56 protein-coding genes and 1 tRNA gene (1 of these 57 only partly in view) are annotated in these 55,485 nt (G+C 69.6%); 22 read left to right on the top strand and 35 right to left on the bottom strand.

From position 1 onward, the window contains the following. Positions 1 to 292 carry the 5' portion of a helix-turn-helix domain-containing protein gene (locus tag AC5L38_RS39135; protein ID WP_495247864.1) on the bottom strand. The gene continues 122 nt to the left of window position 1, outside the view, so 292 of the gene's 414 nt are visible here — the first part of the coding sequence; its start codon is at positions 290 to 292; its stop codon lies beyond the left edge, outside the window. Positions 293 to 322: 30 nt separating this feature from the next. After that, positions 323 to 682 (bottom strand): type II toxin-antitoxin system RelE/ParE family toxin, encoded by a 360-nt coding sequence (locus AC5L38_RS39130; protein ID WP_495247863.1) that lies wholly within the window; start codon positions 680 to 682, stop codon positions 323 to 325. A gap of 192 nt (positions 683 to 874) precedes the next feature. On the opposite strand from AC5L38_RS39130, the gene AC5L38_RS39125 reads away from it, so the two are divergent. Beyond that, positions 875 to 1,288 carry a Fur family transcriptional regulator gene (locus AC5L38_RS39125; RefSeq protein ID WP_495247862.1) on the top strand — a complete coding sequence of 138 codons (414 nt, stop codon included), beginning with the start codon at positions 875 to 877 and terminating at the stop codon, positions 1,286 to 1,288. 218 nt (positions 1,289 to 1,506) lie between these two features. Further along, positions 1,507 to 2,490, top strand: a complete 984-nt coding sequence (gene ygfZ, locus AC5L38_RS39120) for a CAF17-like 4Fe-4S cluster assembly/insertion protein YgfZ (RefSeq protein WP_495247861.1) — start codon at positions 1,507 to 1,509, stop codon at positions 2,488 to 2,490. Between the two features lie 42 nt (positions 2,491 to 2,532). On the opposite strand, the gene dtd is transcribed toward ygfZ, so the two are convergent. Continuing rightward, positions 2,533 to 2,958, bottom strand: a complete 426-nt coding sequence (dtd, locus tag AC5L38_RS39115; RefSeq protein ID WP_344746920.1) for a D-aminoacyl-tRNA deacylase — start codon at positions 2,956 to 2,958, stop codon at positions 2,533 to 2,535. A 57-nt stretch (positions 2,959 to 3,015) separates the two neighbouring features. Here dtd and AC5L38_RS39110 point away from each other — a divergent pair, with 57 nt between their 5' ends. Both AC5L38_RS39110 and AC5L38_RS39105 read left to right on the top strand, forming a co-directional pair. Further along, the gene (locus tag AC5L38_RS39110; protein WP_495247860.1) at positions 3,016 to 3,966 is read left to right on the top strand and encodes an asparaginase; all 951 of its coding nucleotides are present in this window, start codon (positions 3,016 to 3,018) and stop codon (positions 3,964 to 3,966) included. Between the two features lie 180 nt (positions 3,967 to 4,146). After that, positions 4,147 to 4,824: a TMEM175 family protein gene (locus AC5L38_RS39105; RefSeq protein WP_495247859.1), complete on the top strand. Its 678-nt coding sequence runs from the start codon at positions 4,147 to 4,149 to the stop codon at positions 4,822 to 4,824. A gap of 36 nt (positions 4,825 to 4,860) precedes the next feature. Here the strand turns inward: AC5L38_RS39105 and AC5L38_RS39100 are convergent, their stop codons facing one another. After that, entirely contained in the window at positions 4,861 to 6,657 is a 1,797-nt protein-coding gene (locus AC5L38_RS39100) for a DUF2207 domain-containing protein (RefSeq protein ID WP_495247858.1), read from the bottom strand. Positions 6,658 to 6,791: 134 nt separating this feature from the next. On the opposite strand from AC5L38_RS39100, the gene AC5L38_RS39095 reads away from it, so the two are divergent. The 3 genes from AC5L38_RS39095 to AC5L38_RS39085 all read left to right on the top strand — a co-directional run bounded on the left by AC5L38_RS39095 (position 6,792) and on the right by AC5L38_RS39085 (position 9,304). Then, positions 6,792 to 7,820 carry a neutral zinc metallopeptidase gene (locus tag AC5L38_RS39095; RefSeq protein ID WP_495247857.1) on the top strand — a complete coding sequence of 343 codons (1,029 nt, stop codon included), beginning with the start codon at positions 6,792 to 6,794 and terminating at the stop codon, positions 7,818 to 7,820. Between the two features lie 351 nt (positions 7,821 to 8,171). Further along, on the top strand, positions 8,172 to 8,744 hold the full coding sequence (locus tag AC5L38_RS39090) for an SGNH/GDSL hydrolase family protein (RefSeq protein ID WP_495247856.1): 573 nt from the start codon (positions 8,172 to 8,174) through the stop codon (positions 8,742 to 8,744). Positions 8,745 to 8,986: 242 nt separating this feature from the next. Next, entirely contained in the window at positions 8,987 to 9,304 is a 318-nt protein-coding gene (locus AC5L38_RS39085; RefSeq protein WP_495247855.1) for a hypothetical protein, read from the top strand. A 186-nt stretch (positions 9,305 to 9,490) separates the two neighbouring features. On the opposite strand, the gene AC5L38_RS39080 is transcribed toward AC5L38_RS39085, so the two are convergent. The 17 genes from AC5L38_RS39080 to AC5L38_RS39000 all read right to left on the bottom strand — a co-directional run bounded on the left by AC5L38_RS39080 (position 9,491) and on the right by AC5L38_RS39000 (position 31,290). Further along, the gene (locus AC5L38_RS39080) at positions 9,491 to 11,050 is read right to left on the bottom strand and encodes a cellulase family glycosylhydrolase (RefSeq protein WP_495247854.1); all 1,560 of its coding nucleotides are present in this window, start codon (positions 11,048 to 11,050) and stop codon (positions 9,491 to 9,493) included. 225 nt (positions 11,051 to 11,275) lie between these two features. Beyond that, positions 11,276 to 14,077 carry a glycoside hydrolase family 9 protein gene (locus AC5L38_RS39075; RefSeq protein WP_495247853.1) on the bottom strand — a complete coding sequence of 934 codons (2,802 nt, stop codon included), beginning with the start codon at positions 14,075 to 14,077 and terminating at the stop codon, positions 11,276 to 11,278. 175 nt (positions 14,078 to 14,252) lie between these two features. Then, positions 14,253 to 17,189, bottom strand: coding sequence for a glycoside hydrolase family 48 protein (locus AC5L38_RS39070; RefSeq protein WP_495247852.1), 2,937 nt, complete (start codon positions 17,187 to 17,189; stop codon positions 14,253 to 14,255). A 360-nt stretch (positions 17,190 to 17,549) separates the two neighbouring features. Then, positions 17,550 to 18,710, bottom strand: coding sequence for an ice-binding family protein (locus AC5L38_RS39065; RefSeq protein ID WP_495247851.1), 1,161 nt, complete (start codon positions 18,708 to 18,710; stop codon positions 17,550 to 17,552). A gap of 520 nt (positions 18,711 to 19,230) precedes the next feature. Beyond that, complete coding sequence (locus AC5L38_RS39060; protein WP_495247850.1) at positions 19,231 to 20,421, bottom strand: ice-binding family protein; 1,191 nt, start codon at positions 20,419 to 20,421, stop codon at positions 19,231 to 19,233. A 326-nt stretch (positions 20,422 to 20,747) separates the two neighbouring features. After that, positions 20,748 to 22,325 (bottom strand): cellulase family glycosylhydrolase, encoded by a 1,578-nt coding sequence (locus tag AC5L38_RS39055; RefSeq protein ID WP_495247849.1) that lies wholly within the window; start codon positions 22,323 to 22,325, stop codon positions 20,748 to 20,750. Between the two features lie 581 nt (positions 22,326 to 22,906). Beyond that, positions 22,907 to 24,319 carry a serine/threonine-protein kinase gene (locus tag AC5L38_RS39050; protein WP_495247848.1) on the bottom strand — a complete coding sequence of 471 codons (1,413 nt, stop codon included), beginning with the start codon at positions 24,317 to 24,319 and terminating at the stop codon, positions 22,907 to 22,909. Further along, positions 24,306 to 25,310, bottom strand: coding sequence for a LacI family DNA-binding transcriptional regulator (locus AC5L38_RS39045; RefSeq protein ID WP_495247847.1), 1,005 nt, complete (start codon positions 25,308 to 25,310; stop codon positions 24,306 to 24,308). The genes AC5L38_RS39050 and AC5L38_RS39045 overlap by 14 nt, the downstream gene beginning before the upstream one ends. Positions 25,311 to 25,415: 105 nt before the next feature. Continuing rightward, a complete protein-coding gene (locus AC5L38_RS39040) occupies positions 25,416 to 25,970 on the bottom strand; it encodes a GNAT family N-acetyltransferase (RefSeq protein ID WP_495247846.1) in 555 nt (184 codons plus the stop codon). Between the two features lie 127 nt (positions 25,971 to 26,097). Continuing rightward, positions 26,098 to 26,427, bottom strand: a complete 330-nt coding sequence (locus AC5L38_RS39035; protein WP_447190001.1) for a DUF2516 family protein — start codon at positions 26,425 to 26,427, stop codon at positions 26,098 to 26,100. Positions 26,428 to 26,643: 216 nt separating this feature from the next. Then, positions 26,644 to 27,105 (bottom strand): hypothetical protein, encoded by a 462-nt coding sequence (locus tag AC5L38_RS39030; protein ID WP_495247845.1) that lies wholly within the window; start codon positions 27,103 to 27,105, stop codon positions 26,644 to 26,646. Between the two features lie 3 nt (positions 27,106 to 27,108). Next, positions 27,109 to 27,639, bottom strand: coding sequence for a helix-turn-helix domain-containing protein (locus tag AC5L38_RS39025; RefSeq protein WP_495247844.1), 531 nt, complete (start codon positions 27,637 to 27,639; stop codon positions 27,109 to 27,111). Between the two features lie 175 nt (positions 27,640 to 27,814). Then, positions 27,815 to 28,738, bottom strand: a complete 924-nt coding sequence (locus AC5L38_RS39020) for a M56 family metallopeptidase (protein ID WP_495247843.1) — start codon at positions 28,736 to 28,738, stop codon at positions 27,815 to 27,817. Next, positions 28,739 to 29,107, bottom strand: a complete 369-nt coding sequence (locus AC5L38_RS39015) for a BlaI/MecI/CopY family transcriptional regulator (RefSeq protein WP_362866522.1) — start codon at positions 29,105 to 29,107, stop codon at positions 28,739 to 28,741. A gap of 61 nt (positions 29,108 to 29,168) precedes the next feature. Next, a complete protein-coding gene (locus AC5L38_RS39010; RefSeq protein WP_495247842.1) occupies positions 29,169 to 29,699 on the bottom strand; it encodes a GNAT family N-acetyltransferase in 531 nt (176 codons plus the stop codon). Between the two features lie 59 nt (positions 29,700 to 29,758). Further along, the gene (locus AC5L38_RS39005; protein ID WP_495247841.1) at positions 29,759 to 30,550 is read right to left on the bottom strand and encodes a class I SAM-dependent methyltransferase; all 792 of its coding nucleotides are present in this window, start codon (positions 30,548 to 30,550) and stop codon (positions 29,759 to 29,761) included. 2 nt (positions 30,551 to 30,552) lie between these two features. Further along, positions 30,553 to 31,290 (bottom strand): SDR family oxidoreductase, encoded by a 738-nt coding sequence (locus AC5L38_RS39000; RefSeq protein ID WP_495247840.1) that lies wholly within the window; start codon positions 31,288 to 31,290, stop codon positions 30,553 to 30,555. A gap of 107 nt (positions 31,291 to 31,397) precedes the next feature. Here AC5L38_RS39000 and mshA point away from each other — a divergent pair, with 107 nt between their 5' ends. From mshA to AC5L38_RS38985, 3 genes are all read left to right on the top strand, one after another. Beyond that, positions 31,398 to 32,681, top strand: coding sequence for a D-inositol-3-phosphate glycosyltransferase (mshA, locus tag AC5L38_RS38995; RefSeq protein WP_495247839.1), 1,284 nt, complete (start codon positions 31,398 to 31,400; stop codon positions 32,679 to 32,681). A gap of 203 nt (positions 32,682 to 32,884) precedes the next feature. Then, positions 32,885 to 33,364: a type III secretion system chaperone family protein gene (locus AC5L38_RS38990; RefSeq protein WP_495247838.1), complete on the top strand. Its 480-nt coding sequence runs from the start codon at positions 32,885 to 32,887 to the stop codon at positions 33,362 to 33,364. Between the two features lie 78 nt (positions 33,365 to 33,442). After that, the gene (locus AC5L38_RS38985) at positions 33,443 to 34,186 is read left to right on the top strand and encodes a phosphoglyceromutase (protein ID WP_495247837.1); all 744 of its coding nucleotides are present in this window, start codon (positions 33,443 to 33,445) and stop codon (positions 34,184 to 34,186) included. Between the two features lie 99 nt (positions 34,187 to 34,285). Here the strand turns inward: AC5L38_RS38985 and phoU are convergent, their stop codons facing one another. Further along, on the bottom strand, positions 34,286 to 34,945 hold the full coding sequence (gene phoU / locus AC5L38_RS38980; protein ID WP_495247836.1) for a phosphate signaling complex protein PhoU: 660 nt from the start codon (positions 34,943 to 34,945) through the stop codon (positions 34,286 to 34,288). A 157-nt stretch (positions 34,946 to 35,102) separates the two neighbouring features. Here phoU and AC5L38_RS38975 point away from each other — a divergent pair, with 157 nt between their 5' ends. Together AC5L38_RS38975 and AC5L38_RS38970 are read left to right on the top strand one after the other, a co-directional pair. After that, the gene (locus AC5L38_RS38975; protein ID WP_436761338.1) at positions 35,103 to 36,284 is read left to right on the top strand and encodes a sensor histidine kinase; all 1,182 of its coding nucleotides are present in this window, start codon (positions 35,103 to 35,105) and stop codon (positions 36,282 to 36,284) included. Further along, a complete protein-coding gene (locus AC5L38_RS38970) occupies positions 36,281 to 36,970 on the top strand; it encodes a response regulator (protein ID WP_362678267.1) in 690 nt (229 codons plus the stop codon). The genes AC5L38_RS38975 and AC5L38_RS38970 overlap by 4 nt, the downstream gene beginning before the upstream one ends. A gap of 224 nt (positions 36,971 to 37,194) precedes the next feature. Here AC5L38_RS38970 and AC5L38_RS38965 read toward each other — a convergent pair whose 3' ends face one another. Then, positions 37,195 to 37,776: a copper chaperone PCu(A)C gene (locus AC5L38_RS38965; protein ID WP_495247835.1), complete on the bottom strand. Its 582-nt coding sequence runs from the start codon at positions 37,774 to 37,776 to the stop codon at positions 37,195 to 37,197. A gap of 261 nt (positions 37,777 to 38,037) precedes the next feature. On the opposite strand from AC5L38_RS38965, the gene AC5L38_RS38960 reads away from it, so the two are divergent. The 4 genes from AC5L38_RS38960 to AC5L38_RS38945 all read left to right on the top strand — a co-directional run bounded on the left by AC5L38_RS38960 (position 38,038) and on the right by AC5L38_RS38945 (position 39,808). Next, a complete protein-coding gene (locus AC5L38_RS38960; protein WP_030924410.1) occupies positions 38,038 to 38,520 on the top strand; it encodes a CarD family transcriptional regulator in 483 nt (160 codons plus the stop codon). Between the two features lie 17 nt (positions 38,521 to 38,537). Further along, the gene (ispF, locus tag AC5L38_RS38955) at positions 38,538 to 38,996 is read left to right on the top strand and encodes a 2-C-methyl-D-erythritol 2,4-cyclodiphosphate synthase (protein ID WP_495247834.1); all 459 of its coding nucleotides are present in this window, start codon (positions 38,538 to 38,540) and stop codon (positions 38,994 to 38,996) included. 187 nt (positions 38,997 to 39,183) lie between these two features. Further along, the gene (locus AC5L38_RS38950) at positions 39,184 to 39,450 is read left to right on the top strand and encodes a GlsB/YeaQ/YmgE family stress response membrane protein (protein WP_495247833.1); all 267 of its coding nucleotides are present in this window, start codon (positions 39,184 to 39,186) and stop codon (positions 39,448 to 39,450) included. A 91-nt stretch (positions 39,451 to 39,541) separates the two neighbouring features. Next, positions 39,542 to 39,808 (top strand): GlsB/YeaQ/YmgE family stress response membrane protein, encoded by a 267-nt coding sequence (locus AC5L38_RS38945; protein ID WP_436761270.1) that lies wholly within the window; start codon positions 39,542 to 39,544, stop codon positions 39,806 to 39,808. A gap of 920 nt (positions 39,809 to 40,728) precedes the next feature. On the opposite strand, the gene AC5L38_RS38940 is transcribed toward AC5L38_RS38945, so the two are convergent. After that, positions 40,729 to 42,159, bottom strand: a complete 1,431-nt coding sequence (locus tag AC5L38_RS38940; protein ID WP_495247832.1) for a DUF2637 domain-containing protein — start codon at positions 42,157 to 42,159, stop codon at positions 40,729 to 40,731. Between the two features lie 82 nt (positions 42,160 to 42,241). Between AC5L38_RS38940 and AC5L38_RS38935 the strand changes: the two genes are divergently transcribed. From AC5L38_RS38935 to AC5L38_RS38920, 4 genes are all read left to right on the top strand, one after another. Next, positions 42,242 to 42,646, top strand: a complete 405-nt coding sequence (locus tag AC5L38_RS38935; RefSeq protein WP_495247831.1) for a PPOX class F420-dependent oxidoreductase — start codon at positions 42,242 to 42,244, stop codon at positions 42,644 to 42,646. Positions 42,647 to 42,750: 104 nt separating this feature from the next. After that, positions 42,751 to 44,148 (top strand): cysteine--tRNA ligase, encoded by a 1,398-nt coding sequence (gene cysS, locus AC5L38_RS38930; RefSeq protein ID WP_495247830.1) that lies wholly within the window; start codon positions 42,751 to 42,753, stop codon positions 44,146 to 44,148. 23 nt (positions 44,149 to 44,171) lie between these two features. Then, positions 44,172 to 45,140, top strand: coding sequence for a 23S rRNA (guanosine(2251)-2'-O)-methyltransferase RlmB (gene rlmB / locus AC5L38_RS38925; protein WP_495247829.1), 969 nt, complete (start codon positions 44,172 to 44,174; stop codon positions 45,138 to 45,140). A gap of 72 nt (positions 45,141 to 45,212) precedes the next feature. Further along, positions 45,213 to 45,285: transfer RNA gene (locus AC5L38_RS38920), tRNA-Thr, on the top strand. A gap of 52 nt (positions 45,286 to 45,337) precedes the next feature. On the opposite strand, the gene AC5L38_RS38915 is transcribed toward AC5L38_RS38920, so the two are convergent. The 11 genes from AC5L38_RS38915 to AC5L38_RS38865 form a co-directional block, all read right to left on the bottom strand. After that, the gene (locus AC5L38_RS38915) at positions 45,338 to 45,514 is read right to left on the bottom strand and encodes a hypothetical protein (protein ID WP_495247828.1); all 177 of its coding nucleotides are present in this window, start codon (positions 45,512 to 45,514) and stop codon (positions 45,338 to 45,340) included. 40 nt (positions 45,515 to 45,554) lie between these two features. Next, entirely contained in the window at positions 45,555 to 46,550 is a 996-nt protein-coding gene (locus AC5L38_RS38910) for a tyrosine-type recombinase/integrase (protein ID WP_495247827.1), read from the bottom strand. Beyond that, positions 46,550 to 46,804 carry an excisionase family DNA-binding protein gene (locus AC5L38_RS38905; protein ID WP_495247826.1) on the bottom strand — a complete coding sequence of 85 codons (255 nt, stop codon included), beginning with the start codon at positions 46,802 to 46,804 and terminating at the stop codon, positions 46,550 to 46,552. The genes AC5L38_RS38910 and AC5L38_RS38905 overlap by 1 nt, the downstream gene beginning before the upstream one ends. Further along, on the bottom strand, positions 46,801 to 48,552 hold the full coding sequence (locus AC5L38_RS38900) for a replication initiator (protein ID WP_495247825.1): 1,752 nt from the start codon (positions 48,550 to 48,552) through the stop codon (positions 46,801 to 46,803). Before AC5L38_RS38900 ends, AC5L38_RS38905 begins: the two co-directional genes overlap by 4 nt. Continuing rightward, positions 48,549 to 48,743: a hypothetical protein gene (locus tag AC5L38_RS38895; protein WP_495247824.1), complete on the bottom strand. Its 195-nt coding sequence runs from the start codon at positions 48,741 to 48,743 to the stop codon at positions 48,549 to 48,551. Before AC5L38_RS38895 ends, AC5L38_RS38900 begins: the two co-directional genes overlap by 4 nt. Next, entirely contained in the window at positions 48,743 to 50,188 is a 1,446-nt protein-coding gene (locus AC5L38_RS38890) for an FtsK/SpoIIIE domain-containing protein (protein WP_495247823.1), read from the bottom strand. Before AC5L38_RS38890 ends, AC5L38_RS38895 begins: the two co-directional genes overlap by 1 nt. 86 nt (positions 50,189 to 50,274) lie before the next feature. Further along, the gene (locus tag AC5L38_RS38885) at positions 50,275 to 50,595 is read right to left on the bottom strand and encodes a 4a-hydroxytetrahydrobiopterin dehydratase family protein (RefSeq protein WP_495247822.1); all 321 of its coding nucleotides are present in this window, start codon (positions 50,593 to 50,595) and stop codon (positions 50,275 to 50,277) included. Further along, a complete protein-coding gene (locus AC5L38_RS38880) occupies positions 50,592 to 51,017 on the bottom strand; it encodes a plasmid replication, integration and excision activator (RefSeq protein ID WP_495247821.1) in 426 nt (141 codons plus the stop codon). Before AC5L38_RS38880 ends, AC5L38_RS38885 begins: the two co-directional genes overlap by 4 nt. Before the next feature lie 119 nt (positions 51,018 to 51,136). Beyond that, positions 51,137 to 51,871 carry a GntR family transcriptional regulator gene (locus AC5L38_RS38875; protein WP_495247820.1) on the bottom strand — a complete coding sequence of 245 codons (735 nt, stop codon included), beginning with the start codon at positions 51,869 to 51,871 and terminating at the stop codon, positions 51,137 to 51,139. Between the two features lie 421 nt (positions 51,872 to 52,292). Continuing rightward, complete coding sequence (locus AC5L38_RS38870; RefSeq protein WP_495247819.1) at positions 52,293 to 52,652, bottom strand: hypothetical protein; 360 nt, start codon at positions 52,650 to 52,652, stop codon at positions 52,293 to 52,295. A 298-nt stretch (positions 52,653 to 52,950) separates the two neighbouring features. Continuing rightward, the gene (locus AC5L38_RS38865) at positions 52,951 to 53,736 is read right to left on the bottom strand and encodes a GntR family transcriptional regulator (protein WP_495247818.1); all 786 of its coding nucleotides are present in this window, start codon (positions 53,734 to 53,736) and stop codon (positions 52,951 to 52,953) included. Between the two features lie 73 nt (positions 53,737 to 53,809). Between AC5L38_RS38865 and AC5L38_RS38860 the strand changes: the two genes are divergently transcribed. Together AC5L38_RS38860 and AC5L38_RS38855 are read left to right on the top strand one after the other, a co-directional pair. Then, complete coding sequence (locus AC5L38_RS38860; protein WP_495247817.1) at positions 53,810 to 54,283, top strand: NUDIX hydrolase; 474 nt, start codon at positions 53,810 to 53,812, stop codon at positions 54,281 to 54,283. A 182-nt stretch (positions 54,284 to 54,465) separates the two neighbouring features. Then, a complete protein-coding gene (locus tag AC5L38_RS38855) occupies positions 54,466 to 54,960 on the top strand; it encodes a hypothetical protein (RefSeq protein ID WP_495247816.1) in 495 nt (164 codons plus the stop codon). Positions 54,961 to 55,485: the final 525 nt, after the last annotated feature.

Here is a 55,485-nt window from a genome sequence, read left to right as displayed (position 1 = left end):
CGCCGGTGACCACGGTTGAGCGGACCACGTGATGCACGGACGCCCCGACCGCCAGCGCGTAGCGTCGAACGGTCGACAGATGCGGGTCGCCACCCAGTCGCTCGAAGTCCGACACCGAGGGCTGGCTGCGGCCCATCCGCTCCGCGACCTGGGCCTGGGTGAGCCCCTGGGCTCTGCGAAGCTCTACGAGGCTCTCGATGAGTAGCATGTCGCGGTCGATGGCGGCGTTCTCCCGCCGGATGTCGGGATCGCTCAGATCGATGCCGAGCAGTTCGGCGACGTTGGGATCCATCACGGTCGACCTCCTCATATCGGCTTAACCTTATATTCTCCGCAGCCAGTCGGCCGGCCGCTTCCTGGCGAGCGCGATGACTCGATCTTGAGCACCCTGGCCCCCTTTCTTGTGGAAGGCCAGCCCCAGGAGTATGTGTTCCTCCTGCGGGCCGCGCGCGTAGTACAGGCGGTATTCGGTCCCCGTGTGGCTCAGCCGGGCTTCGTGGAGTCCTTTGCCCAGCGAGCCGATGTCGCGGGGCAGGTGTGTCCCGAACTGGATTCGTGACATCAACGCCCCAAGCTCCTTGAGGGGCGGCCCGCCTTCCAGGAGCTTGTGGATCTCTTTGCTGACCACCTGCTCCCCCGAGGCGGAGGCGTACAGCAGCCAGGTGGCCTTGGGCTTCTCCAACGCCTGCGCCCCCGTTTTCCGATGTGACAGCCGGAACAGGGCTGCCGAAGATATCCGCTCCGACCTCGGCTCCGCATGCGGTTCGCGACGATGGCGGCCGTGCTTCTCGTGTTCCGGCGGCAGGGATCCCCACCTCCGGTCTCTCGGACCGTAAAACGACGAGGAGAGTCCCGGTGCTCATAGACTCTCGATATGACCGAGACGTCGTGGCATGAGGAACTGCGGGCGCGCGGTTACCGGGTCACTCCGCAACGCCAGCTGGTGCTTGAGGCGGTCAAAGCCTGCGAGCACGCCACCCCAGAGGAGATCTGCAACCGGGTGCGGGAGACCGCGCGCGGGGTGAACATATCAACCGTCTACCGGACCCTTGAGCTCCTTGAGGAGCTCGGCATGGTCACCCACTCCCATCTCGGGCACGGCGCCCCCACCTACCACCTGACGGCCGAGGCCGATCATGTGCATCTGGTCTGCCGTGGCTGCGGGGAGATCAGCGAGGTCAGCCCCGACCTGGTCGACGACTTCGTCACCAACCTCGACCAGAAGCTCGGGTTCCTCACCGACGTGCACCACCTGACGGTCTTCGGCCGCTGCCGCAACTGCCGCTGAACACGGACCGGGGCACTGCCGGGGTACGCCGCCGGGCCGCCGGGAGACCGCCGCCGGGTGCGTCACCGGAGGATCGGGGGGTCGGCAGACCGCTGCCGGGGTACGCCGTCGCCTCGGCGGACGTCCCGCCGAGCCTCCGGAGTGTGCCGTACGGCCATGGACCCGCCCGGGGAAGAGCCGCTGCCGCTCTCCTCGGCGGGGCCTCGTAGGCTGTGTCCATGCGAAGCCCTCTGCTGGACACTCCCGGCGCGGTCGCGGCCGAGACCCCCGACGCCGACGTCGCCGGACACTACGGCGACCCGTTCGCCGAGCAGCGCGCGCTGCTCGCCGGAGAGGCGATGGTCGACCGGAGCAACCGCGAGGTCGTCCGGATCTCCGGGCCCGACCGTCTGAGCTGGCTCAACAGCCTCAGCTCGCAGAAACTCGACGACCTGAAACCCGGTCGGCCCACCGAGACGCTGCTGCTCGACGCCCAGGGCAGGGTGGAGCACCACCTCGTCCTCGTCGACGACGGCGAGGCGGTGTGGGCCCACGTCGAGCCGGGCACCGGCGCGGAGGTGACCGCGTTCCTCGACAAGATGCGGTTCATGCTGAGGGTCGAGGTCGCCGATGTGACGGATCGCTACGCCGTGGTCTCCGTGGCGGGGGAGGCGCACCCCGACCTGCCCGAGGGCGCCGTCGCCGTCGGACAGGACATCCTGCTCCCGCGCGACCTGCTGGCCGGGCGGCTCGGGCTGGGGCTCGCCGGGCTCTGGGCGTACGAGGCGCTGCGGATCGAGGGGCACCGCCCCCGGCTGGGCTTCGAGACCGACCACAAGACGATCCCGCACGAGGTGGGCTGGATCGGCGCGGCCCTGCACCTCAACAAGGGCTGCTACAAGGGCCAGGAGACCGTGGCCCGCGTGCACAACCTGGGCCACCCGCCGCGCCGCCTGGTCTTCCTGCACCTGGACGGCAGCGTCGACACCCTGCCCAAGCACGGTGCCCCGGTGACCCTCGACGGCGCGGAGGTCGGTTTCGTGGGGAGCTCGGCGCGCCACCACGAGCTGGGCCCGGTCGCGCTGGCCGTCGTCAAGCGGACCGTGCCGGTGGAGACCGCGCTGGAGGCCGGGGGGGTGGCCGCGTCCCAGGAGGTCATCGTGCCGCCGGACGCCGGGCGCAACGTCACGATCGATCCGAGCCTGCGCCGCCGCATCCGCTGAAAGCCGGCGGCCGGCCTTCTCCGGTGCGCGCGTACGGGCCGCTCAGATGTCCAGGACCAGGGTGATCGGGCCGTCGTTGGTGAGGCCGACCTTCATGTCGGCGCCGAACACCCCCGTCTCCACGCGGGCGCCCAGCCCGCGCAGCTCGGCGCAGACCGCCTCGACCAGCGGTTCGGCGACCGGGCCCGGGGCGGCGGCCTGCCAGGTGGGGCGGCGGCCCTTGCGGGTGTCGCCGTACAGGGTGAACTGGCTGACCACCAGCAGGGGCGCGCCGATGTCGGAGCAGGACTTCTCGCCGGAGAGGATCCGCAGGCCCCAGAGCTTGGCGGCGAGCCTGGCCGCCTCGGCACGCGTGTCGGTGTGGGTCACGCCGACCAGGACCAGCAGCCCCGGCTCGTCGATCGCCCCGACCGTCACGCCGTCCACCACCACCGACGCGGAACTCACCCGCTGTACGACCGCACGCATGCCCCCATCATCCCGCGCTCCCGGGCATCCCTAGACTTCGGACGAAAGGAGACAAAGGTGTCTGCTGAGTCATTGTTGGTCGAGGTTGTCCGCTCGGGGTTCGTGGAGTCCACCCATCGGGCGCGGATGCTCGCCGTGGCCGCCGACGGGTCGCTGGTGAGGGTTCACGGAGAGGTGGACGCGCTGGTCTCGCCGCGCTCGTCCATGAAGCCCCTGCAGGCGCTCGCCATGGTCCGCGCCGGGCTCACCCTGGAGGGGGAGCTGCTCGCGCTGGCGTGCGCGAGTCACGCGGGGGAGCCGTTCCACGTGGAGGGGGTACGCAGGATCCTGGCCGGGGCCGGGCTGGACGAGAGCGCGCTCGGCTGCCCGGAGGACCTGCCGGAGGACGTCGCCTCCCGCGACGAGGTGCTGCGCTCCGGAGGGGGCCGGGCCAGGGTCTACATGAACTGCTCGGGCAAGCACGCGGCGATGCTCGCCACCTGCGCGGTCAACGGCTGGCCGCTGGAGACCTACCTCGACCCCGCGCATCCGCTGCAGCGGGCCGTGCGCGCCACGGTCGAGGAGCTGACCGGCGAGCGTGTCGCGGCCAGTGGGGTGGACGGTTGCGGCGCACCGCTGTTCTTCGTCTCGATGCTGGGCGTGACGCGGGCGTTCCGCGCCCTCGTCCGGGCCGGCCGGGACACCCCGGAGCGCCGCGTCGCCGACGCCTTCCGCGCCCACCCCGAGTGGACGTCCGGCACCACCCGCCCCGAGGCCCGGCTGATGCGGGCCGTCCCCGGGCTGCTGGTCAAGGCCGGGGCCGAGGCCTTCGACGCCTTCGTCTTCGCCGACGGGCGCTCGGGAACCGTCAAGATCGAGGACGGCGGCCAGCGCGCCCGGGTCCCGGTCACCGTCGCGGCCCTGACCGCCCTCGGCTTCGAGGCCCCCGGGCTCGACGAGCTCGCCGCCGGGGTCCTGCTCGGCGGGGGGCGTCCCGTGGGCGAGATCCGCCTGAGCCGGACGCCCTAGCGGCCGAAAACCCCGGCAGCCGGACGCCCCCACGGGACGGCCCGGTTCTCCCGCGATCGCGATCGTTCACGTCTGGTCTTCCACGGCCCGGTTCCTGTACGACTGTACGACCCGGTATGGCCCGGTTCTCGTACGGTCCGGCTCCGGGAGGACCAGACGGAGCACATCGTGAGGAGAACCGTGGAAGACACCGCGACGACTCCGCCGGGGCACAGTCACGAGCGGGTGGGGGCGTTCACCGACGCGGTCTTCGCGATCGCGATGACCCTGCTGGTCATCGAGATCCCCCGGCCGGAGGGCCCCGAGGCGGAGGCGGTGGAGGCCGGGGAGGGCGGCGACCGGATGGCCGTGGCCGGCAGGCTCTGGGACTTCCTGGTCCAGAACTCCTGGGAGTTCCTCGCGTTCGTCGTCGCGTTCCTGATGCTCTGGGCCGCCTGGAGGCAGCATCACCGGGTCTTCGACCAGCTCACCCACATCCCCCAGGGCATGCTCAACATCCATGTCCCGTTCCTGATCGTCGTCGTCCTGCTGCCGTACTCGACCGGGCTGATCGGTGAGTCGACGCGCAACCCCCTCGCCGTCTGCCTGTTCGCCGGGTCGGAGGCCGCGCTGCTGCTCTGCCAGGCGGCGATGGCGTCCGCGGCCGTGCGCGGCGGCGCGCTGCGGCCCGGCGCGGACGTCCGCAGGCTGCGGCTCACCGCGTTCACGCTGGGGGTGACGGGCCTGTTCTGGCTGCTCACCGCCGGGCTGACCTGGGTGGTCGAGGGGGTCCCCTACCTCTGGATCCTCACCCCGGCGGTCATGCACGGGGCCATGTGGGCCGGTCTCCGGATGATTCCCCAGGAGACCGGCCGCTGAGCCGCTGAGCCGCTGAGCCGCTGAGCCGCCGGTCGCCTACAGCGAGCGGAACTGGCGGGTGGTGGAGATCGCCCCCGAGGTGGTCATGGTGAAGGTCCGCATCGAGTCGGCGAACCTGGACAGGTCCCACTCGGCCGGGCCGTGATACCAGTACAGGTGGTCGGCCTGCTGGCCGTTGCCGGTGACCGAGGAGACCACGCGGGCCCAGCGGTCGACGCTGTCGAAGATCACGGCATAGGGCAGGTAGCGGGAGAACAGCTCCACCCGCTGGGCCACCGGGACGTCCGCGCCGATGTCGGCGCCGGACAGATACTCCCTGAAGCCCAGGGTGTGGGCGAGGGCACCGGCGCCCTTGGCGGTCTTGGCGGGCATGTACTGGCCGCCCACGGCGAGGGCGGCACCGGCGATGATCAGAGCCAGGCCGAGCAGCCCGTACGTGGTGAACCAGGCCAGCGCGACGGTGGCGAGGACGCCGAGGCCGGTGAGGACCACGCCGATGGTCGTCCAGCGGGTGCGGACGGTGTCGGGGCGGCGGGCGAACCAGCCCTGCGTGACCACGTCGCGGTAGAGCGCCTCGCGGACCTTGCCCAGCTTGGCCCCGAACGATCCCTGCAGCTCCGAGAGCAGCACCGTGTCACGGCCGTCGAAGATGGCGTCGTAGAGCTCCCGCTCGTAGGGCATCAGCGAGGTGACCTGGGCGGCGGGCATGCGCACCAGCCTCCAGTCGGGCGTCTCGTACGTCTGCCGGGGCTGCTCGTCGATCCTGAGGTAGCCGCGGACGGCCAGGTCGACGATCGTGGCGGTCACGTCGATCACGTCGGCCTGCTCGTCCATGAGGGTGCCGATCTGGCCGGGGCGGACGCCGTCCGGCGGGGCGAAGTGGCCGTTCTCGACACCGCTGAGCGAGCCGGACTCGTGGCCGACCACGCGGGCGTCGCGGCCCCGGGTCCAGTAGAGCAGGCCGAGGCCGCCGAGCATCAGGAGCAGCAGGCCGGCCAGCGCGCCGCCGGTGACGGCGTTCAGGGTGAAGGCGTTGGACAGCTCGAAGCGGCGCTCCAGGATCGGCGCGCCCTTGGTGGCGCCGGTGGGGTAGCCGACGACCACGGTGAGCACCTCGCCGGTGCCGAGGTCCTGCTGCCCGAACTCGGCGGTGACGCCCGTGTGGTCCATGGAGGCCTCGGTGCAGGCGATCGCCGAGCTCAGGGGACCGGCGAAGCACGACAGGTTCTGCATCGTGGCCGGCCCGCTCACGCTGACCTTGGCCTGCTCCACCGGGACGGACCAGGCGCCCACCGCGTACCACCGCAGCTCCTGGGCGTCGGCGAGCGGCGTGACGGCGCCCTGGACGTCGTACTCCAGGGTGGCGTTCCCCGCGCCCTTGAGGGTGATGGTCTCGCCGGTCAGCGTGGCGTCGCCCTTGAGGTTGGCGATCCGGTAGAGGCGGTCGTTGCCGTCGTCGTAGCGGATCCGGTCGACGAGGCCGCGCGAGGGCGCGTCACCCTCGAAGACGACCTCCTCCTTGACGTGGAGCACGCCGTCCTGCCGGAGCTCCAGCTGGACCGTCGTGCTCGTCACCTTGCCGGCCTGCGCGGACTGCGCGGCCAGCGCGGACTGCCCTGCTTGCGTGGACCGGGCGCTCCGCTCGGCCCGGGAGGACTCCGCGGCCGGGTCGCTCGCCGGCGCCGTGGACGCGAGGGCAGGGGACGCGCCGAGTACCAGCGCGAGGATGGCCGTCGCGGCCAGGCTCCCGGCTGTCCTGAGCGGGAGGGCCGCCCGGCGCGGGGAGGTCGCCGGGCGCGGGGGAACCGCTCGGTGCGAGAAAGATGCCGCCATGAGTCGGGAGCTTAGCGAGATCCACAGGCCCGCGATGGCCGACCGCGTATCCATTTTTTCCGGCTCATAAACGCATATGTGGTTATATCCGCTAGATTGCCGCCCGGAGATCCACTCTTTGGAGAGGCGGTCGCATGCGCCCACGGGGGTCGAACCCGCTGGCCTTCGGCGTGCTCGGTGTCCTCGCCCTGGCGTTCGCCATGGTCGTGGTGATCGCCGGCCTGGCCGACGGGGAGAAGGCGGAGGTGCCCGCGGGCCCCGGGACCGCGCCGGTGGCGACGGGAGGCGCGTCCCCCCGGCAGACGGGTGACACCGAGATCACCACGCCGGACTTCACCCCGCCGGAGAAGCTGAACCTCGGCTCGCTGGGCGACATCGAGATCGCCCCGGTCGCCGCGGCGCGCAACATGGCCGTCGACCTCCGCTACATGCGGCGCTCGGACACCACGGCCAGGCTCAAGCGCAACCCGCTGTACGGCACGGGCCTGATGCGCCCGACCACCTGCCGCGCCCCGCGGCCCTCGACCCAGCCCCGCGACATGCTGTCCTACCTCAACGCCGTCACCGGCTGCCTGGATCGGGCGTGGTCGGCGAAGTTCTCCCAGGCCGGCGCGGTCTTCCTCCCGGCGCGCAAGGTCTACTGGTCCCGTCCCGGACGAGGTCCCTGCGGGACCTACCCCCACAACTTCGCCTCCGCCTACTACTGCCCGTCCAACCGGGGCATGTACATCGGCCTGAGCCATGTGATCGAGCAGAGCGGTGACGTCGACCCCGCCAGGAACCACGTGCCCTACCTGACCGTGCTCGCCCACGAGTACGCGCACCACGTGCAGAGCATGGCCGGTATCGGCGGGGCCTGGTGGTGGGAGGTCTCCAGCAAGTCCCGGGCCGCCCAGGACTCCCACTCCCGCCGTCACGAGCTGCAGGCGCAGTGCCTCGCCGGGGCCTTCGTCCGGACCGTACGGGAGCCGCTGGGCGTCACCAACGCCCGCTGGCAGGAGGTCCTGCGGACGGAGTTCGGGCGCGGCGACGACCAGAACGGCAACCCCCGGCGCGACCACGGCAGCGGCGAGCACTACGCCGCCTGGCTCCACCAGGGCTGGAAGTACGCCAGGATCGCCTACTGCAACACCTGGTCCGTCGGCCCCTCGGACGTCAGCTGACCCACGCCCGCCGAGGCCCGCGTCGCCGCGTCCGTCCCGTGAGGCCGGGCCTTCGATTCGGCGGCGCCGCCCCGGCCCGACAGGGCCGGAGCGGAATCGTGAGTCAGGTGATGTCGATGAGACCGAGTGGCCGCGCCCACCGGCGGACATCTGCAATCATGTCAGGAGTCCGACGTTTCCCGAGGTGGCATGCGCGCGCCTGTACACAGACGACCGTGGACATCGGCGGTCGCGTTTCTTGTAGCGATTTCCTGCCTTGTTTCGGGATGCAGCCTTGGAGCCGGCGCGGCCACGCCGCAGGCCGCCGGCACGGGACTCCCGGTCACCTCACGGCTCCCGGCCCCACTTGTCATGATCGTCGGTGACAGCTTCACGGTCGGGTCGGGGCCCGTACGCGCGTGGGACGGCTACGCCGCCGGGGTCGCGCGGGAGCTGGGCTGGCAGCTGATCACCGCGGGCGCCGGGGGAACGGGCTTCGTCAACCCGGGCCGGGTGGGCCGGACCTTCCAGGACTCCTTCGTCAAGGAGCTCTCCTGGCGCCCCGAGCCCGACATGCTGATCATCTCCGGCGGGCGCAACGACCGCCGGATCGAGGCCGCGAGGATCGAGGACGCGGCGGTCCGCCTTGTGGAGCTGGTCAGGCGGCGATGGCCGCACACCAGGATCGTGCTGGTCGGCCCGATCTGGATGACGAGGGCTCCGCACTGGGCCTATGGCGTGAGGGAGGCCGTCCAGCTCGCCGCCGACCGGCAGGAGGTGCCCTTCCTCGACCCGTTCGAGCCCCTCGGCACGCACGGCCGGGGCTGGGGTCGCGGAGCGGTCCTGCCCGACGGCGTCCACCCCACCCTCGCCGGCCACGTACGCCTCTCGCGCTGGATGGTCTCCACGCTGCGGAAGTACGGCATCGAGCCGCGTTCCTCCTGAGGGCGCCGAGCCGCCCGGAATGTCACATAAGGGACATTCCGCTACAAAGCGACTCGTAAGAGTTTAATAATGCCCATAAGGCGACGATAGTAGTGTAAAAGGATTGAATTATCGTTTATGGGCTGAGAGCGCAGGAAAGTATGACAAGCGGGGATGGGTCATATCTATCCATCACTAATGGTTTCCGACTGATCCAGAAATGTCGGTAATCGGGGTAATTGAACCTTTCGAGGGGAAAAGCAATGCCCAAGTTCAAGAGTGTCATCACAGGACTCGCGTTCAGCGTGGCGCTGACCGGCGGGGTCGTCGGTATGGGTGCGGCGACCACCGCCACGAGCGCCGCCGCGACGACCACCGCGGTCACCGCGGCGGCCTTCCCGACCTGGGGCGGCGGAGGCTGCCGTCGCGGCTGCTGCGGCGGCGGCGGGGGCTGTGGCCGATGGGGACGGCACGGTGGCGGCCATCACCGCGTCAAGATCCGGATCAACAACCACAACAACAATTACAACCGCCTGGAGAACAGGAGCCGCAACGGCGGCTTCGGGTTCGACGACGACTGACGTGTCCGCCGATCGCCTGACCACGCCCGCGATCTGATCCGGGCGGGGCACGGGGAAGCCCCGTGGCCGGTGTGAACCGGCCACGGGGCCGTGGCGAGACCACTGTCACCGGCGGTCTCGCCACCGGCGTACGCCGAAGCCGCCGGGGGGCGGGGGAGGGCGTCGGCGTACGGCGCCGGCGCGCGGCTAGGAGACGGTGGGGGTGGGCGGGACGCCGGTGCCCGGCCAACTGCCGATGAAGCCGAAGGTGGTGGATCCCCCGGCGGGGAGGGATCCGTTCCAGGCGGCGTTGGTGAAGGTGAAGACCGGCGGGGTCGCGGAGAGGGTGGAGCTCCACGCCTGGCTGATGTTCACGCCGGAGGGGTAGGTGAGGACCGTTCTCCAGTTGGTGACGGCCGCGGTGCAGCTGACGGTGATCTCGCCCTGGAAGCCGCCCTGCCAGTGGCCGGCCGTGCGGTACGTCGAGGTGCAGCCGCTCGGCGGGGTCGAGGTGGTCGTGAAGGTCGTGGCCGCCGAGGCGGCCGAGGTGTTCCCCGCGGCGTCGCGGGCGACGACGGTGACGGTGTAGGCGGTCTGCGCGGTGAGGCCGGTCAGGGTGATCGAGTTGGTCGCGGACGAACCGAGCCTGGTGGTTCCCCGGAACACGTCGTAGCCGGTGACCGCGCGGTTGTCCGTGGAGGCGGTCCAGGACAGCCGGGCTCCGGTCGAGGTGACGTCCGAGGCGGCGGGCGTGCCGGGCCGGGTCGGCGCCTCGGTGTCCGGGGTGCCGGTGCCGCCGTAGATCGTGGCCTCGACGGAGGTCTGCGCGATGCCGTTCGCACCGTTGAACAGGCGCTGCCCCCAGGTGGTGAGGGCGGTGACGTCGAAGTTGGTCACCTGGTCGAGATACTCGACGCCGCCGCCGTTTCCGCTCCACGACCAGCCGAGGTAGCCGACCCCCCTGGCCTGCGCCTGGGCCATGATCGTGTCCTCGTCGGGGTTGCCGTCGGAGTGGTTGAACCCGAACTCGCCGATCACCAGCGGCAGTCCCGCCGTCTGGAACGCCTGCAGGTAGGAGGTGACCTCGGCCGCCGTGTCGAACACCCCGTACATGTGGACGGAGAAGACGGTGTTGCGCTGCGGGTCGGCGGCGGCGACCGTGGCCGCGTTGTCGCGCATGGTGAAGTTCCAGTCCTGGCCCCAGTTGGGCGCGTCCACCATGATCAGGTGCTGGAACCCGTTGCTCCGCAGCCGGGTGATCGCGGCCGTGGTGGCCTGGGTCCAGCCGGGGGTGGTCGCGTTGTTGCCGAAGGGCTCGTTGCCGATGTTGAGGACGACGTAGTCCTCCTGGCCGACGATCGCGCTCTTGACGCCGATCCAGTAGTCCACGGCCTGGTCGAGGGTGTACGCGCCGCTCTGCTCGCCGTACCCGGTGGTGTCATGATTTTCCAGGACACAGATGAGTTTGTTCTGCTTGCAGAGCGAGACGACGTTCGCCACGTCGGACGCGCCGTTGGCGGTCCACCGGCCGCCGCTGAGCACGACCCTGACGGTGTTCGCGCCCAGCGACTTGATGTCCGCGAACGAGCCGGTCTGGGTCGCGTACCAGGTGTGCGCGTGGCTGGTGCCACGCATGACGAACGGGTTGCCGTTCGCCTCGAGGATCCGCGTGCCGCTCACGTGGAGACCGACGGCGGCGTGGGCGGGTGTCACGGAGAGGAGGAACGGGAGAAGGAGCGCCGCGAGCAGCGCCAGTCTGATGCGCATGACCTACCTCGGGTGGGGGGGTGCCCGGCCGGGCGGAGGGGTCGTCGCGCCCGGCCGGGGCGGCGAGGCGTCCGGGGGAGGGAGAGCGGACGCCTGGACAAGGGGAGGACAGGAAACACGGGGGTACGGGAAGCGGGTCTCGGTTCGCGGGGCGGGCCGCCGGCCCGGGGCGCGGGCCGGCGGCGTCAGGGGTGGGCCGGTGACGCGGGCCACCGGCGTGGGGGGTCAGCCGGTGGTGCAGGTCACCGGGGCGGGGACGCCGTTGGTGCCGTTCTGGCTCGCGGTGAAGCCGAAGGACGTCGAGGCGTTCGGGGCGAGTGTGCCGTTCCAGTTCAGGTTCCTGACCGACACGTCCGCTCCCGTCTGGGTGTGCGCGCCGCTCCAGAGCTGGCTGATCGTCTGGCCGTTGGGGAACCTCCAGGTCACCGTCCAGCCGGTGATCGTCGAGGTGCCCGCGTTCTTGACGGTGACCTCGCCCTGGAAGGCGCCCTGCCAGTCCCTGACGACCGTGTACGTGGCCGTGCAGCCACCCGTCGGGGCCGCCGTCGTGGTGAACGCGGTGCTCTCGGAGGCGGTGGAGGAGTTTCCGGCCGCGTCCCTGGCCACCACGGACACGGTGTAGGCCGTCGCGGGGGTGAGCCCGGTGAGGGTGTGGGAGGTGCCGGTGGCGGTGGCGACCTTCGTGGTTCCCCGGTAGACGTCGTAGCCGTTGACGCCCACGTTGTCGGTCGAGGCGCTCCAGGTGAGGGTGGCGCCGGTGGCGGTGATCGCCGAGACGGCGGGCTTGCCCGGCTGCGACGGGGCAACGGTGTCCTCCTCCGGGGCCGCCGTCGTGGTGAACGCGGTGCTCTCGGAGGCGGTGGAGGAGTTTCCGGCCGCGTCCCTGGCCACCACGGACACGGTGTAGGCCGTCGCGGGGGTGAGCCCGGTGAGGGTGTGGGAGGTGCCGGTGGCGGTGGCGACCTTCGTGGTTCCCCGGTAGACGTCGTAGCCGTTGACGCCCACGTTGTCGGTCGAGGCGCTCCAGGTGAGGGTGGCGCCGGTGGCGGTGATCGCCGAGACGGCGGGCTTGCCCGGCTGCGACGGGGCAACGGTGTCCGCCGGCTCGTCGCCGGGCGGGGTGCCCCAGACCTTCGTCGTGCCCGCGTAGACCGTCATGTTCTGCGCCCGCACCGGGGTCGCGCCCGGCGTGGTGGCGATGCCGGTGTACGACCAGTCGTTGGACGGGTCCCACGTCCCGGTGCTGGCGATGCGGAACTGCACCTCGCGCCGGTGCTGCGACTGCCCCGCCGGGGCGATCGAGGTGTTCGAGCAGTCGACGGTGACGTAGTAGGTCTTCCCGGACAGCAGGGTCGGCCCGGTCGGCGCCTTGCACTGGTTGTAGGCGGACGACACGGAGACCTGGCTCGCGGTCGTGGTGCCGTCGAGGGTGAAGTAGTAGCGGAACGAGCCGTTGGCGAGCGGGCGGGCCGGCCAGGCCGACTGGTTCCGCACGATGGCCTTGATCTCGGTGAACGCCGAGCCGGAGGCGTTCACCCCGGCCTCCACGAAGATCTCGGGGCCGTCGGGGGTCTCCGCCACGGGGAAGTTCGCGGCGGGTGCGCCGCCGTACTCGCGGTAGAGGCGGGCGAGGGCGCTGGTGAAGCCCGCGTTGTAGTCGGTGGCGACCTCGTTCATCACGTAGTCGTCGCGCTTGTCGGTGTAGGCGTCGTCGGGGTCGGGCGGGCCGCCGACGAGGGCGCCGTACAGGGTGTGGCGGGTCTCGACCGGGTTGGTCATCTGGTCGGTCCACGAGCCGTGCGCGGTGCGGTGGTGCGGGTTCTTCGGCGGGTTCGCGCCGAACCCGATCATGTACGAGGAGTTGCGCGGGTTGTCGCCGAGCGCGTAGTTGATCTGCCTGACCGCGAAGTCGTGATATCTCGCCTTACGTGTCGTGTCGGTGATCGTGTCCGAGTGGACCAGCGCCGCGAACGAGGTGTTGGCCGCGTAGCGCAGCGACCCCCACCGGTCGAGCACGGCCTGCCCGCCGGGCGAGTACCTGATCCGCTGCCCGTTGACCCCGACCGTCCAGAAGTCGAGCCAGCGGTTGGCGTCGTCGAGGTACTTCTGCTTGCCGGTCAGCTTGTTCAGCAGCACGTAGGCGCCGTAGGACTTGTCGTCCCAGGCGATCGTCCACTTGTAGGACTTGACGGTGGACTGCGGCTCGGTGCCGAGGTTGTCGTAGTACGACTCGGCCTTGGCCAGGTAGGAGGCGTCCTGGGTGGCCCGGTGCAGCCAGATGGCGCCCCAGACCAGCTCGTCGTTGAAGCCGCTCCACGACTGGTAGTAGCCCGACGCGTCGGTGATGCAGTCGCTGTACTTCTTCCGCACCGTGTCGGCGAAGGTGTATAGCTGCTTGGCGTGCGTCACCAGGGTGTCGGCATAAGTCGGATTCGTCGGGCGGAAGACGATCGACGAGGCCGCCATCGCCGCGGCCGTCTCCCCGGCCAGGTCCGACCCGCCGCACGAGGCGTCGATCTTGTACGCGGGCCGCTCCATCTGCATCGCCTCGGCCGGGCCCCACCAGGCGTGGTCCTTGCCGCCGTTGCCGACCTGCCCGTACAGCACGTTCGCCGACGGGTGGGCCTTGATGAAGTAGTCGTTGACGAACTTGAGGTTGTTCAGCAGGTGGGTGAGCTGCCCGGAGGAGGCGTACGCGTCGCGGTACTCCACCGCGCCCCAGGCCAGCATCGTCGCGCTCGCCGCCATCGGCAGGCCGAACTTGACGTGGTCGCCCGCGTCGTACCAGCCGCCGGTCAGGTCGAGTCCGACGTCCTGGCCGTCGGTGAGCCCGGAGGGACCGCGCCAGCTGACACGGTTCCAGCTCGGCAGCGTCCCCGACTGCTGGGCCTCGTAGAACCAGATGGACTTCTGCAGCGCCTCGCCGTACGCGAAGGCGGGCGCTGCGGCCTGGGCGCCGGTGGCGGGCACCGTCACCGGTACGGCCGCCAGCGCCAGCAGCGCGAGCGCCGCCAGGGTTCTCTTCATTGGGGGGTGCGCCTCTCGGAGGTGGTGCTCGGGGCGTGGCGGCAGGTCAGGGGTACCGCCACGCCCCGAGGTCTCAGGGGGGTCGAGCCCGGGGCCAAGCAGGGCTCAGGTCCGGGTCGGGCTCGGGCCCGGCCCGAGGGAGGGCCGGACCCGAGGTCGGGGGATCAGAAGGGGGTCAGGGGAAGAGGCGGCCGTACTCGGCGAGGGCGACGGCGACGTCCACCTGCGCCCAGAACCGGTGGTAGTTGAAGGACGGCGCGGGGCCGGTGCCCTTCAGGTAGGCGTCCACCTTCGGCCAGTCCGGGTCGTTCTTGTAGAAGGACCGGATGGACATGAAGGTCGAGCTGGAGTTGATCGTGTCGCCGTTGGGCATCTTGCCGGTCCAGCCCGGGGGCACGTAGACCGGGTCGTTGAGGCGGCTGTAGTCGGCCTTGGTCTCGACGACCGACACGCCCTTGGCGTCCTGGTTGTTCTTCCACATGCCGTCGAGCAGGCCCTTGGCGACGGCCTTGGCCGTGGCGTTGCCGGACTTGGCCGCGTAGTACATCAGCACCTTGGCGTACGAGCCCGCCACGCCCACGTCGGTCGTGTAGTCCCGGATGCTCACGTGCAGGTTGGAGTTGCTTCCGGGGTTGCTCGCGTTCCAGGTGTCGGGCTGGCCGGTCCACACCAGCGTCGAGGGGATCCGGTAGGTCCCGTCGGCGTTGATCGTGGTGTTGTCGGTGGCCCACTTGACCCACTTGTCCAGCACGATCTTGGCGTCGGCGTTGCCGGTCGCGTAGTACAGCTCCGCGACCCGCTCCAGCGACCACGCCTGGAAGCCGAACCACTGGTTGGACGGCGGGTCGTGGTAGACCGGCTGCCAGTCGTAGGCCATCCCGTAGAAGGTCGGCAGCGTCGACGGCGGGGCCGCGTAGTGGCCCTGCCAGCTGTTGGTGGCACCACCGGCGATCGCGCCCTCGGTGGACTGCAGCCAGCGGTAGAACTCCATCTGCCGCTTGGTGCTGGTGGTCCAGTCCTGGACGGCGGTCGCGCCCTTGGGCTTGAGCGCGTCCACGCTGGACAGCACCCACGCGGCCATCGGGTTCTGGTAGCCGGAGTGGTTGTGGCTGGAGCCGATCCGCCAGGCCCATCCGGCGGAGGTGTCGTAGGCGCCGCCCCAGGCGTAGTACCAGCTCAGCAGGTAGGCCGAGCTGTCCTTGCCGGTTCCGGCCGCACACGAGGTGCTGGTGCAACCCTGCTTCTTGAAGTACTTGTCGTACATCGCGTAGCGCAGGTAGTCGCCCATCTTCGCGGCCTTGGCGATCGTCGCCGAGACCTGCGAGGCCTTGCCCTGCTCGGTGGCCCAGGTGTGCGCCCAGTAGGCCACCTGGACGGCGCGGGCGTCGGCGTCGGGGGCGTTGGTGTACTTCCACTGCTTGGCGTAGGAGCTGTCACCGGTGAACAGGTCCAGGAACCCGTTCGGGCCGCCGTGCTTGAAGGTGTCGCAGGACGGCTGCGGGATGGTCTCGAAGACCGACTCCTCCGGGCCGCGCTGGTAGGTGTTGATGTACGCGGGCTTGGTGGTCCCGTCACCGCAGCGGCCGAAGCCGTAGGTGTTGTCCACGTCCAGCAGCCAGTGCATGCCGTAGACGTCGCTGGTGCCGTAGGCGCTCTTCAGCTCGTTCGCGATCGGGTCGACGCCGACGCTCACGCCGCCGTCCAGCTTGGACGGGTACTGCTTGATGTCGTCCCACTCGCCGGCGTACGTGGCGGGCTTGGACGGGTTGTAGTTGGCGTTGGTCGGCTGGTCGGCGGTGGCCGGGATGATGTACTTCTCCATCGAGGCCCAGGCCTCGTTGAACTTGCTCCAGTCGCCGGTCACCTTGCCGTACGCCGCCTCCAGCCACAGGTAGTAGCTGTAGGCCTCGGAGGTGGTCTCGTGCCCGTGGTCCGGCGCCTCGACCAGGAAGGTCTCGACCGAGTGGTAGGGCACGCCCTGCGGCGAGAAGTAGCCGTTCGCCGGGTCCTTGAGCTTGTTGTACATCGTGGTGAAGCGCTGGATGTACTCGTTGTTCCCGCCGCCCGAGTCGTTGTCGACCTCGGTGGCGGTCGCCTTGGCCGCGGTGTGGCCGGAGGCGGTGGAGGTGAACTCGGCGGTGCCGGAGGCCTGGTCGCTGTCCTCGGCCGCCGCGACCCGTACCGTCTGGGCCGTGTTCCAGTTGGCGGTGGTGAAGGTGAGCGACGCGCCCGAGGAGACGGTCAGGTCGGTGTCGCCGCTCGTCCTGGCGGTCGCCACGGTGACGCTCGCGGACGGCGCCTTGGAGAGCTTGACCGAGAGGTCGGCCGAGCCGCCCTCGGGGACGGCGACCGTGGCCGGGCTGACGACCACGGCCGGAGTCGAGTCGGCGGTGACGGTGATCCCCACCGGGGAGGAGGTGGTGGCCGCGCCCTTGTCGTCGGTCGCCCTCGTGGTGAGGGAGTAGCTCCCGGCGGCGACGTTCGTCCAGTTGTAGGCGTACGGCGCGCTGGTGTCGGTGCCCAGCAGCGTGCTGCCGTTGAAGAAGTCGACCTTGGAGACGGTGCCGTCGCTGTCGGCCGCGTTGGCGGTGATCGGCACCGTCGCGGGCGCGGCGAAGGTCGCCCCGGCCGCCGGGCCGGTGATGCTCACCGTGGGCGGCTGGTTGACGGGGACGCCCCCGCAGGTGGTGCCGTTGATCGTGAAGGCGGTCGGCTTGGGGTTGGAGCCGGACCAGGTGCCGTTGAAGCCGATGCTGGTCGAGGCCCCGGTGGCCAGGTTGCCGTTCCAGTCGAGGTTCCGGGCGGTGACGTTCTGGCCGCTCTGCGCCCAGGTGGCGCTCCAGCCCTGGCTGAGCCGCTGGGTGGTCGTCGGGAAGGCGAACCCGAGGGTCCAGCCGGTCAGCGGGTCGCCCAGGTTCTTGACGGACACGCTGGCGGTGAAACCGCCCTGCCAGTCGTTGGTGGTGTACGTCACGTCGCAGGAGACGGCGGCGAGGGCTGGAGAGGCTGCCAGGGCGGTGGTCGTCCCGGCCGCCAGGCTGAGCAGCGCCAGCGCGGCGATCCGTCTCCGGAAGCGTGGGAGCGCTCCCGCTTTACTGGGGAACAAATGCATGAAATGGGCCTCCGTGAGTGGGGATCGATGCGAATTCGCTGGTGGTGGCGCCGCATCGGATCAAGCAAGGGAGAGAGGGGGTGGGAGCGCTCCCATAAGGAATTCTGGAGGCGGTGAACGGGATGTCAATGGCACGCGTCCCCGGTTACGCCGATGTTTCGCGGCCCACGCCGCCAGGCTGCTGCGATCCGGACGGCCTTTTTCGCGAACCGTGAAAGTTTCAGGGCTTTCGATCTTTCCAGCCGAGTGCTTGCTTGTGCGTACGCCTTCGACGCCCCCTCGCCGCGCTCCGCCCCACCGGCCGCCGGCCGGTGGGGCGGATCCGCTGGTCCCCGGGGAGCCGTTTTCCGGCCCGCCCGGTCAGCGGGAGTGGCGGCGGTTCCCGGGCCGTGAGTGGTGGCGACGGTCGCGGTCACGCTTCCTCGGCGTGAACCCTCTGTCGTTGGGCGGGAACGTTATGACGGTCCGCTTCTTCTTGTTGCCGCTGGGACTGCCGCCGGAATTGGCGCCGGGGCTGGTGCCGGCGGTGGCCGGGCTCGCCGGCGGTGCCGGGCAGATGCCCTCTGGACCGACGGCCACGGTCAGCACCGGTGAGGAACTCGGCTCCAGCCGGCTCGTGCCCGCGAAGGCCGCCACGAACTCGTGGGTCCGCGGCGGGATCTTGGAGACGATCAGTTTCGCGTGACCGGCGGTGTCCGACGGGAACTGGTCCTGGCGCACCCCGTTGGCGAAGAACTCGACCGGCCCGACAGGGGGGATCGGCCCCGAGGACGTGACGGTCGCGACGAGGGCGAGGTTGCCCGGCGATCCCGGATCGCAGAACGCGGCCAGCTTGGTGGTGGTCCTCCTCTGCGGCATGGCCGTGCAGGCGGATCGGGTGACGGTGGTGGTGTCCAGATTCACGGTGCCCAAGCGGGCCAGAAGGCGGCCGTTCACGGTCGTGCCACTGGCCGTGCTGATCGAGGTGAGCGCGAGGACGTTCCCGGTGAAGCGGGAGCCGGTCCCCAGCGAGACCGAACCGCCGACCTGCCAGATCACGTTGCACGCCTGGGCGCCGTTGACGAGCCGCACCGTGCTGGCGGGCGCGGTGACCAGCCCGGGAGCCCTGAAGACGAAGAGGGCGTTCGGATTCCCCCGCCCGTCGAGGGTGAGCTCCCCGCTGATCTGGAAGGCGCCCGAGGTGGAGTTGTAGACGCCCGGAGCCACCGTGGTCCCGCCGAGCTGCGGCGGGAGGGAGGCGGTGCCGGGCCGCGTCGCGGCGCTGCCGTAGGCGGCGGCCAGGTCGTCCTGGGCCTGTTCGGCGACGGAGTCGTCCAGGTAGACGGCGCCGGCCACGACACCCGGCGGGAATCCGGCGGTCGTCGAACCCGGGCTCACCCCGACCTCGCCGGTGACCACGGTGGCCCCGGTGGCGGCGACCGTCGCCCCCGCCAGGACCGCGAAGTCCGTGGCCGCGCCGAGCGACAGCGGCGCCGCCGGGTTCGGCTCGTTCGTCGTGCTCGCGGTGCTCACGGTACTCACGGTGCTCACGGTGTTTGCAGTAGTCGCAGTACTCGCAGTGCCGGCCGCGCTCGCCGCGTGCGGTGTCGCGGCGACGCAGCCCAGTGCGACCGCGACCGTCACGGCCCCCGCCAGCCAGGAACGGACGGTATCTCGCGAAACGATATGGAAGTGACCAATGACTGCCACAGTCTCATCCTTTTCTTTTGGTATTTCGCCGTCCAGGCGCATTGTCGATGATGCGCTGTTTTTCCGAGACTACTGATCGGCGGTGCCATGGTCGTCGTACGACATGCGGGTTGTTTTATCGCATTACCTGTTCACGGACACAATGAGGATTAGGCGATACTATTGTTTATGGGAATATGTCATGATCGAATGGCGTTTTCAGGCGTCGAGTGCCCGCACGCATCACAAGAGGGCGTGCCGCCGGGCGGCACGCCCTCGATGGTCCCGGGGTGCGGGAAGGCCGGACGCGGACGAGTCGGGGGCGAAAGGCGAAGCGGCGCACGGATTCACCGGGTGAATTCCCGGCGCGGGGCTAGCGCGGGCGGCAGCAGCACCTTGCCCACGAGTGGCGATGCTTGTGCTTGCGGTCCTTCATCCTGATCGTATTGCCGCTTTTCTGGTTGTTTTTAATACTTTGACGGTCATTGTTCTTCCGATTCACTCCCTGCGCCGGGCAGAGGCCGTTCGGGCCGACGACCACGGCGAGCGGTAGCGAGGCGCTGGGATCCAGGGCGGCGTTGCCGGGGAAGGTAGCCACGAGCTGGCGGGTTCCCGGGGCGAGGCCGGTCACGGCCAGGGTGGCGCGGCCATTCGCGTCGAGTACGGCCGTGCCCAGGCTCACCCCGTCGGAGAAGAACTCGACCGGTCCCGTGGGCGGGACCGGTCCGAAGGCCGTGACGGTCGCGGTGAGGATGAGCCGGCCCGCCACTCTCCGCGAGCACACCGCGGTCAGCGAGGTGCTGGTCTCCCTCGGCGGCACGACCGCGCAGTTGGCGAACGTGACGAGGTTGGTGTCCAGGGTGACGGCGCCGTTACGGGCCAGCAGGCGGCCGTCGACGTTCACGCCGGTGGTCGCGGTGATCGAGGTGAGCGCGAGGATGTTCCCGGCGAAGCTGGAGCCGGTGCCCAGCGTGGCCGAGCTGCCGACCTGCCAGAAGACGTTGCACGCCTGGGCGCCGTTGATGAGGTTCACCGTGCTGGCGGACGCGGTGACCAGGGTGGAGGCCGTCTTGAAGATGAAGACGGCGTTCGGGTCGCCCTGCCCGTCGAGCGTCAGCTCCCCGGTGATCTCGAAGGTGCCCGAGGCGGAGTCGTAGGCCCCCGGTGTCACGGTGGTCCCGCCCAGTTCCGTCGGGAGGGTGGCGTCGACGGGTTGCCCCGCCGCGTCGTTGTAGGCGGCGGTCAGGTCGACCTGGGCCTGCGCGGCGGCGGCGTCGGCGGAGTGGATGGTGCCGACCACGACGCCGGGCGGGAAACCGGTGACCGCCGTCCCCGGGCTCACCCCGAGATCCCCGGTGATCACACTGGGGCCGGTGTTGGTGACCGTCGTGCCCGCCAGGACCGCGAAGTCCGCGGCCGTGCCGAGCGGCGGTGGCGTCGCCGCGCTCGCCGCGTGCGGCGTCGCGACGACGCAGCCCAGCGCGACCGCGACGGTCAGGGCTCCCGCCAGCCAGGAACGGACGATATCTCGCGGAACAACAGATGAGTGACCAACTCTTATCACAGTACTGCCCTTTTCTTTTGGTATTTCTCCGTCCAGGCGCATTGCCGATGATGCGCCATTTTCTCTGACCCTACTGATCGGCGGCGTCGCACTTGTTATGCGACATGCGGGATATTTTATTGCGCAGTTATAGGGGCATTTATGTGGGATATGGCAATGTTGCTGATTGTGAGGATGTTCGGGACATCGGATCCGGAGAGGACCCGGCGGCGGAGACCGCGGGGCCGCGCCCTCGTCCCTCACCGCGCGAGGCCCCGTCCCAAGCACGCGAGGGCGTGCCGCTCGGCGGCACGCCCTCGACGGTTCGGTGAAACGGGGAGCGGGGATCAGAGGCAGGTGATGCCGGACGCCCCGGGGGTGGAGGGTCCGTTGGCGGTGAACCCGACGACGACGGACTGGCCCGCCGCGAGGTTCGCCGCGTGGCTCGGGGCCTTCGCGGTGAAGGTGGTCCCGCTCTGCGTGACGGTGGCGTTCCAGCCGCTGCCGAGCGTCACCCCGGACGGCAGGGTCCAGCGCACCGACCAGTTGTTCCAGGTCGAGGTTCCGGTGTTCTTCACGGTCAGCGCGGCCTGGAAGCCTCCCTGCCAGGAGTTCGTGAGGGCGTAGGACGTCTCGCAGGCCGCGGTACCCGGTGTGGGCGTCGGGGTCGGGGTCGGCGTACCGGTGCCGCCCCCGCCGACCGGCGGGATCAGGTACGGCTGGAGGATGTCCTGCTTGTCCTGGTTGATCGAGGTCCAGTCGTCCTTGGCGATGCCCCCGGTGTCACCCGAGTTGGGGTTCCACGACCAGTAGGTGAACGACATCCCGTTCACCCCGGTGCCCAGATACTTCATCAGCTCCTGGAGCCAGACCTTGTCCACGGCGGCCTGCATGGTGGTCCCGAACTCGCCGAGCATGATCGGCGCGATGTTCTGCCTGTAGAGGTATCCCCAGTACTTGTCCCAGATCGCGGGCATGTTCGCCGGGTAGTCGGGCGCGTCGAACCACGTCTGGCGGTAGACCGAGGTGGCGTAGTCGTGCGGCGAGTAGACCAGCCGGTTGGCCACGTTCAGCCGCACCGGGAACTCACCGGCCTTCGACAGGTTGCCGCCCCACCAGCCGCAGTCCTCGTCGTTGCTCGGGTCGTTGTCCCAGACGTTGGACAGGCCCCCGCTCGGGCAGCTCACGCCCTCGACGAAGATCAACCAGTTGGGGTTGACCGACAGCACGGCGTTGCCCGCCCGCTCGGCGGCGAGCCGCCAGTCGCGCGCGGTGTCCCCGCAGCCCCAGCACGCCCCGGTCGCGGCCGGGTTGGTGCCCTCGGCGTGCGGCTCGTTGTGCAGGTCGGCGCCGATGACGGTGGTGTTGCCCGCGTACCGCTGGGCGAGCGCCTTCCAGTCGTTGATCCAGGTGCTCTCCGGCGTCGCGGCGACGTACCACAGCGGCGACTGCCCGGCGGCGGTCGGCCGGTGCCGGTCGAGGATGATCCGCATGCCCTTGCTTCCGGCGTACGCGATGACCTTGTCGAGGATCTGCAGGGGGCTGTTGCCGACCAGGTCGGGGTTGACGAAGTCGTTCACGCCGCTGGCGACCGCGCCGGACTTGAGCGCGTCGTTGGAGAACGGCACGCGGAGGGTGTTGTAACCGAGCGAGGCCATCTTGTCGATCTGGCCCCTCCACGGGTTGCTCGACCACAACCCGTGGAAGGTCTTGTTGTCGGTCTCCATGCCGAACCAGTTGATGCCGGTCAACCGGACGGTCGCGCCCGTGCTGTCGACGATCTTGTTTCCGGAGGTGCGCAGGTAGCCGGTGCCGGTTCCGCCCGCGGCACCGGCCGGGGAGGAACCGAGCGCGACCGCCAGCGCCGAGGTGACCGCGAGCGCCGCGAGCGCCGCCGGCCACCTGCGAATACGCAGGACTTTCATTGAAGAGCCCTTCGAGGACGTGATCTGTTCGCGAGGTGGGGACCTCGCGATCGAAAGGTGCGGCCGGACGCGCTCGCCATGGTTCGGCGCCCGCCAGGCTCCCGTCAACCGTCATGGGGCCGGTCCCACCTCGATGCCGCGCCCGCACCCTGTCCCAACTCGCCCTGTGCCACCCGGTCCCGCCGGTCGCCCCGTGAAAGTTTCACCGGCCGGACCGGTTTCCCGCGCCCGGCGTCCGCCGCGGTTCGTGCGGCGGTGACCGCCGGTGAGAGCCCGGCGACGTGCGCGACCCGGATTCGCCGCCGGACGGCACGCGTTCTCACCGTCCGGCGCAAACGGCGGCGACGGCCTGGCGTCGCCGGCCCGGCCGGTGACAAAGGCCGGTGACAAAGGACGGTGAATGGCTGCGGAAAATCCGTCCCGGGCCGGCACGGGTATTCACCCGAGACGAATGGGCGGCCCTCACCAAAGACACCGGAAACGGGAAATTCGACAGCCCTCGACAGGCGGCGCCCAGGTCCTCCCCATTCAGGAATGGGGAGGACCTGGGCACCTGTTGTGATTTCCGGCGGGCCGGCTTTCTAGCCGGCCAGGGCGACCGACACGAGCAGGAGCTGGGCCTCCAGAGCGTGGCGGAAGTCGTCGGGCAGCGAGCCCTCCCGGCTGCGGTCGGCGATCTTTCCCCGGATCGGGGTGAGGTCGCGGGAGCCCCAGACGCTGTTGGCCAGCACCTGCCGCAGGTCCAGGGCCACGTCCGGGCGGATCTTGCCCTCGTCCTCCCCCCTCGCCAGCACCGCGTTGAAGCGCCGCACGCTCTGGTTGAGACTCGGGTGGTAGGAACGGATCGCCTCCGCTCCCGGTGCCGGTTTCGCCGCGTACCCGCTCGACGTGCGGGAGGAGGCGGAGACGAAGGAGGAGGGAGAGGGCGAGGGACTGGGGCGCGGGGTCGCGCCCGGTTCGGGATAGGCGGTGGTGGGGTCGAAGACCGTGGGGGCCACCGTCCCGCGACCCTGCGAACCGGCCACCCGGTCCTCGTGGGAGCCGGAGATCCGGCTCCACACCAGGAGACCCGCGAGCAGCGCCGCCACCGTCGCGACCACCGTCCAGCGCACCAGCCCCTGCCCGCGGGCCCAGTGGACCGGGGCGGAGGCCGGGGGCCGCAGGGCAGCGGCCAGGTCGTCGGCCACCTCCTGCGCCCTGGGCCTGGCCTCGGGCCGGTGCGACAGGCAGACCTGGCAGAGAGCGCTGATCCGCGCGGGCATGCCCGGCACCTCCGCCACCGGCGGCGGTCCCTCCCGGCGGACGTTCTCGATCTCCTCCCAGGTCCGTTCCGGGTACGGGGGATCGCCGGTGAGCATCTCGAACAGCAGCACGCCCAGCGCGTAGACATCACTCGCCGGGTCCGCGACCGTGCCGGTCAGCCGCTCGGGCGCGACGTAGGGAGGGGTCCCGTAGTCGGAGGCCCGGTCGTCACCGTCCTCCCCGATGAACGCCGCGATGCCGAAGTCGAGCAGCTTGGCGCCCGTCGAGGTCAGCAGCACGTTCTCGGCGGTGACGTCCCGGTGCACGATGCCCCGCTCGTGGGCGGCGGCCAGCACGGTGGCCAGCCTGGCGGCGATCGCCACCGCCTCCGCCCACGGCAGCGGGCCCTCGGTGATCCGGTCCGCCAGCGGGCGCCCCTCCAGCAGGCGCATGACGACGTACGCGGCCAGGCGACCGTGCGAGGTCACGCTCTCCCCGTAGTCGTAGACCTCGATCGCGTCGGGGTGGATGAGGCGCGCGGTGGCACGCGCCTCCCTGCGGATCAGCTCGCGCTCCCCCTGGTCGACGCCCAGCTCGCCGTCCAGCAGCTTGACGGCGACCATTCGCTGGAGCGACTGGTCGAAGGCACGCCAGATGACACTCATGCCACCCCACGCGATCCGCTCCAGCAGCAGATACCTGCGGGTGAGCACGTCCCCCGCGCGAAGCCCGATCTGGTCAGGCCGACTCACGGACCACCAGCTCAGTGGGCAGGATGGGATTGTCGCGAGGAGCGCCGGCCGAGCCCATCGAGAGCAGCAGCAGCCGGGTGGCGAGCGCGGCGAACTCCTCCACCGGCTGGCGGACGGTGGTGAGCGTGGGAGAGGTCCGCCGGGAGGCGGGGGCGTCGTCGAACCCGATGACGGCCACGTCCTCGGGCACCCGGCGGCCGGCGCGGCGCAGGGTCTGCAGCGCGGCGGCGGCCATCACGTCGGAGGCGGCGAAGACCGCGTCGACGTGCGGCATCCTGCGCAGCAGCCACTGCATGCCGTGCACTCCCGACGTGTGGCTGAAGTCGCCGTACGCCACCGGAACGCCGGTCATCCCCGCCAGGGCGAGGGTCTGCATGAACCCGTCGAGCCGGTCGCGCGCGGCCGGAAGGGCGGGCGGGCCCGCGATGACGCCGATGGACCTCCGGCCGCCGAGCAGCAGGTGTTCCGCCGCCTGCCGGCCTCCGTCGCGGTTGTCCATGTCGACGTGCGGGAGGTCGATGCCGTCTGGGGGACGGCCCGCACTCCGTACGGGAATGCCCGAGGCGGCCAGGGTCACCACGAGCGGATGCCTGTCGCGCGCACCGATCAGCAGGACGCCGTCGATGCCTCCGGCGACGAGCGGCGGCGTGGCGATGGTGGAGGTGGCCGCCGTGGCGGTCATCACGGCGAGGGGGACGCCGTGCCCGGTGAGGACCTCCTCCGCCGCCGTGATCATCCGCGCGTAGAACGGCTCGGTGAAGAGCCGGTGCGCGGGTTCGCAGACCACGATGGCCACGACCTGGTCGGATCGGCGGCCGGAGCCGCCACGAGGAGCGCGATGTCTGACGTAACCGAGACGCGATATTGCGTCATGCACCTGCCTACGAGTCGATGTGCTGACTCTGACTGAACCGGTGAGTACCCGGGACGCCGTGGCGGGGGAGACCCCTGCCTCTGCCGCGACCTGGGCAAGTGTGGGTAGATCGGTCATAACTTCCTCCACACCAAGATTCCGCACAGGTGGGAGCGCTCCCAGTGAACCTAGCATTGTTTCGGAAGTGTCAAAAGATGTTTCCGAAAAATCACCATGTGTATGTCAAATTTCCCTGACAACCCAGTCAGGGGCAAGTATCGACATGATTACGGAGTCATACCATTCCCCGTTTAGGCGCAGAGCGTCACGGCAGACGCCCTCCTGGACGAAGCCGATCTTGCGGTAGACGTGCGCGGCCCGCTCGTTGAAGGCGTAGACCTCCAGGGCCACCCGGTGCAGCGGCGTGGTGGCGAAGACGTGGTCGAGGGTGAGCCGGATCGCCTCGGTGCCGTACCCCCTGCCGTACGCCCGGGGGCCGATCAGCGCGATGCGCAGGTTGCAGGAGAGGTTGTCGGCGTCGAGCTCGTTGAGCACGATCTCGCCCACGTAGGCGTCGTCCGCGGCGGCGCAGATCGCCAGGTCCAGCCGGTCGGCCTGCTCGCCCCGCGAGCCGTACCAGAGCTTGAGCCCCTCGTAGTCGGGCTTGCCGTGCGAGCCGGTCAGGCGGACGGTCTCGGGGTCGTTGACCAGCTCCCAGAGGCCGTCCACGTGTTCCGGGCCGACCGGCCGGAGCGTCACGTGCTCTCCGGGGAGCGTGGGTTTGCGCGCGAACATCATCCGGCGTGTCTACCGGCCGGAACCCCGTTGGGCAACCCGGTTGTCCGGAGCCGTCCTCGGGGCCGCGTCCGGACCGTGCCGCCCGGCCGCGTGCCGGGGCCGCGCGGACCCCGGCCCCGGGACGGGTTCACCAGGGTCCGTACGGCCCCTGGTTGCCGCCGCCCTTGCCGATCTCCCGCACCGCGGGACGCACGTCGGCGAGGTAGATGCCCGAGGCGATGACGGACGCGATCGTGAAGATGCTCAGCACCTGGAGGTACTGCACCGCGGCGGCGAAGCCGAACAGGGCCGCCAGCCCGAGGATGACCAGCCACAGGTTCTTGGTCTGCTTGCCGGTGACCGCGAACGCCCGTGCCGGGGTCTTCACCGCGTGCACGAGCGCCCAGCCCGACAGCGCGAACACTCCGACGGCCAGGATCCAGAAGACCAGGTCCAGGGCACCGTGGATTTCGATCATCGTCTCTCCAGAACGTTCGCCTCGCCGGTCTCCCTCAGCCTAATGCCGAAAGCCCCGTTCGCGTCGTCCTCGGCCCGTACCGGCCGGGCCTGCGGCCCGCTCCTCGCGTCCGGCCGCCTCCCGCCTCCGCCGCGCGCGGGCTCCCGAACGCCGAAGACCCGCCCCGGGGAGGATGCCGGAGCGGGCCTTGGAGGTCGGAGCGCACGAGGGACTCGCTCAGCCCCTGGATGTGCGGGTCGTGCCGGTCGTGCGGGTCGTGCCGGACTTCGCGGTGCGGGTGCCCTTCTTGGGCGTCCGGGCGGCGGCGATCGCGGGCTCGGCGGCCTCGGAGACCTCCTCCAGCTCCAGGGCGATCTCGCCGCTGGTCTTGGAGACGACCTTGCGGCCGCGGTTGGCGAACTCCTCGTACAGCTCGCCGGCCCTGCCCGCGATCTGGTCGGCGTAGTCGCGCGCCTTCACGGGGAAGTCCTTGGCGTAGCCCTCGGCCCTGCCGGCGAGCTGCCTGGCCCTCTCGGGAAGGTCCTTCGCGACCTCGCGGATCTCCTCGCGGCGGCCCTGCAGCTTCTGGATCTGCTCGGGAAGCTCGAGAAGCTTCTCGACGGCGAAGTCGCCGGCCCCGGCGACGGCGTAGAACGGCTTGGACTCGGCCAGCTTCTTGACTTCGGCGGTGATGGGCATGGGTTAACCTTCCTTGGTTTCCTCGGTGATGTGGCCGTTGCCCGGGGGAACCGCGTAGGGCTTCAACGCGGTGAGGTAATCCCCGGGGAGCGGCGCCTCGTCGTCAGGCGAGGAGTCCGCGTCACCCCGCCGGGGCTCCGGTGCGAGACGTGCTTTCTGGGAGGTCTGCACGTCGTCGTCCGGGGCCTCGGCCTGGTGGTTCTCCTTGCGAAACGACTCGTAGATGTCGATCAGCACCTGGCGTTGACGCTCGGTGATGAGGTGGTCGGCCCTGATCGCGGTCAGCACGTCGCTGTCCGGCTCGCGCTCCTCGATGAGGCCCGCCTGGACGTAGAGCGCCTGCGACGAGATGTGCAGGCCCTTGGCGATCTGGTTCAGGATCTCGGCGCTGGGCTTGCGCAGCCCGCGCTCGATCTGGCTCAGGTAGGGGTTGGAGACCCCCGCCGCCGCGGCGAGCTGTCGCAGGGAGATCTTCGCGTGCGTGCGTTGCTCGCGGATGTACTCACCGATCGAGCCGACCTTCGGTAGTGCCATGCTTCGAGTCTGCCGCACCGTGCTTGCAATTGCAAACGGGTTGGCTAACACTTGCAAGCACTTTGGGGTGAGTTTGGCGGAACATGGATGAATCCGCCCGAAGCTCTAGAACGGGCTCAGGGTTCGGTATGCGGGCTGGTCGTACCGTCAAGGCAGGTCAACGCGAGACGGGCCTCTAGTGGGGGACCAGCCAGAGCAGCGGCGCCGACGACGTCAGGACGACGGAGAAGGCGACGATGGCGTAGCGGACCCCGCGCGGCAGGACGGGGGCGGGGGTCACCAGGCGCTCGACCCTTGCCATCACGGCGGCGGCGGAGTTCGCGGCGCCCAGCGCGCCGTGCGGGGCCGGGACGGCCCCCGCCGTACCGAAGCGCAGCAGCGCGGTCGCCAGGCGGCGGGCGGAGCAGCCGCGCCGGGCGACGTCGTCGGCGGCCATCTCCACGAGCAGGCCGACCTCGCCCTGCGCGTCCCTGACCACGCGCGACCAGGGCAGCGCCCGGCGCAATGCGGCGAAGGGCAGCAGCACCAGGTCGTGCCGCTCGCGCACGTGGGCGGCCTCGTGGGCGAGCACCGCGCTCAGCTCGTCGGCGGAGAGCAGCTTGAGCGCCCCCTCGCTGACCACCACCTGGGAGCGCAGGCCGGGCACGCAGTAGGCGGTGGCGCCCGGGTGGTCGAGCACCCGCACGCCGGGGACCACCGGGTCCTCCCTGGCGACCAGGGCGAGCAGGGTGCGGTGGCGGTGGCGGGCGCGGAACGTCTGCGCGCCCGCGGCGAGCAGCACCAGGATCAGCACGGCCAGCGCGGTCAGCCCGGCGACGAGCGCGACGATCCTCGGCAGCTCGTACGGCCGCGGAAGCCCGCGTCCGCCGCCGAACACGGAGATCGCCAACTCGTGCACGCCGTGCAGCACGCCCTCGCCGTAGGGGGACAGCGCGTAGCCGAGCAGGGCGCCCGTCCCCGCCAGGCCCCAGGTGACCCCCAGGGCCTGCCACAGGACGATGGCCACGTGCGGGGCGCGGTAGGTCCACCGCGCCCGGGTGAGCCGCCAGGCGCCGACCGCGCAGACCAGGGCGAGCGTCGCCAGGGCTGCCACGGCCATCTACTCGTCCTCCAGCTCCCCCTCGAGGTCCGTCAGGGCCCTGCGCAGGATGTCGGCTTCGGTGCCGGTGACGGCTTGGGCGAACCGCGTGAGGGCCGCCGACCGGTCACCGGTCATGTCCAGCGCCTCCAGCATAAGCTCCGCGACGTAGGCGTCGCGGCTCTCCGCCGGTGCGTACCGCCACGCGCGCCCGTCACGGGTGCGGAGCAGGAACCCCTTGCGGGTGAGCCGGTCGAGCACGGTCATCACGGTCGTGGGCGCCAGGTCGCGGTCGGCGATCAGTCGCCCGACCTCCCGCGCCGTCACAGGGGATGGCTGTGCCCAGATGATGTCCATGATGCTGCGTTCAAGCTCGCCGAGACCCTTCACGCATCCAAGCCTAACTCCCGCACCACGAGGGGTAGTACTACGGGTTGTCGAGTGACATGCGTCACAGGTTTTTGACCATGTAGATCTCGTCCCGGTCGTCGCCGGGAGCGAGGCGGATCGCCCGGGGGATCCGGCCGACCTCCACGTACCCCAGGCGGCCGTAGAAGCCCTCGGTCCCGGTGCCGCCGCGGACCGTCAGGTGCAGCGCCTCCACGCCCAGGTCGCGGGCGGCGGCGTCGGCGGCGCGCATGAGCAGCGTCCCGTAACCCCGGCCCTGGTGCTTGGGGTGGACCATCACCCGCAGCACCCAGCGCCAGTGGGCCCGCAACCACGACTTCCCGTCACCCAGGATCAGCCAGCACGCCACCCGGTCCTCCTCGTCGAACCCGACCAGCAGGTGGTCGGGCCCACCGCGGGTGGTGTCGCAGGCGGCGAAGGTGGCCGCCGCCGTCCCCGCGATGTCGTCGGAGGTGACCGGGGGGACGAAGCCGACCGACCCCCCGGCGTTGACCACCTCGGTCCAGCACTCGACGAGCTCTCCGGTGAGCGCGGGGGTGAGTTCGGGGTCCACCACGAACCGCAGTTCTGCCATGCGCGGACTTTACCAAATCCGCGCACGAAACTTAGGGTTGCCTTACCAAACTTCCCGGGTCACCTCGGGGCGACCGCGGCCCAGGGGAGGGTGATCTCGCCGAGCCGCCAGCGCGCCCGGCCCCCCAGCGGCGGACGCTCGGCCAGCGGCCAGGTCCCGGCGAGCGTCGCGGCGGAGGCGATCCAGCGCTGCCGTGAGCCGTACGAGCTCAAGGGGGCGTTGACCGCCCAGGCCCGGTCGAAGTCGCGCAGGAACGCGTGGATGGGCTCGCCGGGGACGTTGCGGTGGATGAGCGTCTTGGGCAGCCGGTCGGCCAGGTCCGAGGGGCGCTCGAAGGAGTCGAAGCGGGCCGAGACGGTGAGGGTCCGGGGCCCCGAGCGGTCGAGCCCGGCCCAGACCGCGCGGTGGCCCACCTCCGAGCAGGTGCCCTCGACGATCATCCCGCCCGGCGCGAGGCGCTCGGAGAGCATCGCCCAGTACTCCCACGCCTGCGCCTCCCCGTACTGCCGCAGCACGTTGAACGCCCTGATCAGCAGGGGCGGCCGCGCCACCGGCAGCTCGAAGCCCCCCAGCCTGAAGGACAGTCCCGGCCGCTCGTACGGCTTGGCCGCCGCCACCCTGGCCGGGTCGATCTCGACCCCGACGACCTCGACCGAGGGGCAGATCCGGCGCAGCCGCAGGAACATCTCCAGGGTCGTGGTGTGCGAGGCCCCGTACCCCAGGTCGACCACGAGCGGGCGGACGGCGGAGCGCAGCGGGCGGCCGTGCGCGGCGACGACCCAGCGGTCGGCCCGCCGCAGGCGGTTGTGCCCGGTCGTCCCCCTGGTGATCTCTCCTATCGGCTTCGGCACGGTCAGACGCGGTGGACCTTGTGCTGGGCGGCCTGGGCCCGGGGGCGGATGACGAGGCGGTCGATGTTCACGTGGGCCGGGCGGGTCACGCACCAGGCGATGGCGTCGGCCACGTCGTCGGCGGAGAGCGGGCCGGGCACGCCCTCGTACACCCGCCCGGCGGCGGCCGAGTCGCCGCGGAAGCGGTTCAGCGAGAACTCCTCGGTGTGGACCATCCCGGGGGCGACCTCGACGATCCTGACCGGCTGCCCGACCAGCTCCAGCCGCAGCACCTCGGTCATCGAGGTCTGCGCGTGCTTGGCCGCGTTGTAGCCGCCGCCGCCCTCGTACGAGACGAGCCCGGCCACCGAGGTCAGCATCAGCAGCACGCCGTCGCCCGACTCGACCAGCCGGGGCAGCAGCGCCTGGGTCACACGGAGCGTGCCGAGCACGTTGACGTCGTACATCCGCTGCCAGTCGGCGACCTTCCCGCTCGCCACGGGCTCCAGGCCGATCGCGCCCCCGGCGTTGTTGACCAGCACGTCGCAGCGGTCGAGCGAGGCGGCCAGCTCCTCCACCGACTCCTGCGAGGTCACGTCCAGGGTGACCGGGCGGATCCCCGGGACCTCGGCGGCCAGCTCGTCGAGCCGCTCCCTGCGCCGCGCCGCGGCCACCACGTCGAAGCCCTCGGCGGCGAGCCTGCGGGCCGTCGCCTCCCCGATCCCGCTACTGGCCCCTGTCACCACAGCTGTCCTCTTCATAAACCCCCATCCTGCCAGGAGCCGCCGGTGTCGCCCTGTTCGGACCTGGTGTGTCCATGTGTCGGGAATGTTGCTGATTTCCCCATGGTTGAGCCCTCTCGGAGGTGGTGTCGGTGAGGCGACGACGGGTCAACCGGGTCGCGACGATCAGCATGCACACGTCCCCCCTGGACCAGCCGGGAACCGGGGACGCGGGCGGGATGAACGTCTACATCGTCGAGGTGGCGAAACGCCTGGCCGAACTCGGGGTGGAGGTGGAGATCTTCACCCGGCAGACGTCCCGGGACCTGCCACCGGTCGCCGAACTCGTCCCCGGCGTCACGGTCCGCCACGTCACCGCCGGGCCGTACGAGGAGCTCGACAAGGGCGACCTGCCCGGCCAGCTCTGCGCCTTCCTGTCGGGCGTGCTGCGCACCGAGGCCATGTACGAGCCGGGCCGCTACGACGTCATCCACTCCCACTACTGGCTCTCCGGCCAGGTGGGCTGGCTGGCCAAGGAACGCTGGGGCCTGCCGCTGGTGCACACCATGCACACCATGGCCAAGGTCAAGAACCTCCTGCTCGCCGAGGACGACAGGCCCGAGCCGGCCGCCCGGGTGCTGGGCGAGCAGCAGGTCGTGGACGTCGCCGACCGCCTGGTGGCCAACACCCCGACCGAGGCCAGGGAACTCGTCGAGCTGTACGGAGCCGCCCCGGCCCGCGTCGAGGTCGTCAACCCCGGCGTGAGCCTCAGGGTCTTCCAGCCCGCCTCCCGGGGCGCGGCCCGCCACAGGCTCGGGCTGCCGCAGGACGCCCACGTGCTGCTGTTCGTGGGCCGGGTGCAGCCGCTGAAGGCACCGGACGTGCTGCTGCGCGCCGCGGCCAGGATGCTCATCGACGACCCCTCGCTCAGGTCGAGGCTGGTCGTCGCCTGCGTCGGCGGCCCCAGCGGCAACGGCCTGGCCAGGCCCTCCTACCTCACCGACGTGGCCGCCTCGCTGGGGATCTCCGACGTGGTCAGGATCGTTCCCCCCGCGCCCCAGTACGAGCTGGTCGACTGGTACCGCGCGTCCGACGTGACCGTCGTCCCCTCCCACAGCGAGTCGTTCGGCCTGGTGGCCCTGGAGTCCCAGGCCTGCGGTACCCCGGTCGCCGCCGCGTCCGTGGGCGGGCTGCGCACCGCCGTGCGCGACGGTGTGTCCGGGGTGCTCGTCCAGGGGCACGACGCCCACGACTGGGCGCGGGTGCTCCGCAGGTTCGTCTACGAGCCCGCCTGGCGGGAGACGCTGTCGGCGGGGGCGGTGGCCCACGCGGCGGCCTTCGGCTGGTCGGCCACCGCGGCCCGGCTGGCGGACGTCTACGCCGGGGCGATGACGAGCCTGCACCGCGTCCCGATCGCGGTCAACTCGTGAGACCCGCCCGCGCGACCCGCTCGTGAGGCCTTCCCGAAGTCCTGACGAGCGCTTCGCGAAGCGGGGGCCGCGCCGTTCGTGAGGCCCGCCCGGCCGGTCCGCCCGCGCGTCCCGTTCGTGGCCCGCCGGGCGGGCCTCCCGCGCGCGTCCCGTTCGTGAGGCGTGGGCGGCCCGCTCGCCGGGCCCGCTCGTAAGCTGGGCGCATGCGCGAAGTGATCGAGGCGGCGCTGAAGAGCGCGGACGCCTCCTACGAGCAGCCCCGGCCGGGGGCCTTCCTGGTGAGGCTCCCGGGCCAGCACAAGCTCGCCACCATGACCTGGTTGATCGTCGGTGACCAGGCTTTGCACGTGGAGGCCTTCTTCTGCCGACAGCCCGACGAGAACCACGCCGAGTTCTACCGCTGGCTCCTCACCAAGAACGGCTCCATGTACGGGGTGCACTTCGCCCTCGACCCCATCGGCGACGTCTACCTCGTGGGCCGCGTCCCGCTGGAGGCGGTCACCGACGAGGAGGTCGACCGCCTTCTCGGATGCGTGCTCACCTACTCCGACGAGGGCTTCGACCGCGCCCTGGAGCTGGGTTTCGCCTCCTCGATCCGGCGCGAGTGGGAGTGGCGGGCCAAGCGCGGCGAGTCCCTGGCCAACCTCCAGGCCTTCGCCCGCTTCGCCGACCCCGAACGCTGAGAGCCCAAGCACCCCGGGGATCCCGAGGATCCCGAGGATCCCGGGGATGCGGAGCAAGCGCCCACTAAGCTTGTCGGCATGTCGACTTTGGTGCTGCTTCGGCACGGTGAGAGTGAGTGGAACGCGAAGGGTCTGTTCACCGGATGGGTGGACGCGGGGCTCTCGGCCAAGGGCGAGGAGGAGGCGCGCCGCGGCGGGCGGCTGCTGCTCGACGCGGGGGTGCGTCCCGACGTGGTGCACACCTCCCTGCTGACCAGGGCGATCCAGACGGCCAACCTCGCGCTGGGCGCCGCCGACCTGCTCTGGCTGCCGGTCTCGCGGTCCTGGCGGCTCAACGAGCGCCACTACGGCGCCCTGCAGGGCAAGGACAAGGCGCAGACGCGTGCCGAGTTCGGTGACGAGCAGTTCATGCTCTGGCGCCGCTCCTACGACGTCCCGCCGCCCCCGATCGCCGACGACGACGAGTTCTCCCAGGCCGGCGACGCCCGCTACGCGCTCCTGCCGGGCGAGCTGCTGCCGAGGACCGAGTGCCTCAAGGACGTCGTCGAGCGCATGCTGCCGTACTGGTACGACCAGATCGTGCCCGACCTCGCGCAGGGCAGGAACGTGCTGGTCGTCGCGCACGGCAACTCGCTCCGGGCACTGGTCAAGCACCTGGACGGGATCGGCGACGACGAGATCGCCGGGCTCAACATCCCCACCGGCATCCCGCTCCGGTACGAGCTGGACGACGCCTTCCACCCGGTCACCAAGGGCGGCCGGTACCTCGACCCCGCCGCCGCCGAGGCCGCCATCGAGGCCGTGGCCAACCAGGGCAAGTAGCCCCGGCACCCCCGGAACGTACGAGAAAAGAAGGAAGGGCCCGCCGGATCCGGCGGGCCCTTCCTCTTGTGATCGCTTCTTTTACGACCGCGACGAGGGTCAGAACGCGGAGGCGTCCTGGGGGCGGGAGCCCGTCACCAGATAGACCACGTCGTGCGCGACGCGGACCGCGTGGTCGGCGTAGCGCTCGTAGTAGCGCCCGATGAGCGTCACGTCGATGGCCGGTTCGACGCCGTACTTCCAGTCGGGGGCCATCAGGACCTTGAACAGCTTCCGGTGCAGCTTGTCCATGGCGTCGTCGTCGGACTCCAGCTCCAGGGCCGACTCCACGTCGCGCGAGGCGATGCAGCTGCCGGTCTTGGTGACGAGGCGCTCGGCGATCTGCCCCATCTCCAGGATGGTGGAGCGGACCTCCGGCGGGATCGCGGAGTCGGGGTGGCGCAGCCTGGCGACCTTGGCCACATGCTCGGCGAGGTCGCCCATGCGCTCCAGGTCGGTGCCCATCCGCAGCGCCGCGATGATCATTCTGAGGTCCACGGCCACGGGCTGCTGCCTGGCCATCAGGTCGAAGATCGAGGCCTCGATCTCCGCGAAGATCCGGTTGACTTCTTCGTCCCGGGAGATGACGCTCTCGGCGAGGTGGACGTCGGCGTCCAGGAGGGCCGTGGTGGCCCGCGATATCGCCGACCTCACGAGCCGGGTCATCTCGACGAGCCGCTCGGTGAGGGCGTCGAGTTCTTCGTGATAGGCGTCGCGCATGGATTCACCGTAGGGCGGTAACGGTGAACGAACCTCGACCGTAAAGTGAACTTTATGGGAAAGGCCATGGTCATGCCTCCTTAGCAGTCCTCAATGGGAAAAGCCCGACCTACCATCGAGGGCGTGAAGCCTACGGGAGGACCACGTGAGTGAGCTGATGGCGAGCCTGGCCGCGCTGGCCGGTTTCGTCGTGGGAGCGCTGGCCGTGATGGTCGTCCGCCACACCCAGGGACAGCGGAGTGCGATGACACCGGTCGACGGCGTTGAGCCCGGCGCACTGCCACAGGGGGTCGCCTCGGTGCTGGCCGTGCTGCCGTCCTCGGCGGTCGTGCTCGACAAGGAGGACCGCGTGCTGCGGGCCAGCTCGGCGGCCCGCGCGTTCGGCCTCGTCAAGGGAGATCACCTGATGGCGGCCGAGCTGCTCGCGCTGGCCAGGAAGGTACGCAGGGACGGCGAGATCCGCGAGAGCGAGATCGAGGTGGCCGGCCACAAGTTCGGCCAGGAGTCGACCAACTTCGCGGTGCGGGTCGCCCCGCTCGGCTCGCACGGCCAGGTGCTCGTCCTCGCCGAGGACCAGACCGAGCACCGCCGCGTCGAGGCGGTCCGCCGCGACTTCGTGGCCAACGTGAGCCACGAGCTCAAGACGCCGGTGGGCGCGCTGTCGCTGCTGGCCGAGACCATCCAGGACGCCGCCGACGACCCCGAGGCGGTCACCCGCTTCGCCGGGCGCATGCAGCACGAGGCGGCCCGGCTCACCTATCTCGTCCAGGACCTCATCACCCTCTCCCGCATCCAGGGCGCCGAGCCCATCCCCACCCCGGGCCCGGTCCTGATCGACGAGGCGGTGCACGAGGCCATCGACCGCTGCAACACCACCGCGGCGGCCAAGGACATCACCCTCGTCGCCGGCGGGGTCGAGGGCCTGCGGATATGGGGCGACGACGAGCTCCTCGTCACCGCCCTGCGCAACCTCATCGACAACGCGGTCGCCTACAGCCCCGAGCACACCCGGGTCGTGGTCAGCGCCCGCGCGGCGGGCCCCAACACCGAATCCGTCGAGATCAGCGTGAGCGACCAGGGGATCGGCATTCCCGAGAGCGCCCAGGAGCGGATCTTCGAACGGTTCTTCCGCGTCGACGCGGCACGCTCGCGGGCGACCGGCGGCACGGGCCTCGGCCTGGCCATCGTCAAGCACGTGGCCGCCTCCCACAACGGGGCGGTCACGGTGTGGAGCAAAGAAGGTTCCGGTTCCACATTCACCCTCCGCCTGCCCGCCTTCGGCGGCATGGCGGTCACGGAACCCGTCACAGTCACGATTCCCCTGGAGGCCGCGCAGTGACTCGCGTGCTCGTTGTCGAGGACGAGGAATCGTTCTCCGACGCCCTGTCATACATGCTGCGCAAGGAAGGCTTCGAGGTGGCCGTGGCCACCACCGGGCCGGAGGCGCTTGAGACCTTCGACCGCAACGGCGCTGATCTGGTGCTGCTCGACCTGATGCTCCCGGGCCTGCCGGGTACCGAGGTCTGCCGCTCCCTCCGGCAGCGCTCCAACGTGCCGGTCATCATGCTCACCGCCAAGGACAGCGAGATCGACAAGGTCGTCGGGCTGGAGCTCGGCGCCGACGACTACGTCACCAAGCCCTTCTCCTCCCGGGAGCTGGTGGCCCGCATCCGCGCCGTTCTGCGCCGCCAGGGCGACGTGGAGGAGCTGGAGTCGGCGGTGCTGGCCGCGGGTCCCGTCCGGATGGACGTCGACCGCCACATCGTCGCCGTGCGCGGTGAGCCCGTGCAGCTGCCCCTGAAGGAGTTCGAGCTGCTGGAGGTGCTGCTGCGCAACGCCGGGCGGGTGCTCACCCGGGGCCAGCTCATCGACCGGGTCTGGGGAGCCGACTACGTGGGCGACACCAAGACCCTGGACGTGCACGTCAAGCGGCTGCGGGCCAAGGTCGAGTCCGACCCCTCCAACCCGCGCTGCATCCTCACCGTCCGGGGACTGGGCTACAAGTTCGATCCCGCGGAGGTCTGAGCCACCCCGCCCCTTCCCGGAAGCCTCCGTGTCCGTTCCCGGACGATCGCCCGCGCCTCAGGGGCGTCGTCCGTCCGGGCGTGCCCGCCTCCGGAGGGATCGCTCACCTCGGTGACCGCTCACCTCGGTGACCGCCCGCCTCCGGACGATCCGAGGGGCCGTACGGCGTGCCCGCGCCGTACGGCCCCTCGGCGTGTCCGGAGGCCGTCACCGGCCCCCGGGAGTCAGTGGCCGGAGTGCTCGTCCCCGGTGGTGGCGGAGGGCGTGGGCGACGGCGTGGGGGCCGCGGTGGCGCCGGGAGCCTGCGGGTAGGCGGTGAACTCACGGCTGCGGGTGACGACGGGGATCGTGAGCTGAATGATCCCGGCGTTGGCGAACTGCAGCTGCACCTTGAGGCCCTCGCCGCCCCTGAGCGGCTTCTTCAGCCCCTCGACGAGGATCGTGGGGGTCGGCTTGCCCACGTTCACCCGCTGGTCGTGAGGGAGCGCCACGGGCGCGCTCACCTTCGCCGTGCCGAGGGCGGGGTCGACGCCGAGGCCGACGAGCTGGTCGGCGCCCGCGTTGGTGTTGACCAGTGACAGGTAGAGCGGGGTGGACCCCCCGGTCGGCAGCGTCGCGCCGGAGTCCGGGCCCAGGAAGAAGGCCTGGGAGATGTCGATGCCGTTCTTCTTGACCGAGAGGGCCTCGGTCGGCGAATAGGGCTTGTTGGTGATCGCGTCGGATCCGGCACCGCAGCCGGCCAGGACGGGAGCGGCTGCGAGGAACGCCGCGGCGACGATCGCCCGGTGGCGGATGTTGCGGGTCACGGTGCGAGTTCTCCTTGTCACGCGCGAGATAGGGCAAGGGCAACCCTATCGGCGACGTTTACCGGGTTTCCCGCCGACCCGCCTCATCATCCGATGGCGAGGAACGCAGGTCATAAGTGCTTTTTGCCCCTCTGATTCACACAGTTGGTCACTTGTCAAGTCATAAGATGCGGCTTTGACCTGCAGTTATGGTGATTTCACTGTTCCGGGAGGCTGTGGATACGTGGTACTCTTGAGTACAGCGGAAGGGGTACTTGTCACATGACTTTCCAGGTCGGCGACACTGTCGTCTACCCCCACCACGGGGCTGCTCGGATCGAGGCGATCACGACCCGAACCATCAAGGGTGAGGAAAGGACCTACCTGGTTCTTAAGGTCGACAAGGGCGACCTTACCGTCCAGGTGCCGGCTGACAACGCAGAACTCGTCGGTGTTCGCGATGTCGTCGGACAAGAGGGCCTTGAGCGCGTCTTCGACGTGCTTCGAATGCCTCACACCGAAGAGCCCACGAACTGGTCCCGACGCTACAAGGCGAACCTTGAGAAGCTGGCGTCCGGCGACGTCAACAAGGTTGCCGAGGTCGTTCGCGACCTGTGGCGGCGAGACAGGGAGCGCGGACTCTCCGCAGGAGAGAAGCGAATGCTGGCGAAGGCCAGGCAGATCCTCGTCAGTGAGCTCGCGCTCGCGGAGAAGACGAACGAGGACAAGGCCGAGGCCCTGCTGGACGAGGTTCTCAACTCCTGAACAAGACATTTCCACGGGTGGGCGTCGGGGTCGACGTCCACCCGTTCGCTTCTGGCCGCGAGCTTCACCTCGCCGGTCTGCACTGGCCCGGCGAGACCGGCCTGGCCGGTCACTCCGACGGTGACGCCGCGGCCCACGCCGCCTGTGACGCGTTGCTGTCCGCGGCGGGTCTCGGTGACCTCGGCGGTCTGTTCGGCACGGCCGATCCCCGCTGGGCCGGCGCCTCGGGCGTCGCGCTGCTGGAGGAGACCGCGCGCAAGGTGCGCGCCGCGGGCTTCGAGATCGGCAACGTGGCCGTCCAGGTGATCGGTAACCGCCCCAAGCTCGCTCCCCGCCGTGTCGAGGCCGAGAAGGCCCTCAGCGCCGCCGTGGGGGCTCCCGTGAGCGTCAGCGCCACCACGACGGACGGGCTCGGTCTCACCGGGCGCGGCGAAGGCGTCGCGGCCGTCGCGACCGCGATCGTGGTGAACCTGTAGCGGGTGTCAGACGTCTTCTATACGGAACGTGCGAAACGTTCCGGCGAGCGGCGCGGAATGCTCGTCGATCCATATCGAGGCGGTGGCCCGTTTCCTGGCGCGGTACGGGCCACCCCTTTTTGGCGTGATCAGTGAATGCGCTGGGTAACCCCTTGGTGACCGTGTCTCGTAACAGGGGGAGCCGGACATGATCGTCTCGATTATCTCCGCAATCATCATCGGTGCCATCATCGGCGCCCTGGCGCGTCTCATCCTTCCGGGGCGTCAGAATCTCAGCATCGGCCTGACACTCATCGTCGGCATCGTCGCCGCGCTCATCGGCTCGCTCATCGCCGGAGCACTCGGTCTGACCAACACGCGTGGGGTCAACTGGTGGGAACACATCATCCAGTTGGCGCTCGCGGTGCTCGGGGTGCTGCTCGTCGTCCAGATGCAGGCGAGAAAGACGCATTGAAGGTTTTTGCCACCTGTAGGAATATCCGTGACTCAGGGGGTAGCCACCTCCCTGTGAGGGTGAAGGTCTCACGCTCACTGGGAGGTTGAACATGACTATCGCGTCCATTCTCGGGGCAATCGTCATCGGCGCGGTCGTTGGCGCGCTCGGCCGTCTCCTGCTTCCCGGTAGGCAGGCGATCGGGCTGATCCTGACCGTCGTCGTCGGCATCGTCGCCGCGCTCATCGGTACCGCCATAGCCCAGGTTCTCGGTGTCGCCACCACGGACGGCATCGACTGGATCGAACTCGTCATGCAGGTCGGCCTCGCCATCGTCGGTGTCGGCCTGGTCGCCGGTCTCAAGCGCTCCAGGGTCTAGCGAACACCCGGTGAACCATCCCGGTGATATCGCCGAGACTCGACTGGACCCCCTCCGGTCCGGAGGCACTCGCGGTGACGCGCACGATGTCATCGTGCTCCAGGAGAAGACCCGCTCGGTTCCATCTGGCCTGCCGAGCGGGTCTCGGTCGTTCCAGGCCGGTTCGAGCAGTGTGCCGAACCGGCTTCCGGCCGATCCTGACACGGGCCCGGAGGTGAGCAAGGCGCCGGTCCGCAGCGGGGCGCCGCTCACACATGTGTGAGCGAATAGCTGCGGGCCGGTCCAACACCCGGTGTCGAACGGCGGTTCCGGCAGGAGACAGCCGCTCGGCCCCACCGCGGCGCGCGGCCCAGAGCGCGCCGCAGCCCCGCCGTCACCCGGCCGCCGGACAGGCGGGCCGGGTGACGGCGGGGCCTGTACGTGGCCGGGTCACCCCCGCCGGTCCCACCGCCACGGCCCGGTTCCACTGTCACGGTGAAACCACCCACGAGGGGCCGGGACCGCCTGAGGGACGGCCCGGGTGACGCGGCTCTTCCGGGCGGTGACGCCCGGGGCCGCCGGTCTGATCCACCACCCGATCCACACCCGGAGAACGTGGTCATCGAACGCCTGGGCGACCCGCCCGGCGCGTACGGCGGGGTCGAGGGGACGCCGACCACGTAGCCGATCTCAGCGCCCCCGCTGAGCCGACGGCCCGAAGACCGGGTCAGCTCCTCCCAGGCCCCGGAGCTGACCCGACGGGCGTACGACCTCGACCCGAGCGCCTACGGGCGTCCGCCACCGGTCGCGCGGCGCCGGGGCACCAGGATCACCCGGACGTCTGGTCCGGGGTTCGTGCCGTGCTCCACGGACGCCTTCTCTCACTCACCCGGCTCTCACTCACCCGGCTCTCACTCACCCGGCTCTCACTCACCCGGCTCTCACTCACCCGGTGGTACGGGCGTGCTGCGCATCCGCCCGGAGGGCGGTGCCGCGGTGCCGTCCTCGTCGTGCGACCGCGCCTCGGCCTCCTCGCCGGCGTCGGCGGCCTCGGCGCCGTGCGCGGGGTCCGGGGACTCCCCGGCCTTCCGGCCCGCGCCACGCGCCTTCCGGGCCGCCACGGGCGCCTCCGCGGCGCTCCCGGAGGCCGCCTCTGTGGCCGCCTCCGTGGCCGCCTCCGTGGCCGTCCGCCTCTTCCGTTCCGCGGCCGTCCTGCCGGACGGGGCCTTCGCCGGGCGGTCCTTCACGGCGAGGATCGGCTGGGTGTCGGCGTCGCGCTCGCTCACCTCGCCGGCCTCGGCCGCCCGCTCCCGCTTCTGGGGAAGGTCGGCTTCCTCCCGGGGAAGGTCGGTGTCGCTGTCCCACGTCTCCACCCGCTCGCTGACCCTGCTGCCGCTCTCGGGCTCGGGTTCCCGTACGGCCGGGCGGGGCGGGTGGACGAGCAGGTCCCCCTGGCGAGGCCGGACCAGGTCGCCCCAGCGCATCGGCTTTCCCTGCAGGGGCGCCGCGGGTCCCCGAGGGGGCGGCGGCGGGTCCTGCGGGATGTCGGTGACCTCGGGCGTCTCCGGCGCCGGGGTGGGGCCGACCACCGGCTCTCCCACCGGGAGGTCGTGGTGCGGGGCGTCCTCCAGGGGAGGCGCTGAGTGCGGGTCGAGCATGATCTCGGCCGCGGGATGGTGCACCAGCTGCCCCGGGTGACCCGAATGGCTCGGGTGGTCCGCGTGGCCGGGGCGGGCGGGCTGCTCGTGGGGCGGCTGCCACCGCTCCCCGGGGTCGGGCGCGCCGGGCCGCTCCCGGGCCGCCTGGCTCGCCTCGGGGAACGGCACGATGTCGTGCCCGGGAAGGCCGGACAGGACCGCGTCGCCCGAGGCCCTCCTGGCGGCGGCGTGTTTGATCAGCAGGAGCCAGAGCCACAGGGCCAGGACCAGCGTCACCCAGGGGGCGACGGCGACCACGACGGCCGCGCGCTGCTCGTCCACGCCCGCCCGCATGGCCGTGGACACCTCGGCGGCGGCCGCGCCGACGAACAGCAGCGTCAGGATCAGGCCCGCCTGCAGCCGTACCGGCCACCAGCCGCCCCTCAGCAGCAGTACGCCGATCATCGCGATGACGAGCAGGGCGTCGAAGGCGGCGGGGTAGAGGTACGCGAGGCCGGCGGGCGCCCTGCCCGCCACGGCGAGGGCGCGCAGATCCTCGAAGGAGAGCACGCAGGCCGCGGCGGTGAGCGCGGCCACGCCGACTCCGGTGACGGCGATCCCGGCGCGGCGCAGGGCGACGGCCGTCCGGCTCGGCTCGGTGGCGGCGATGGGCAGGGGCGGGGGCGGGGACGGGCGGGAGATCGAGCCTGCCGCCCCGGGGGATTTGACGTCCATGGCCCTTTGAGCCTACAGAATCGGCATCTAGCATGATCGGGGAGTTTTCCGAGGAACGACAGAGATTGACCGAGGCGGAGAAATGGCAAAGCTGTCCGATCCCGTACGCGCGATGTTCGACGCCGCGAACTTCGCCACCGTGACAAGTCTGAACGCCGACGGGAGCCCGCAGTCGAGCGTCGTCTGGGTGGGGACGGACGGGGACGACCTCGTGTTCTCCACGGTCAAGGGGCGGCGCAAGAGCGCCAACTTCGCGCGCGACCCGCGTACGGCCATCGTGGTGTTCGACCCCGCCGACCCGTACAGCTACGTCGAGGTGCGGGGGACGGTCACGGTGACGGACGACCCCGGAGGGACGCTCATCCAGGAGATGTCACACAAATACCGGGGGGAGGGGTGGGTCGAGGCGAAGCCCGGGGTGGAGAGAGTGATCGTCAGGATCACCCCGGAGCGCGTCGTCTGCCACGGCGCCGTTCAATCGGAGTAGTTGGGTGACATTCGGCCGCTAATGGTCATAAAACACTCTGCTGAGTGTCTTCAACGTCCCGCAACTCGGTTTGTGAGGCGAGGTGAGGCATTAGCCTTGCCTTCGTGAGCCTGCAGCTATACGACACCAGCGTACGCGCCGTCCGCGAATTCGTCCCGGTCGAACCCGGCCGGGCCTCGATCTACCTGTGTGGTGCCACCGTGCAGGCTCCCCCGCACATCGGGCACATCCGCTCGGGCGTCAACTTCGACGTGCTCCGCCGCTGGATGATCAGGTCCGGCTACGAGGTGACCTTCTGCCGCAACGTCACCGACATCGACGACAAGATCATCAGAGTCGCCGCTGCGGAGAACGTGCCGTGGTTCGCCGTCGCCGAGCGCAACCAGAGGGCGTTCACCTGGGCCTACGAGGTGCTGGGCTGCCTGCCCCCGACCGTCGAGCCCCGGGCCACCGGCCACGTGCCCGAGATGATCGAGCTGATGGACCGGCTGATCGCCGCCGGGTACGCCTACGCCTCCGAGGGCGACGTCTACTTCGACGTCATGGCCTACGCCGACCGGTACGGCTCGCTGTCCAACCAGAAGCTCCAGAACATGCGGGCCGCCGGTGACACCGACACCGACACCTGCAAGCGCGACCCGCGCGACTTCGCGCTCTGGAAGGGCGAGAAGCCCGGGGAGCCGACCTGGCCGACCCCGTGGGGCCGGGGGCGCCCCGGCTGGCACCTGGAGTGCTCGGCCATGGCGACCAAGTATCTCGGGTCCACCTTCGACATCCACGGCGGTGGCGTCGACCTGATCTTCCCGCACCACGAGAACGAGCTGACCCAGTCCCAGGCGGCCGGCGACGGCTTCGCCCGCTACTGGATGCACAACGGCATGCTCAAGATCGGCGCGGAGAAGATGAGCAAGTCGCTCGGCAACTCCCTGCTGGTCCCCGAGGTCACCAAGAAGGTCCGCCCGGTCGAGCTCCGCTACTACCTGGCGGCCCCGCACTACCGTTCGTCGATCGAATACTCCGAGGAGGCGCTGTTCGAGGCCGCCTCGGCCTACCAGCGCATCGAGGGCTTCGTCACCCGCGCGGCCGAGGTCATCCACGACGTCGACGCGCACGCGCCGCTTCCCCAGGCCTTCTCCGACGCCCTCGACGACGACCTGGGCACCCCCCAGGCGCTCGCCGTGGTGCACGAGGTGGTCCGCGAGGGCAACGTCGCGCTGGCCCAGGGCAACAAGGAGCAGGTGGCCAGGCTGCTCGCCGAGACGCAGAACATGCTCGACGTCCTCGGCCTCGACCCGCGCTCGGAGCAGTGGCGCTCCTCGGGCGGCGAGACCGGCATGCGGGCGACCGTCGACGCGCTGGTCGCCGTGGCGCTGGAACAGCGGCAGGCGGCGCGGGCGCGCAAGGACTTCTCGGCGGCCGACAGCATCCGTGACCAGCTTTCCCACGCGGGCATCCACGTCGAGGACACCCCCCAGGGCCCACGCTGGGAACTCTCGCGGTGAAACCAGGCCGTACGCTATAGACCATGGCTGGTGGGGGTAAAGGGTCCGGGCGACCCGCGAAGAAGAAGAGTCCGACCAAGGGCACGGGCGGCAACGTCCGTCGTGGCCTTGAGGGCAGGGGAGCCACCCCGCCGGCGCATCTGCGGCACTGGCACAAGGACAAGGCGCGCACCGAGCGGATCGAGCGCGAGGAGAAGACCGGCAGGTCCTCCTCCCCGCGCACCCCGGTCCGCACCCGGCGGAGCGACGACGCGCCCGAGCACATCGGCGGGCGCAACCCCGTCGTCGAGGCGCTGCGGGCCGGGGTTCCGGCCAGCACGCTCTACGTGGCCCTGCGGATCGACAACGACGACCGCGTCAAGGAGTCGGTCCGCATCGCCGCCGACCGGGGCATCGCGATGCTGGAGGTCGGCAGGGAGAAGCTCGACCGCCTCACCGAGGGCGGGATCCACCAGGGCATCGCCCTGCAGATCCCGGCGTACGACTACGCCCACCCCGACGACCTGGTCCGCACGGCCCAGGACGCCGCGGAGGTCCCGCTGATCGTCGCTCTCGACAGCGTCACCGACCCCCGCAACCTGGGCGCCATCGCCCGCTCGGCCACCGCCTTCGGCGCTCACGGCCTGGTCATCCCCTCCCGCCGCTCGGCGGGGGTCACCGGCGGGGCCTGGAAGACCTCGGCGGGCACGCTGGCCAACCTGCCGGTCGCCCGCGCCGCCAACCTCACCGCCACCCTGCGCGAGTACCGCGAGGCGGGCCTGTTCGTGATCGGCCTCGACGGCGAGGGCACGGTCGACATCGGCGAGGCCAACCTCCTCGACGGCCCGCTGGTCGTCGTCGTGGGATCCGAGGGCAAGGGCCTGTCCCGCCTGGTCCGCGAGGCCTGTGACCTGGTCGTCCGCATCCCGATGCACGCCGCGGCCGAGTCGCTCAACGCCGGGGTCGCCGCCGGCATCGCCCTCTACGAGGTCGCCCGCCACCGCCGTTCCTAACGGTTCGCAATCGGCAGGGCATACCTCGGTGACGTACGGGGAGTGAGCCGACTACACTCGTCTGGCGACCGTGCCGACGTAGCTCAATCGGCAGAGCAACAGTCTTGTAAACTGTAGGTCAGGGGTTCGATTCCCCTCGTCGGCTCGCATGTGAAAGGCCAGGTCAACCGATATCGGTTGACCTGGCCTTTCGCCGTTCAGGGAAACTTTATGATCTTCCGTGCCCGTTGCATGCCCGATGGCTTCTCGTGCCCGCCTGCCCGAGCCCGCTTGAACGCCTTCCCGAGCGCCTTGGCGATGACCTTGTCCCGGTCCTGGCTGGCGTGCTGGTAGATCAACGCCGCCCGCGTCGAGGAGTGCCCCATCCGGGACATCAACTCCTTGAGGCTCGCCCCGGTCGAGGCCGCCAGGGTGTTACCGATGTGGCGGAGATCGTGGAAGTGGAGGCCAGGGAGCCCCCACAGCCTTGCGGGTCCTGTCCCACGTCCGGCGGAACCCGGAGTGCTTCAACGGCCCGCCGTTGGGACCGGTGAACACGCGCCCGTACTCTCCCGGCTCGGCGAACATCTCCAGATGCACCCGCAGCTCAGGAATGATCTCCGGAGGGATGGAGACTACACGCCGACCGGCTCGCGACTTGGGGGAGTCGTCCAGCACCTTCCCACCGCCGATCTCGACCAGGGCGCCGGCGACCCGAAGCACTCCCGCATCGAGATCGAGATGTGTACGGCGGAGCCCGACCAGTTCGCCCCACCGCAGGCTCGCGAAGGTCCCCAGGAGCACGAGCGCCCGGTATCGCTCCGGGACCGTCGTCACGATCTCCACGACCTTGGCCAGCGGGATCATCTCCCGTTCCGGAGTGTCAGGCATGCCGGCGCCCTTGATCCGGCATGGGTTCTTGCGGATCAACTCGTCGTTCACCGCCGTGCCCATGATCGACTTGAGAAGCTGGTAAGCCTTGGCCACGGTGGACTGCCCGACGACGCCGAGCCGTTCCTTGCGCCAGCGCCGCACGTCGGCTTCCTTGATGTCGGCGAGGCAGCGGTTGCCGAAAGCCGGAGCGAGGTGGTTCTTGAGCAGGCCCCGGTACAGCAGCTCCGTCCGGTGCTTGAGCACCCGATCATCGATCCACTCGGCGGCATATGCCCCGAAGGTCACCTTGCCGCCCTCCGGACTCATCCAGTCACCACGCTGGATCTCGGCCTCTTTCAGGACGAGCCACCGGTCCGCGTCCTTCTTGGTGGCGAAGGTCTCCGGTGCAGGGCGATCCACGCCGTCAGGCCCCGCGTAGCGAGCCTGGAACCGCCCGGAGGGGAGTTTCCGTACCCGTCCGAAGCGTCGCTTAGAGGGCTTCCTGGCCCGTGACGGCCGGGGGTTTTCTTCCGGGGTGGCCAGAGCGGTCTTAGCCATTACGCGGCCCTCCTGCGGCGTGTTGTGGTGATCGGTTCGACCAGCCCCGCAGCGATGAACGCCTCTAGCGCCGCTTCGGGGATGCGGACGTTACGGCCGACGTGAATGAAGGCGATCCGTCGTTCTTCGATCAGGCGACGGGGGAAGCGGGAGGTGGTGTTGAGCCGTTCGGCGGCCTCTTCGACGGTGAGCAGTCGGCCCCGTGCGAGTTCCGGGAGGAGCGAGACGGGCTCTTGTCTGGTCTTCCTGGTCATGCCGCCACCCCCAGGGCCGGAGTTGCCGAAAGATCTGGAACAGGGAGGCCGTCTGCTCTGGCCTGGAGTTCGGTCAGGCGTGCTTTGGTGCGATGGCGGTCGGCGACCCCGCGCAGCAGCCGTTTGGCCAGTGGGGTGCGGTTGGGATCCTTGGAGGAGACCGGCCGCCACACGTAGCGGTGAGAGTCGGTCACGGTGTCATCGGGCAGGCCGAGCATGTCGAGGACCCAGGCCCGGCGGTCGGCCTTGTGCTCCCGGAGGGTCTTGTTCGACCACTTGCGCGAGACCAGCACGCGACGGCCCGCGTAGCCGAGGTGTTCAGCCTTGTGCGCCTTGCCCTTGCACCGGCCCGGCAGCATGCCCGCTTTAGCCCCCTTGGGCTGCACGCCGTAGCGCAGCCAGTTCGGGCACGTGGCCGAGCACGGTTCGTAGCGCAGAGCCTCAACCATCCGAGTCGCGTGGTCACGACGCGCGGGGTTCTCGGTGGCGGGGTCGTCGGGGTCGAGGGGGTCGCCCAGGCTCTTGGTCAGGTACTTGGTGAGGTAGCCGATGCGCTTGTGCGCGTCCGGCGATCCGGCGACGAGGCCCTGAACATCGACCTGAGCGCCGAAGCGCACCACGTGCAGCGGTTCGGCCTCCTCGTCCTGGTCGAGCTGGTCGAGTGCCTCGTCCCAGGTAGGCAGCAGTTCCCCAGTGGCGGGGTCGAGGTAGTCGCCTGCCTGTCCGTCCGGGTAGGTGGCGCCGTCGCCCAGGTCAGCCCGAGGCGCCCACACGGGCAGGTGGTCCCCGTCGAAGCGGACCTCAGTGACCGATGGCCACCACACCTGATGGTAGGTCGCCGCAGCGATGGCCTTGATCTCCGCACGCGGCATGGTCCCGCGGATTGCCATGTGCAGATGCGGCGCGAGCCGCTTCTGAGGTTCGACGGTGGCGAAGTACTGCACGTCATAGCCCGCCACCCGGCGCAGATTCTGCACGAAGCGGTCGACGAGCTTGGAGAAGTGCAGCGCATCGCGAGCAGCCGCCGCGTAGTCATACGTGCTCGGATCGACTGGCACGCCCAAACCGGAACGGATCTTGCCGTAGGAGGGCAGGGTGAGGGTGACGAACAGCGACGGCCGGTAGACCCTGCCATCGGGGGCGATGAAGGTCCGGCCGAGGGTGGTGTCCTGCTTGGCCCGCTTGGGCAGATCCGGCGCATCCTGACGACGCCTCGTCGAGCGGGAGCGCTTGGGAGCAGCGCGACCACCCAGGACGTTGCCCCGCATCCCAGCGGCGTTGATCTCCGCATCAATACCCGCGATGGCCTCGTCCCAGTCGGCGACCTCTTCGCCGTTCCTCTCGGCCTCGTCCCGCTTGGCTTCCACGTCGGCCCGGAACTCGATCAGCCATTTCTGGTCATCGGTGGAGGGGTGCGGTTCGGCGACGGGTTCGTGGTCGAGGTGCCAGCCTTCCCGGCACTGTGCCCGGCGGAGCTGCTGGTTGCGTTTGGCGCACGGCGGGCACTTGGCTTCCTGCGTGGTGCCGCAGGGGATGTCGAACGGTTCGCTCTGGCCGGTGTGGGTGTCCAGGCGTCGCATCTCGATGGGGCGGATGCACACGCCGTTGAGCTTGGCGACCTCGATGGCCACGTCCAGGGCGACGGGCAGGGTGTCGCGCACCAGGCGGGGAAGGGTGCGATCAGCGCCGTTCGGCGGGGTGTCAGTCGAAGGGGTGTCGGTCGGGGGGATAGCGAGGGTGTCGGTCACATGGCCCCCTTCGGGTCGACGAGATCGGCGCAGATCCGGTAGGCGTCGCGGTAGGGGTATTTGCGCAGCCGCGCGGAGTCGAGGTCGACGATCACCGTCACCTCGGCGAGGTCGGAGCCGTCAACGGTGTGCAACCGCCGGAAGGGAAGGCCCGCGATCTGGGCCGGGGTGGCGTGCAGGATGAGGCGCATCAGGCCACCCCCTCCATCTCGATCGGCAGCGTGTCGCCGGCCATCAGCGCCGCCATGTCTCTGATGTCGGCATCGGAGACGTAGGCCGCGCGGACCCGGATCGGATCGGGTGAGGTCTCCAAGCGGACGTAGGCGACGCCCGCGCCCTGCTCGGGGATCGGGGAGATGTGATCGGCCAGCGCTCCCCTGTCGCGGGCGCCGTCGCCGAGAACCATGTCCACCTGCTCGGACTCGTCGAGGCGGAGTGCGATCTTGTCGGGGAAGAGGTTGCGGATGTTCATGACCTCCTTGCGCGGGTCCTGGAGGGCGGCCATCACGCCGAACCCGACCGCGCGACCTTGCGTGGTGAGCGTCGCCAGCGCAGCGGAGATGCGGAGCTTGAGGCCCTTGTCGGACTGGTAGGCGGTCAGGAACGCGACCTCGTCGACGAGCACCAGGACGAACGGGTCATCGAGGGTGGGGGTGTGGGAGCGCTGGAGCCCGGCGTAGCGATCGGCCCGCTCCTGCATGATCTTCACGGCTGCCTCCAGCAGATCCGCGCACGCGGCCGGATCGGCGGCGTAGCGGTCGGTGAAGATCTCGCGTCCGTAGGACAGTTCCATCCGTTTGGGATCCAGCGCCCACACCTCAGCGATTCCTGCCCGGATCGCCGGGAGTAGGCCACGGATGGCCGACCACAGGAACGAGCCCTTGCCCGCGCCGGTTGCCCCCGCGATCAGCACATGTGTGCCGTGGACCTTGAGCAAGTACGGACGACTGTCCTCACATGTGCCGATCTCGACCGGCCCCACCGAGGCAGTCGCCGGGAGGGGAATGGCTGGCAGAGGGACGGCCAGCGGGTCACGCCGGGGGAAGGTCAGCTGGAGACGACCGGCCCGCACGATGGCCACCCGGCAGGAGGAGGCGCCGAAGCCGTGGGCCAAGTGCTCGATGCGGTCGGACCAGTCCTTGACCGATTGGCCGCTGATCATCTTCACCGTGACCACGTCGGCCCAGGAGGTACAGCGGATGCGGACGAGGTGGGGCAGGTAGTCGCGGCCCTGGAGGTGACGGCCGAGACCGGAGATGATCATTACTGGTTGCCAGTGACGGCGGTAGATCCACACCAGCCGCCACCAGGCCAGCAGGCGCCAGCCGACCCAGCGCAGGAACGAGGCGCGATCCAGCAGCGCCCAGAGCGTCAGGTTCAAGACGAGCACGGCGAGCGGGGTGACGGAGAATTCCCAGCTGTACAGGAGGCCGAGCACGGCGGGAACGGCGAGCAGGGTCACGATGACCGGGTGACGCCAGACGAGGCGGACGAGTCCGGCCAGCAGACGCCACAGGAAGATCGTGATGGTGAGGATGGCCGGGGTACGGACCACGGCCGGGCGAAATACGATGGCGGTGTCAGGGGTCGTCGTGACGAGGGTGCGTGCCTCGTCACCGGGCAGTTTTTTGAACATTAGGCTGGAGCCTCTTCCTTGAGTTCGCGTGAGAGGGAGAACCGAGGGGCCGCCGGAATGCCAGTTCCAGCGGCCCCGCTTGCATGTCAGGCAGCGACCTCGTCCAGGCCGGGCAGCATCGGGGTAGCCGCCTGGTCGGTGTAGAGCTGTTCGCAGTCGGCGAGGTAGCGCGCGGCGGCGTTGGCGATCTTGCGGGCGAGGTTCACGTCCCGCTCGGTGACCGGTCCGGCGCCGGTGGTGGAGACCGTCACGTGTGCCTCACGGGAGGACAGGGTCAGGGAGGGGCGGTCGCGCCCACCTCCCAGCGCCATGACCGACACGTCCGGCGTGTAGAAGGAGACGTCGAGTCGGGTGCCGTCCTCATCGACCGACAGCGAGGCGCGGGTGTAGGGGATGTGCTCGCTCATGCCGCCATCTCCTTACCGGCCGAAGCCTTGGTCGCGCCCGAGCCGGACCGGGGAGCGCGCATCGCGGTTGCCCGCAGGGACCAGGCCAGACGGCCGGTCTTCTCGGCGACGTAGGCGGTAGCGGTCATGCCGTCGAACTCGACCGGGACGAACGGCATGTTGGGCAGCGGGGGCGGGGGAACCGGCTGGACCGGGGACAGGATCTTGACCGCGACCGTTTTCTGGGTGGCCTTGAGGGTGGGGTCGGCGTCCATGACGGCGACCTGCCAGACGAGTTCGCCGGTGCTCTTGTCTTTGGCGTAGACGGTGCGTCCGCCGGTGGAGGCGGTGAAGTCCTTGACCTGCTCGACCTCGCCGACGATGTAGCAGCCGTGCGGGAAGACCTGGTCGAAGCTGACGGGGATGGGGCCTTGGATGGCCATGATGTGTTCTCCTGTTGTCTAGTTGCTCTGTCGCTAACTCGTACTGTCGAGTTGAAGCTAATTGATGAACGGATACTCGACAAGACGAGTTTCCGTCCAGATGTGTGTCCTGCATCACACTACAGAGTGTAGGTGTCTTCCAGCTCGTGAAGCGTCCCCGGTAGGGCAACCTCGATGACCATGACCTGACGATTTCCGGCGAAAACCCGAGCCGTCACCCCCATGACCGCCGCCGTCTTGCCTATCCCCAACAGCTTGATCTCATCGGCCATAGGGTGACGAGCCGCCAAGCGCTCGATGACGTGATCCAGCCGCAGGCTCTTAACCGCCTGCACATGCTGGCGAATGCCCACCGTCAACGGCAGCGCCTTGCCCAGGTCGGTCCCCTCGGCCAGCTCGATCGGACACCAGAAGGTGACCAACTCGCACGGCTCGCCACCATCGCTCAGCAAGACCCGGCGCATCATGATCGGCGCCCCGGTGGGCAGAGCCAACGTCGCTGCGATGTTCGCCGGGGCCGGCCGGGCTCCCGCCTCCAGTACCGCAGCGCCTTGATTGGCTTCCGCGCGGTCCAAGACGGCACGGCCTGGCCGGGAGAAGTCCTCCTCAGCCAGCGGGGGCGCCATCTTCACATACGAGCCCTTGCCGTGCTCCCGGTCGATGAAGCCCCGCAGCTGCAACACCTGGAGTGCTCGCACCACGGTAGGACGGCTGACCGCGAACTCCCGGATCAGCTGTGTCTCCGAGGGCAGCAGGGAACCGGGCGGATAGGTGCCGTCCGTGATCTTCTGTCGGATCTGCGCAACGATCTGGGCGTACTTGGGAGGCGCGTACTCCTCGCCGGAAACAGACATATTAATAACCCAACTACTCGACTTGTCGTCAGCATAGATGACTTCCGAGTTGCAAAGCGAGCACTCTCTTGCAGGTGAGGAGTGTGGTGGTGCGAGACCTCCGGTGCCCTCCGCAACCAGTCACCGCACCACCACACTCGTCTACCGAGCCCGCCCAGCCAGCAACGCCGACCAGACGGCCCGAGCTTCGGTGATCCTCCACGGATGGGTGTCATGGATCTGATGATCGCCATCGCGTCGAACGGTCCGCCTGATGAACCCCTGGCCGGCGCCAACACGGAGTTCGTAGATCGTGGCCCGACACCCGCACGTCCACGACTCTGGTTGCGCCCGCCCCAAAGCCCCGTTCGGCTTCCGCCACTCAAGGCGCGCATGATCACGCTGTGCCAGAAGCACATGCGGACTGATTCCAAGGCACTCATCAGACAGGGTGAGCACGATGAGCCCCCGCCCTCGTAGCGAGCAGCGGATGAGTCTTTTGAAGATCGGCGCAGCGTAGCGCCACCCGCCGTGCGACACGTTCGAGTTCATCCGCCGCATGCCAGGCATACACCGCCTGCCCGCGCCTGGCGTCCCAGCCTCCCGTGCGCCACCAGAAGATCAGACCATCGGACCAGACGGTCAATCCCGTCCAGACCGACACCACGGCCAGCCCGTAACCATCATTGATATCGGCATCAATGCCGCAGTGCTCCAACTCCGCTTTCAGGGACTCCGCCGCCCTCGTCGGGGAACAGGTGTTGCCGAGGACCAGCCGCCCCGCAGGCAGTAGGGGACTCATGCGCCGGTCCGCATCAGCGACGCCGGATTGACCTTCTGTCCCTGACACAGCGAGCAGTCATCCCGGACACGAATGAAAGCGAGGGCCGCCCCCGGTAGGCCGCCGATCAGGCCGCGTCGCTGGCTGACGTACTTCCACCCTTTGCCGCCGCATGAGATGCATGGTTGCTCCGTCACGCCGTGCGACCTCCTCAGCTCAATGCCTTACGCCTAATCGACCAGCCTCCAATAGACGTCTGCTCGACTAGAGGAGTAGTGTGTAAGACATTTATGACTCCTCTAGAGGAGTACGTCAAGTCCTACCGCGCAGGCAACTCGTACGAGAGCACGTAAGCATCGCTGGACATCACCGTGTCGCACACCTCCACCGCGCGGCCATCGGTGGCATACGCCGTACGGACCAGGTGAAACACCGGAACACCCGGCGCCAGCTTCAGCGCCCGCACCTCATCACGCAGCGGCATCCGCGAACGGATCTCCTCCACGAAGTGATCCAGCCGAAACCCCAACTCCTCCAGCCGGGCGTAGATCCCACCCGGACCACTGTCCGGCTGCGCGATTTGCGTATCCCGCGCGATCTGTGTCGGGATGTACGACACCGCTGTCTCCACCGGCTGACCGTTGATCAAATACCGGCGTGAGCGCCGGATCACGTGATCCTCCGAAGAGATCCCGAGCTTCTCAGCCACCTCCGCCGCCGCCCGCTCCTCGGTGATCTCGATGGAGTCGACGGACGGCTTGCCGCCGGCCCCTTCGGTCTCCGCGATGAACGCCGCCTTGCCCTGCTCGCGATGACGACGGGCGAACCGATCGGAGGCCAGCCGCCGCACCGGAGGATGTGAGCGGACGAAGACGCCGCGTCCGTGCTCGGCCACGGTCAAGCCCTCACTCTGGAGGACCTGGAGCGCGTTGCGGATGGTCATCCGCGCGACGCCGTAATGTTGCATCAGCTGAGCTTCCGAGGGCACCTTGTCACCTTCGGCCAGGACGCCCTGCTCGATCGCCTGCCTGATGTGATCGGCGATCTGCCGAAAGACAGCCCGATCGCTGGTCGGGTCCAAACCCGGCAACGGCAGCTCGGCCACGACCAACTCCTCAACTCGTACATACGTGTACCGCAGCTTGAGAATAGCGATCAGCAGCCCCGGAGGACATCCGATGGATCACCACCACCCGCAGCATTCCGTCAGCGTGGCAGGCGTGATCATCGACGACCAAGGCCGAGCACTCCTCACCCAGCGCAGAGACAACGACCACTGGGAAGCACCCGGCGGAGTCCTCGAACGCGACGAGGACATCACCACCGGCCTCCTCCGAGAGATCCACGAAGAGACCGGCTTGCACGTCGAGCCCGTCACCCTCACCGGCGTCTACAAGAACATGACACGCGGCATCGTCGCTCTCGTCTTCCGCTGCAAGGTCGTCAGCGGCCAGCTCACCGAAACCGACGAAGCCCGCGCCTTCCGCTGGGTCACCGCGGACGAGGTCTCATCACTCGCATCCGAGGCATTCGCGATCCGCGTCCTGGACGCCATGCACCAGGACCAAGCGCCAGCCGTACGCCAGCACGACGGGACCCGCCTGATCAAAGGCCGAGAACATGTCGTCGAATCACTGCGAAAGCATGAATAATCGCTGGTCATACTGATGGGCATCTCGATCCGTGTGACCTACACAGCAAGCATTCCGGGCATCATCCTGTTCACCGAGCTAGGGTCCTTCGCATGGCTACCCCCTCAGCCGTGGATCTCCAGCATCAGGTACCCCGCAGGAGCCAGCGGTGGCGATTGGCGCTTATCCTCGGCCCCGTTACAGTGAGCGCCGTTCTGACGCTCTTCGCTGCGGCTTATCCCGGCGGTAACTATCTCCTGACTCTTTTCGCCATCCCCGCATGGCTCTTGTCCGGCCTCATATGGATCTCGCTTCTCATAACGCGAGGTAGCAGCTACAGGCGCAGCCCATGGATCTTCGCGACGCCACTCATCGGGTTACTCACACTCACCCTGGCGAACTCCGTGCTTCCGATGCGGGCAGCTTTCTTGATCTCCGAACCCGCTCTCACCAGCTACGCGCAGTCGCTACCTGAGCAGGAGCGTTCGTCATTTAGGCAGGAGCGCGTCGGTCTGTTCACCATCGATACGGCGCAGCGCTGGAAGGGGGTCACGCATCTTGGTGTCGCCAATGCGGGCGGAATGCTCATCAAGTGCGGATTCGCTCATGTGCCGGATGGGCGTGTGGAGAATCTCGGCGTGTCCTCGTTCGATCATTTGACTGGCGACTGGTATGCGACCTGCACCGACTACGACTGAGGCGCTGGACGCAGCGTCGCATCATAATCACTGCCGAATTGTTCTTGTGGGTATCAAGCGGCGGCGCGCCGCGCCGCCGTATCCGGCCCTCTGCCGCCCGCCGTCCGGGCGTGCGGCGTGGGCGCCGGTCCCGGCCGGCGGCGACCCGGGCCGTCCACCGACCCGCGTGTCCGCCATACCCAACGCACTCGCCGACCACCGCCCCGCCGCCGCCACGAAGTTGCCCTGCTCCCATCCTGTACCGATATCAAAGACATGGCTTACCATCGCTCGTCATGACCAATGATGCGAGGCATGTTGGGAACGACTCTCTGCGTACATCGGACGACACCTCCGTTGGGTTTTTCACGTTTCTGAGTCTTGGTTCACTCGCTTTAGTCGCCGCGGCCTACCTGGCTCTTACCTACTCCTCAGAGCGCTACATCTTCATGGCGATAGCTTTCGGAATTGTCCATCCCCTGAAAGTGTGGAGACTCGGTTATGCGGCGATGGTCCTTTGAGACCTCGCCTTAGTGGCTGTTCGCG

The sequence above is a fragment of the Streptosporangium nanhuense genome, from assembly GCF_059358815.1.
Note: the sequence above shows the minus strand (reverse complement) of the source record. Positions and strands in the feature narration are given on the sequence as shown.

Bases quoted from the DNA above. Each gene is read 5' to 3' on its own strand.
- AC5L38_RS39000 (WP_495247840.1), bottom strand. From the start codon at position 31,290: ATGAAGAGGACAGCTGTGGTGACAGGGGCCAGTAGCGGGATCGGGGAG.
- AC5L38_RS39125 (WP_495247862.1), top strand. From the start codon at position 875: ATGACCGAGACGTCGTGGCATGAGGAACTGCGGGCGCGCGGTTACCGG.
- AC5L38_RS38975 (WP_436761338.1), top strand. From the start codon at position 35,103: ATGGCGAGCCTGGCCGCGCTGGCCGGTTTCGTCGTGGGAGCGCTGGCC.
- AC5L38_RS39100 (WP_495247858.1), bottom strand. From the start codon at position 6,657: ATGGCGGCATCTTTCTCGCACCGAGCGGTTCCCCCGCGCCCGGCGACC.
- AC5L38_RS38950 (WP_495247833.1), top strand. From the start codon at position 39,184: ATGATCGTCTCGATTATCTCCGCAATCATCATCGGTGCCATCATCGGC.
- AC5L38_RS39075 (WP_495247853.1), bottom strand. From the start codon at position 14,077: ATGAAGAGAACCCTGGCGGCGCTCGCGCTGCTGGCGCTGGCGGCCGTA.
- dtd (WP_344746920.1), bottom strand. From the start codon at position 2,958: ATGCGTGCGGTCGTACAGCGGGTGAGTTCCGCGTCGGTGGTGGTGGAC.
- AC5L38_RS39045 (WP_495247847.1), bottom strand. From the start codon at position 25,310: ATGACCGATCTACCCACACTTGCCCAGGTCGCGGCAGAGGCAGGGGTC.
- AC5L38_RS38905 (WP_495247826.1), bottom strand. From the start codon at position 46,804: ATGACCAGGAAGACCAGACAAGAGCCCGTCTCGCTCCTCCCGGAACTC.
- AC5L38_RS39025 (WP_495247844.1), bottom strand. From the start codon at position 27,639: ATGGCACTACCGAAGGTCGGCTCGATCGGTGAGTACATCCGCGAGCAA.
- AC5L38_RS38915 (WP_495247828.1), bottom strand. From the start codon at position 45,514: ATGTCCCGGATGGGGCACTCCTCGACGCGGGCGGCGTTGATCTACCAG.
- AC5L38_RS39030 (WP_495247845.1), bottom strand. From the start codon at position 27,105: ATGCCCATCACCGCCGAAGTCAAGAAGCTGGCCGAGTCCAAGCCGTTC.
- AC5L38_RS38880 (WP_495247821.1), bottom strand. From the start codon at position 51,017: ATGGCCATCCAAGGCCCCATCCCCGTCAGCTTCGACCAGGTCTTCCCG.
- AC5L38_RS39090 (WP_495247856.1), top strand. From the start codon at position 8,172: ATGATCGTCGGTGACAGCTTCACGGTCGGGTCGGGGCCCGTACGCGCG.
- AC5L38_RS38890 (WP_495247823.1), bottom strand. From the start codon at position 50,188: ATGTTCAAAAAACTGCCCGGTGACGAGGCACGCACCCTCGTCACGACG.
- AC5L38_RS39020 (WP_495247843.1), bottom strand. From the start codon at position 28,738: ATGGCCGTGGCAGCCCTGGCGACGCTCGCCCTGGTCTGCGCGGTCGGC.
- AC5L38_RS38960 (WP_030924410.1), top strand. From the start codon at position 38,038: ATGACTTTCCAGGTCGGCGACACTGTCGTCTACCCCCACCACGGGGCT.
- AC5L38_RS39040 (WP_495247846.1), bottom strand. From the start codon at position 25,970: ATGATGTTCGCGCGCAAACCCACGCTCCCCGGAGAGCACGTGACGCTC.
- AC5L38_RS38860 (WP_495247817.1), top strand. From the start codon at position 53,810: ATGGATCACCACCACCCGCAGCATTCCGTCAGCGTGGCAGGCGTGATC.
- AC5L38_RS39035 (WP_447190001.1), bottom strand. From the start codon at position 26,427: ATGATCGAAATCCACGGTGCCCTGGACCTGGTCTTCTGGATCCTGGCC.
- AC5L38_RS39055 (WP_495247849.1), bottom strand. From the start codon at position 22,325: ATGAAAGTCCTGCGTATTCGCAGGTGGCCGGCGGCGCTCGCGGCGCTC.
- ygfZ (WP_495247861.1), top strand. From the start codon at position 1,507: ATGCGAAGCCCTCTGCTGGACACTCCCGGCGCGGTCGCGGCCGAGACC.
- AC5L38_RS38895 (WP_495247824.1), bottom strand. From the start codon at position 48,743: ATGCGCCTCATCCTGCACGCCACCCCGGCCCAGATCGCGGGCCTTCCC.
- AC5L38_RS39095 (WP_495247857.1), top strand. From the start codon at position 6,792: ATGCGCCCACGGGGGTCGAACCCGCTGGCCTTCGGCGTGCTCGGTGTC.
- rlmB (WP_495247829.1), top strand. From the start codon at position 44,172: ATGGCTGGTGGGGGTAAAGGGTCCGGGCGACCCGCGAAGAAGAAGAGT.
- AC5L38_RS38990 (WP_495247838.1), top strand. From the start codon at position 32,885: ATGCGCGAAGTGATCGAGGCGGCGCTGAAGAGCGCGGACGCCTCCTAC.
- AC5L38_RS39010 (WP_495247842.1), bottom strand. From the start codon at position 29,699: ATGGCAGAACTGCGGTTCGTGGTGGACCCCGAACTCACCCCCGCGCTC.
- AC5L38_RS38910 (WP_495247827.1), bottom strand. From the start codon at position 46,550: ATGGCTAAGACCGCTCTGGCCACCCCGGAAGAAAACCCCCGGCCGTCA.
- AC5L38_RS39070 (WP_495247852.1), bottom strand. From the start codon at position 17,189: ATGCATTTGTTCCCCAGTAAAGCGGGAGCGCTCCCACGCTTCCGGAGA.
- AC5L38_RS38935 (WP_495247831.1), top strand. From the start codon at position 42,242: ATGGCAAAGCTGTCCGATCCCGTACGCGCGATGTTCGACGCCGCGAAC.
- AC5L38_RS38940 (WP_495247832.1), bottom strand. From the start codon at position 42,159: ATGGACGTCAAATCCCCCGGGGCGGCAGGCTCGATCTCCCGCCCGTCC.
- AC5L38_RS39085 (WP_495247855.1), top strand. From the start codon at position 8,987: ATGCCCAAGTTCAAGAGTGTCATCACAGGACTCGCGTTCAGCGTGGCG.
- AC5L38_RS38945 (WP_436761270.1), top strand. From the start codon at position 39,542: ATGACTATCGCGTCCATTCTCGGGGCAATCGTCATCGGCGCGGTCGTT.
- AC5L38_RS38875 (WP_495247820.1), bottom strand. From the start codon at position 51,871: ATGTCTGTTTCCGGCGAGGAGTACGCGCCTCCCAAGTACGCCCAGATC.
- AC5L38_RS38885 (WP_495247822.1), bottom strand. From the start codon at position 50,595: ATGAGCGAGCACATCCCCTACACCCGCGCCTCGCTGTCGGTCGATGAG.
- AC5L38_RS38870 (WP_495247819.1), bottom strand. From the start codon at position 52,652: ATGAGTCCCCTACTGCCTGCGGGGCGGCTGGTCCTCGGCAACACCTGT.
- AC5L38_RS39080 (WP_495247854.1), bottom strand. From the start codon at position 11,050: ATGCGCATCAGACTGGCGCTGCTCGCGGCGCTCCTTCTCCCGTTCCTC.
- AC5L38_RS38985 (WP_495247837.1), top strand. From the start codon at position 33,443: ATGTCGACTTTGGTGCTGCTTCGGCACGGTGAGAGTGAGTGGAACGCG.
- phoU (WP_495247836.1), bottom strand. From the start codon at position 34,945: ATGCGCGACGCCTATCACGAAGAACTCGACGCCCTCACCGAGCGGCTC.